The organism is Pseudoalteromonas sp. S3431, from assembly GCF_000690035.1.
Classification (GTDB): Bacteria; Pseudomonadota; Gammaproteobacteria; order Enterobacterales; family Alteromonadaceae; genus Pseudoalteromonas; species Pseudoalteromonas fuliginea.
Genome location: NZ_JJNY01000005.1, coordinates 1 through 57671 on the forward strand (window position 1 = coordinate 1; position 57671 = coordinate 57671).

Annotated in this window: 46 protein-coding genes (1 of these 46 running past the window's edge); 19 read left to right on the forward strand and 27 right to left on the reverse strand. The window is 39.6% G+C overall.

The genetic code is table 11. From position 1 onward, the window contains the following. Nucleotides 1-178: 178 nt before the first annotated feature. The 4 genes from DO88_RS16805 to mntA all read right to left on the reverse strand — a co-directional run bounded on the left by DO88_RS16805 (nucleotide 179) and on the right by mntA (nucleotide 5872). On the reverse strand, nucleotides 179-997 hold the full coding sequence (locus DO88_RS16805; RefSeq protein WP_033037878.1) for a hypothetical protein: 819 nt from the start codon (nucleotides 995-997) through the stop codon (nucleotides 179-181). An 80-nt stretch (nucleotides 998-1077) separates the two neighbouring features. Continuing rightward, nucleotides 1078-4230, reverse strand: a complete 3153-nt coding sequence (locus tag DO88_RS16800) for a DUF3427 domain-containing protein (RefSeq protein WP_033037936.1) — start codon at nucleotides 4228-4230, stop codon at nucleotides 1078-1080. A gap of 834 nt (nucleotides 4231-5064) precedes the next feature. Then, nucleotides 5065-5490: a type VII toxin-antitoxin system HepT family RNase toxin gene (hepT, locus tag DO88_RS16795; protein ID WP_033037879.1), complete on the reverse strand. Its 426-nt coding sequence runs from the start codon at nucleotides 5488-5490 to the stop codon at nucleotides 5065-5067. Further along, nucleotides 5483-5872, reverse strand: a complete 390-nt coding sequence (gene mntA / locus DO88_RS16790) for a type VII toxin-antitoxin system MntA family adenylyltransferase antitoxin (RefSeq protein WP_033037881.1) — start codon at nucleotides 5870-5872, stop codon at nucleotides 5483-5485. The genes hepT and mntA overlap by 8 nt, the downstream gene beginning before the upstream one ends. A 1152-nt stretch (nucleotides 5873-7024) precedes the next feature. Between mntA and DO88_RS16785 the strand changes: the two genes are divergently transcribed. The 3 genes from DO88_RS16785 (at nucleotide 7025) to DO88_RS16775 (ending at nucleotide 10064) form a co-directional block, all read left to right on the forward strand. Then, nucleotides 7025-8122: a Fic family protein gene (locus DO88_RS16785; protein WP_033037883.1), complete on the forward strand. Its 1098-nt coding sequence runs from the start codon at nucleotides 7025-7027 to the stop codon at nucleotides 8120-8122. Nucleotides 8123-8442: 320 nt separating this feature from the next. After that, nucleotides 8443-8928 (forward strand): hypothetical protein, encoded by a 486-nt coding sequence (locus DO88_RS16780; protein WP_033037885.1) that lies wholly within the window; start codon nucleotides 8443-8445, stop codon nucleotides 8926-8928. Between the two features lie 2 nt (nucleotides 8929-8930). Continuing rightward, nucleotides 8931-10064, forward strand: a complete 1134-nt coding sequence (locus DO88_RS16775) for a DUF1570 domain-containing protein (protein WP_033037887.1) — start codon at nucleotides 8931-8933, stop codon at nucleotides 10062-10064. Between the two features lie 949 nt (nucleotides 10065-11013). On the opposite strand, the gene DO88_RS16770 is transcribed toward DO88_RS16775, so the two are convergent. Together DO88_RS16770 and dgt are read right to left on the reverse strand one after the other, a co-directional pair. After that, complete coding sequence (locus tag DO88_RS16770; protein ID WP_033037891.1) at nucleotides 11014-12522, reverse strand: hypothetical protein; 1509 nt, start codon at nucleotides 12520-12522, stop codon at nucleotides 11014-11016. A 238-nt stretch (nucleotides 12523-12760) separates the two neighbouring features. Continuing rightward, nucleotides 12761-14227, reverse strand: a complete 1467-nt coding sequence (dgt, locus tag DO88_RS16765; protein WP_033037893.1) for a dGTPase — start codon at nucleotides 14225-14227, stop codon at nucleotides 12761-12763. Between the two features lie 191 nt (nucleotides 14228-14418). Between dgt and DO88_RS16760 the strand changes: the two genes are divergently transcribed. After that, nucleotides 14419-15642: an alkaline phosphatase family protein gene (locus DO88_RS16760; protein ID WP_033037894.1), complete on the forward strand. Its 1224-nt coding sequence runs from the start codon at nucleotides 14419-14421 to the stop codon at nucleotides 15640-15642. Nucleotides 15643-15736: 94 nt separating this feature from the next. On the opposite strand, the gene DO88_RS16755 is transcribed toward DO88_RS16760, so the two are convergent. Together DO88_RS16755 and DO88_RS16750 are read right to left on the reverse strand one after the other, a co-directional pair. Continuing rightward, entirely contained in the window at nucleotides 15737-16480 is a 744-nt protein-coding gene (locus tag DO88_RS16755) for a reprolysin-like metallopeptidase (protein ID WP_007378991.1), read from the reverse strand. Nucleotides 16481-16568: 88 nt separating this feature from the next. Beyond that, on the reverse strand, nucleotides 16569-17273 hold the full coding sequence (locus DO88_RS16750; protein WP_007378992.1) for a hypothetical protein: 705 nt from the start codon (nucleotides 17271-17273) through the stop codon (nucleotides 16569-16571). Between the two features lie 376 nt (nucleotides 17274-17649). Between DO88_RS16750 and DO88_RS16745 the strand changes: the two genes are divergently transcribed. Further along, on the forward strand, nucleotides 17650-18807 hold the full coding sequence (locus DO88_RS16745; protein ID WP_008139254.1) for a benzoate/H(+) symporter BenE family transporter: 1158 nt from the start codon (nucleotides 17650-17652) through the stop codon (nucleotides 18805-18807). A gap of 443 nt (nucleotides 18808-19250) precedes the next feature. Here the strand turns inward: DO88_RS16745 and hemH are convergent, their stop codons facing one another. Together hemH and DO88_RS16735 are read right to left on the reverse strand one after the other, a co-directional pair. Continuing rightward, complete coding sequence (gene hemH / locus DO88_RS16740; RefSeq protein ID WP_033037896.1) at nucleotides 19251-20270, reverse strand: ferrochelatase; 1020 nt, start codon at nucleotides 20268-20270, stop codon at nucleotides 19251-19253. A 74-nt stretch (nucleotides 20271-20344) separates the two neighbouring features. Beyond that, the gene (locus tag DO88_RS16735; RefSeq protein WP_007377405.1) at nucleotides 20345-21673 is read right to left on the reverse strand and encodes an HD domain-containing phosphohydrolase; all 1329 of its coding nucleotides are present in this window, start codon (nucleotides 21671-21673) and stop codon (nucleotides 20345-20347) included. Between the two features lie 671 nt (nucleotides 21674-22344). Here DO88_RS16735 and DO88_RS16730 point away from each other — a divergent pair. Continuing rightward, nucleotides 22345-24885, forward strand: a complete 2541-nt coding sequence (locus DO88_RS16730) for a TonB-dependent receptor plug domain-containing protein (RefSeq protein WP_033037897.1) — start codon at nucleotides 22345-22347, stop codon at nucleotides 24883-24885. Nucleotides 24886-25089: 204 nt separating this feature from the next. Continuing rightward, nucleotides 25090-25290, forward strand: coding sequence for a ribosome alternative rescue factor ArfA (arfA, locus tag DO88_RS16725; RefSeq protein WP_033028674.1), 201 nt, complete (start codon nucleotides 25090-25092; stop codon nucleotides 25288-25290). 412 nt (nucleotides 25291-25702) lie between these two features. Here arfA and DO88_RS16720 read toward each other — a convergent pair whose 3' ends face one another. Further along, nucleotides 25703-27202 (reverse strand): phospholipase effector Tle1 domain-containing protein, encoded by a 1500-nt coding sequence (locus DO88_RS16720; RefSeq protein WP_033028675.1) that lies wholly within the window; start codon nucleotides 27200-27202, stop codon nucleotides 25703-25705. A gap of 95 nt (nucleotides 27203-27297) precedes the next feature. Beyond that, nucleotides 27298-28602 carry an NAD(P)/FAD-dependent oxidoreductase gene (locus tag DO88_RS16715; RefSeq protein ID WP_007377410.1) on the reverse strand — a complete coding sequence of 435 codons (1305 nt, stop codon included), beginning with the start codon at nucleotides 28600-28602 and terminating at the stop codon, nucleotides 27298-27300. A 247-nt stretch (nucleotides 28603-28849) separates the two neighbouring features. On the opposite strand from DO88_RS16715, the gene DO88_RS16710 reads away from it, so the two are divergent. The 3 genes from DO88_RS16710 to DO88_RS16700 all read left to right on the forward strand — a co-directional run bounded on the left by DO88_RS16710 (nucleotide 28850) and on the right by DO88_RS16700 (nucleotide 32092). Continuing rightward, nucleotides 28850-30778 (forward strand): RecQ family ATP-dependent DNA helicase, encoded by a 1929-nt coding sequence (locus DO88_RS16710; protein ID WP_033028676.1) that lies wholly within the window; start codon nucleotides 28850-28852, stop codon nucleotides 30776-30778. 253 nt (nucleotides 30779-31031) lie between these two features. Further along, a complete protein-coding gene (locus DO88_RS16705) occupies nucleotides 31032-31439 on the forward strand; it encodes a phosphate ABC transporter substrate-binding protein (protein ID WP_007377412.1) in 408 nt (135 codons plus the stop codon). Nucleotides 31440-31783: 344 nt separating this feature from the next. After that, complete coding sequence (locus DO88_RS16700) at nucleotides 31784-32092, forward strand: YkgJ family cysteine cluster protein (RefSeq protein WP_007377413.1); 309 nt, start codon at nucleotides 31784-31786, stop codon at nucleotides 32090-32092. A gap of 108 nt (nucleotides 32093-32200) precedes the next feature. On the opposite strand, the gene DO88_RS16695 is transcribed toward DO88_RS16700, so the two are convergent. From DO88_RS16695 to DO88_RS16680, 4 genes are all read right to left on the reverse strand, one after another. Next, nucleotides 32201-33820: a methyl-accepting chemotaxis protein gene (locus DO88_RS16695; RefSeq protein WP_033037898.1), complete on the reverse strand. Its 1620-nt coding sequence runs from the start codon at nucleotides 33818-33820 to the stop codon at nucleotides 32201-32203. Nucleotides 33821-34032: 212 nt separating this feature from the next. After that, entirely contained in the window at nucleotides 34033-34650 is a 618-nt protein-coding gene (locus DO88_RS16690) for a glutathione S-transferase family protein (RefSeq protein ID WP_033037899.1), read from the reverse strand. 50 nt (nucleotides 34651-34700) lie between these two features. Then, nucleotides 34701-35729: an NADP-dependent oxidoreductase gene (locus DO88_RS16685; RefSeq protein WP_007377416.1), complete on the reverse strand. Its 1029-nt coding sequence runs from the start codon at nucleotides 35727-35729 to the stop codon at nucleotides 34701-34703. Between the two features lie 174 nt (nucleotides 35730-35903). Then, nucleotides 35904-36392 carry a GNAT family N-acetyltransferase gene (locus DO88_RS16680; RefSeq protein WP_033037900.1) on the reverse strand — a complete coding sequence of 163 codons (489 nt, stop codon included), beginning with the start codon at nucleotides 36390-36392 and terminating at the stop codon, nucleotides 35904-35906. A gap of 149 nt (nucleotides 36393-36541) precedes the next feature. Here DO88_RS16680 and DO88_RS16675 point away from each other — a divergent pair, with 149 nt between their 5' ends. Beyond that, the gene (locus DO88_RS16675; RefSeq protein ID WP_033037901.1) at nucleotides 36542-37747 is read left to right on the forward strand and encodes an anhydro-N-acetylmuramic acid kinase; all 1206 of its coding nucleotides are present in this window, start codon (nucleotides 36542-36544) and stop codon (nucleotides 37745-37747) included. Nucleotides 37748-37780: 33 nt separating this feature from the next. On the opposite strand, the gene DO88_RS16670 is transcribed toward DO88_RS16675, so the two are convergent. Beyond that, nucleotides 37781-38266, reverse strand: coding sequence for a hypothetical protein (locus DO88_RS16670; protein ID WP_033037902.1), 486 nt, complete (start codon nucleotides 38264-38266; stop codon nucleotides 37781-37783). Nucleotides 38267-38826: 560 nt separating this feature from the next. Here DO88_RS16670 and DO88_RS16665 point away from each other — a divergent pair. Next, nucleotides 38827-39747: a LysR family transcriptional regulator gene (locus DO88_RS16665; protein ID WP_024604337.1), complete on the forward strand. Its 921-nt coding sequence runs from the start codon at nucleotides 38827-38829 to the stop codon at nucleotides 39745-39747. Nucleotides 39748-39870: 123 nt separating this feature from the next. Beyond that, complete coding sequence (locus tag DO88_RS16660) at nucleotides 39871-40068, forward strand: tautomerase family protein (protein ID WP_007377422.1); 198 nt, start codon at nucleotides 39871-39873, stop codon at nucleotides 40066-40068. Nucleotides 40069-40527: 459 nt separating this feature from the next. On the opposite strand, the gene DO88_RS16655 is transcribed toward DO88_RS16660, so the two are convergent. Further along, nucleotides 40528-40884, reverse strand: a complete 357-nt coding sequence (locus tag DO88_RS16655; RefSeq protein WP_033028681.1) for a putative quinol monooxygenase — start codon at nucleotides 40882-40884, stop codon at nucleotides 40528-40530. Between the two features lie 277 nt (nucleotides 40885-41161). On the opposite strand from DO88_RS16655, the gene DO88_RS16650 reads away from it, so the two are divergent. The 3 genes from DO88_RS16650 (at nucleotide 41162) to DO88_RS16640 (ending at nucleotide 44437) form a co-directional block, all read left to right on the forward strand. Further along, complete coding sequence (locus DO88_RS16650; protein ID WP_033037903.1) at nucleotides 41162-43129, forward strand: hypothetical protein; 1968 nt, start codon at nucleotides 41162-41164, stop codon at nucleotides 43127-43129. A 95-nt stretch (nucleotides 43130-43224) separates the two neighbouring features. Further along, a complete protein-coding gene (locus DO88_RS16645) occupies nucleotides 43225-43683 on the forward strand; it encodes a thioredoxin family protein (RefSeq protein ID WP_033037904.1) in 459 nt (152 codons plus the stop codon). 394 nt (nucleotides 43684-44077) lie between these two features. Beyond that, entirely contained in the window at nucleotides 44078-44437 is a 360-nt protein-coding gene (locus tag DO88_RS16640) for a GFA family protein (RefSeq protein ID WP_050482413.1), read from the forward strand. Between the two features lie 81 nt (nucleotides 44438-44518). Here the strand turns inward: DO88_RS16640 and DO88_RS16635 are convergent, their stop codons facing one another. After that, on the reverse strand, nucleotides 44519-45397 hold the full coding sequence (locus tag DO88_RS16635) for a LysR family transcriptional regulator (RefSeq protein WP_033037906.1): 879 nt from the start codon (nucleotides 45395-45397) through the stop codon (nucleotides 44519-44521). 121 nt (nucleotides 45398-45518) lie between these two features. On the opposite strand from DO88_RS16635, the gene DO88_RS16630 reads away from it, so the two are divergent. Then, entirely contained in the window at nucleotides 45519-46601 is a 1083-nt protein-coding gene (locus DO88_RS16630) for a YeiH family protein (protein ID WP_033037908.1), read from the forward strand. 29 nt (nucleotides 46602-46630) lie between these two features. On the opposite strand, the gene DO88_RS16625 is transcribed toward DO88_RS16630, so the two are convergent. Both DO88_RS16625 and DO88_RS16620 read right to left on the reverse strand, forming a co-directional pair. Further along, a complete protein-coding gene (locus DO88_RS16625; protein ID WP_033037910.1) occupies nucleotides 46631-47938 on the reverse strand; it encodes a DASH family cryptochrome in 1308 nt (435 codons plus the stop codon). Nucleotides 47939-48057: 119 nt separating this feature from the next. Beyond that, on the reverse strand, nucleotides 48058-49785 hold the full coding sequence (locus tag DO88_RS16620; RefSeq protein ID WP_033037911.1) for a DUF885 domain-containing protein: 1728 nt from the start codon (nucleotides 49783-49785) through the stop codon (nucleotides 48058-48060). A gap of 226 nt (nucleotides 49786-50011) precedes the next feature. Here DO88_RS16620 and DO88_RS16615 point away from each other — a divergent pair, with 226 nt between their 5' ends. Both DO88_RS16615 and DO88_RS16610 read left to right on the forward strand, forming a co-directional pair. Further along, nucleotides 50012-50599, forward strand: coding sequence for a DUF4202 domain-containing protein (locus tag DO88_RS16615; RefSeq protein ID WP_084166005.1), 588 nt, complete (start codon nucleotides 50012-50014; stop codon nucleotides 50597-50599). A gap of 40 nt (nucleotides 50600-50639) precedes the next feature. Further along, the gene (locus DO88_RS16610; protein ID WP_033037916.1) at nucleotides 50640-51143 is read left to right on the forward strand and encodes a TFIIB-type zinc ribbon-containing protein; all 504 of its coding nucleotides are present in this window, start codon (nucleotides 50640-50642) and stop codon (nucleotides 51141-51143) included. An 80-nt stretch (nucleotides 51144-51223) separates the two neighbouring features. On the opposite strand, the gene der is transcribed toward DO88_RS16610, so the two are convergent. The 6 genes from der to DO88_RS16580 form a co-directional block, all read right to left on the reverse strand. Continuing rightward, on the reverse strand, nucleotides 51224-52690 hold the full coding sequence (der, locus tag DO88_RS16605) for a ribosome biogenesis GTPase Der (protein WP_033017497.1): 1467 nt from the start codon (nucleotides 52688-52690) through the stop codon (nucleotides 51224-51226). Nucleotides 52691-52783: 93 nt separating this feature from the next. Next, the gene (gene bamB, locus DO88_RS16600) at nucleotides 52784-53962 is read right to left on the reverse strand and encodes an outer membrane protein assembly factor BamB (protein WP_008139563.1); all 1179 of its coding nucleotides are present in this window, start codon (nucleotides 53960-53962) and stop codon (nucleotides 52784-52786) included. 10 nt (nucleotides 53963-53972) lie between these two features. Then, nucleotides 53973-54593 (reverse strand): YfgM family protein, encoded by a 621-nt coding sequence (locus tag DO88_RS16595; protein ID WP_033037917.1) that lies wholly within the window; start codon nucleotides 54591-54593, stop codon nucleotides 53973-53975. Between the two features lie 19 nt (nucleotides 54594-54612). Beyond that, a complete protein-coding gene (gene hisS / locus DO88_RS16590; protein WP_007377437.1) occupies nucleotides 54613-55893 on the reverse strand; it encodes a histidine--tRNA ligase in 1281 nt (426 codons plus the stop codon). Between the two features lie 396 nt (nucleotides 55894-56289). Further along, nucleotides 56290-57408, reverse strand: a complete 1119-nt coding sequence (ispG, locus tag DO88_RS16585; RefSeq protein ID WP_008139556.1) for a flavodoxin-dependent (E)-4-hydroxy-3-methylbut-2-enyl-diphosphate synthase — start codon at nucleotides 57406-57408, stop codon at nucleotides 56290-56292. Nucleotides 57409-57413: 5 nt separating this feature from the next. Beyond that, nucleotides 57414-57671: the 3' end of a RodZ domain-containing protein gene (locus tag DO88_RS16580; protein WP_033037919.1), read on the reverse strand. Its footprint extends 591 nt past the window's final position; the window shows 258 of its 849 coding nt (coding positions 592-849); its start codon lies beyond the right edge, outside the window; its stop codon occupies nucleotides 57414-57416.

The window sequence follows — 57671 nt, forward strand, 5'->3', positions numbered from 1 at the left end:
TATTTTTCGGGGGGATTACCCAAGTAGTTTCGTTATTAAACGTTTGCCACGAAAAATTATTACCAAATTATAAATTGGCTATATTTAAATCATTAGTGCTTACAATGTTTTCTATTTTTTTATTCTCATTATAAAAATAGGAAATATTGTAATTACTCGTTAATAAAATTTATTTTTCTCATTTTAATTTACATGAATCACCGGAAAGGTTGTCAGTCTTAAAGTTTTTTTTCATGTTTTTTTCATATTCCATATAAAAGTACTTTTCAATTTCTTTACTATTTATGATTCCATGAAAGTTAAGCAAATCTATAATTATTAATTTTAGTTCTTCCAAATATTCATAAATTTGAGAGTCTTTTCTAGTTGACCAAAGTAACTCAAGACCCTCGATAACTTCTTTTTCAACTGTGTAGTGGTTATTTATAAAGATATGACTTTTATACTTATCAAGTTCAATAAAAGCTGAATCAATAATAATATCAATACAATCTTTCTGTACTGTCGCGTCGAACTTTAAAAGGCTACAATTTTGAAATAGGATACGATACAGTCGTTGAGCTGATAGTTTAAGCCCTACTGATTTATATTTAACTTCAAGCGTATCAGTATAACTATTGAAGTTACTAAAATGTGAAAAGTAGTTATTAACAAGATTATTATGTTCAATCAAACGGTTGCTTTTGGCTTTCTGCTTTGATGAATGAAACCGGTTAAACATAACACCTAACGTTAAGGGTATTGTTAAAGCTGTTATTGGAAATGCGTAAAATTTAGCAAAATCACTTAGAGTTTCTGTAGTTATGAGTAGATCCTTATTTAAGCTGTATACTCCTTTCTGGTACAGGTCAAAGGTAATGAAAATAGCGAATATAAATATTATTAGTAGTGGGTAACCGACCCACTTATGGAATGAGCTGTTTTCGTGTAATGCGATATCTTCTTCTACAGGAAGGTGTTTTATCAGCCAATTTTTAACATTTTGAAATATTTTCACTTGAGAGCCTTTGGATTTTGTTATTGTATTTCATGGATTTAGGTGCAAAAATTGTTTTTTGTACCTAATGGTTTTTTCAATCACCCAACAGCTAACTTCCCAGCCTCATGCCACATTTCACTTGGCATGGGGTTGGTTAACTCCCACGTTATATTCATCGGCTGACTGCCGTTGTGGCTTTGGTATTTTACCTCGCCGTAGTTTACAAATCCCATGGTTCTGCCGTTTTCATCTTTGCCTTGCTCACGCACAAATAACAGGATAGTTTTGCCTGTTTGCTGGTGCTGAATATAACTTAGGCCACGGCCGTGTTCTGGGCGGGCGCTGTTTTGCGTTTGCCAATGGAACAGGGTAGGGCTGATTGCGTAGTCGTGATACAGCGTGGTTGGTGAATATGTTTTTTCGCATTTATTCAGTGTTACAAATAACAGCTCTAAGTTTTGGTTTTTAAATTCTAAAACGCCTTCGCGGGCGGTCGATTTTTTATCAAACGTGTGAGCCCCAAAAGCTGCGAGTATTTGCTGTCGCGTATAGCGGCTGTGTAATTTTATTGCGTGATTAGGTAAACACACTAAATCACTTTCTTGTTGGTGAATACGGTTTATTAATAGTGTAATTACTTGAGCAAGTTCGTGCTGTAGCTCTTTGTGTTTAAGTACTTGTAAGCTTTGTTCAAGCGATTTAAACCCTAAACTTGTGCCAGTGGTATCCCAAAAGTTGTAATGCGCCATAAGCGCGTACTGTTGGTTTTGTGCTGTTGGCATAAAGCTAAAGTTGTTATTACATAAATCACGTAAAAAGCATAAATAACTGATTGAATCGCAGCCGAGTAATTGAGTGTTTATAGCGCGGTAATACGCGGCATAAATATCGGCTTGATTTGCGGGTATTTCATCACCTTTTAACCAGTGCCAGCCGCCGAGTTTTTTATCTTTTGGTTTGTATATATCTTCAAGCGTGACTTGTGGGTTTATACGTAAAAAGTTACTTAGCGTTAGCGCGTCATTAGTATGTTGCGAATAGCTATTTATAAGCTGCTGTAAACGGCGTTTAGAGTTTATAGCTTGCTGAATATTTTTTAATATTGTTTGTTGAGTATGTTTTTGCAGCTCAATACGGCAACCCAGCGGTAAATGCGGGAAGTTGTTTTCAATCTCGGTTTTTATCGGTTGGGTGCTTTTACCAATGAGTGCTCGAAATTTACTGGCAAAGTCGTATTCTGGGCGAGCATTACCTACAAAATCGAGTACGGTACAGCATTGCTTTTGGCTGTTGTCGGGTAAACGCAAACCACGACCTAGTTGCTGTAAAAATAGCGTTAGGCTTTCAGTTGGGCGTAAAAACAGTAGAGTATCGACCTCTGGAATATCGACGCCTTCGTTAAAAATATCAACCACGCAAAGTATTTGTATTTCGCTTTGGCGCAGTGCTTGCTGTTTAGCCGCGCGCTCATTGGTGTTTTTGCTGGTGAGTACATCGGCGTTTATGCCTGCTAAGTTAAATTTAGAGGCTATGAATTCAGCGTGTTTTTGGCTTACGCAAAACGCGAGTGCTTTAATAGCGTGTACGTTGGTTACGATATCAGCAAGGCTCGATATAATTTTGTTAGCGCTGCTGTTCTCGCCTGTATAAAGGTTACTTAGCTCGCTTATATCGTAACGGCCGCCTCGCCATGTTATTTGGCTTAGGTCGGTGTCGTCATCTAGTCCAAAGTATTGAAACGGGCATAAATGGCGTTGATTTATTGCCTCTGGTAAGCGAATTTCAGCGGCTATTACTCCGCAAAAATCATCGAGTATATTTGCGCCATCTTGTCGTTCTGGTGTAGCGGTTAAGCCAAGCAATATTTTAGGCGTAAAGTGGTTTAATATAGCGCGATAACTGGCAGCGCTTACGTGATGTACTTCGTCGATTACTATGTAGTCGTAGTAATCATTGGTTAAATTGAGTGATTCAATTTGGCTGTTTAATGTTTGGATTGACGCAAATAATTGATTGTAGCGTTGTGGCTTGTAGTTACCGACCCACAGCTCACCAAAGTCGTTATTTTTAAGCACTCCACGGTAAGCGCTTTGCGCTTGTTTTAGTATTTCTTCTCGGTGGGCTACAAACAAAAAGTGAGCATTTGGGTTTTTATCGTAAACGGTTTTAAAGTCGAACGCCGATATTATTGTTTTACCTGTGCCGGTTGCGGCAACTACTAAGTTTTTAAAACGATTATGTACGCTGCGCTCAACACTTAGCTTTTCTAAAATAGCGAGCTGATGCGTTTTTGGTGTTATATCAAAATAAAACTGGCTGCTTGATTGCCCAACACCGCGTTGCTCGTTAAGTGAATTAATGAGCTTTTCTTTACACTCAACAGCGCCTGTAAATAGCTCGAAATCTTTTGATTCCCAGTAGGTTTCAAACGTACTTTTGGTTTTAGCTATTATGTGCGGGATTTCTTGTGCGGTAATTTTTAAGTTCCATTCAAGGCCGCTGGTAAGCGCCGAATGCGACAAGTTAGACGAGCCAATATAACCGGTATGAAAACCCGTATTGCGCATAAATAAGTAAGATTTAGCATGTAGGCGTTCTTGCTGATTGTTATAACTTAGCTTTACTTCGGTATTTGGCAGGTTTGCTAAAAATTCAACCGCTTTAGCATCCGTTGCGCCCATGTACGAAGTAGTAATAACTTTGAGTTTATTACCGCTTTTGGTAAATGCTTCAAGCTCATTTTTAAAAATGCGCAGCCCTGTCCATTTTATAAATGAGACAAGCCAATAAATAGTGTCGGACGATTTAATTTCGCGCTTTAGCTCGGTTTCGAGCGATATACCTGCATTAGCACCGCTAAATAATTCGCTTTGCGTAAGGCCTGTGAGTGGGAATATATCGCTTGAGTAATCTTTAAGGTTGGCGGCAATAGGGTTTTGGGTATTAAATAGCGCGGTAAGTATTCGGCCTTGGCTGTCGATAAGGTTTTCGTTAATTAGCTCGTCATCGCAAATATGATCTTTAAGCCAAAGTACAAGGCTGTTAGCTAGGCTAATTTGTTCTTGTAGGCGCTCGTTTGAGTTAGGAATGGCATCGATTGCATGCGTTACAAGTTTACTTAAAAAGCGTGAAAGCCAAGTTGCCGCTTCGGCCGTTTCAAGCTGGCGCTCGCCCACATAAAACTGATCACGATTTAGGTTTTGCTTAATTACTTGCGTAATTAACTGCTCGTAAATACCAATTTGCTGCATTAAAACCACTCCCTGTTTGCGAGTGGTTAGTTTACTTAAAAGTGCATTGTAAACAAGCATTAACTCATTATTGAATTGAAGGCTGTTGCCAAGCCATCCCCCCGTGATCACACCCGAAATTTAATTAATGATGAGTAATTAACAGCATGGATGCTGTTAAAAAGCGTTTACGTTCATATCATTAATTTAAATTGAGGAAATAGTGTGATCCTCGGGGCGCCGTGGCGTTCCAAGGGGCGGTCGGCGGTATCCGCCCCTTGTTTGCCATTGCCAACGCGATATAAGTAAATTATTTTAAAAGCTTCGCTTTTCGCGCGAGCAAGCTTTGCGCCTACAGGTGTTTGAGTGAGCTTTGTTTAAAAGCCAAAGCGCGATGTAAAATCGCACCTACGGTTTCGTTGAGAGTGGTGTTTAAATTAATGTAGGTGAGGTTTTATACCTCGCATTGTGTTTAGGCGTGTACAAGGTTGCAGCGAATAAACCCATCTACAAATTAAAAGCTGCGCTTTTCACGCAAGCAAGCTTCGCGTCTACAGGTGTTTGAGTGAGCTTTGTTTAAAAGCCAAAGCGCGATGTAAAATCGCACCTACGCTTTTGTTGAGCGCGGTGTTTGCATTGTTGTAGGTGAGGTTTTATACCTCGCATGGTGTTTAGGCGTGTACAAGGTTGCAGCGAATAAACCCATCTACAAATTAAAAGCTGCGCTTTTCACGCAAGCTTTGCGTCTACAGGTGTTAGGTGAGCGTTAAGGTTATATAAGCCAAAGCGCGATGTAAAATCGCACCTACGCTTTTGTTGAATGCGGTGTTTACATTATTGTAGGTGAGGTTTTATCTATGAATCTTTGTTTAGCTCTGTAATCGCTTTAATACTAAATGCGTGCATAGTTATGTAGTGTTGCTTTTTAATGATTGTTTTAACGATACTTTGATCAATATTTAAGTAATCATGAACAAGTGCATTTCGTAAGCCTATAATTTTACGCCATGACAGTAGTTCTGCCTCGCTCAAAAAGCCTAAATTAGTAAGTTCGCTAAATGTTTGATAGGCGTTGCTACTGGTACTACTTTTGTGCTGCTTAAGCCAATGCTTTGATAAACCAATACACACCTCGGTCATTAACTGTAGTAATCGCTCTGCAGCTCGGTAATCTCTGCTATTAAGTGAATCGATTTGACTGAGTTCGTCGAGTTCTTGCATATATTCGTCAATATGGCGTGTTACTTCACTTAAATAAAGTGTAATTCCGGTATCAGTCATGTTTACTCGCTATGGTTTCAAATTCGAACTGGCTATATATACGCTGCTGCTCTTTCATCGCTCTAACACTATTATTGCTTATAATTATTTTTCCATATTCAATAACGTTGAAAGCTAAATAACTTGGAATAATATTTATATCAACAATCGAAATAAGTTGTTCGTTAAGATTAAGTGCATTACTTATTTCAAGCTCAAGCTCTTTTGGTCTAAGGCGCTTATCAAAGAACTCCAGGTCAAAGTTTTTAAATGCTACGGCTAAGTCAATGTCACTATGGGGTTGTGCCGTCCCTTTTGCGTGGGAGCCATATAACCAAACCACGTCAATGTCGGTGTTTTGCTGCAAGTACTTAATTATTTTCTGTATAACTTCATTTGCCACGAAAAACTAACCATTGATAAAAACTGTAATAATAACCTATCAGTTTTCTAGTGAACATTAAAATTGATATTTGTTTTATTTAGGGCGTGTTGACCTTTGTGGGTTGAAATTTGTTCAATCTAGGGGCTATTTAATCGCGGCGCGAGGTTTGTAACCTAGTGGGCTCGGTGACTGCTTCTGCTTTACCCTACTGGCTTACATCCATGCAAGAATAAGTAAAAGCCGAGCAACAAAGAGTTAATTGTCCCTAAAAAAACCCAAAAGGCAGTGCATGTTTGGTATTTATGCTGCGTTATCGCCTATTTATGGGGAATAACCACACCACACCACACCACATAGACTCTGCCTTGCCTGAATACCAAACAGTCTGCTGCAAAATTAATCACGAAAGGTCACACGCCCTAATAGCAAGCTGGGCTTCTGCAGTTGCTTAAGTGAGCTATCAATCTCAAAGTGTCATTAACTTAGCTTAAGTAATTTATATTTTAGATTCGATTCTATTATTTATAAATAAGGTAAAGTTAACTTGTGGACGATAAATATACATTTAAACTCAAAAATAACTTATTTACTTCTGAATTATCCCACATTCATTTATGCATAAAAATAATTAATAAAGTTGCAAATAAGCTGAGTGAGCAAATAATACAATTACCAAATATGGATGCGTTTATTTAGGTTCGAAAAATAAATTAAAACCAAAAGCGCGATGTAAAATCGCACCTACGGTTTCGTTGAGAGTGGTGTTTAAATTAATGTAGGTGCGGTTTTATACCTCGCATGGTGTTTTTGTAAAAGCTAAGAACAAAGCGCGATGTAAAATCGCACCTACGGTTTCGTTTAATGTGGTGTTTAAATTAATGTAGGTGAGGTTTTATACCTCGCATGGTGTTTAGGCATGTACAAGGTTGTGGCGATAAAGCCCATTTATAAATTAAAAGCTGCGCTTTTCACGCAAGCAAGCTTTGCGTCTACAGGTGTTAGGTGAGCGTTAAGGTTATATAAGCCAAAGCGCGATGTAAAATCGCTTGTTTATTTCTTCTCTGTGTAGCGCTTAAAAGTAATGAGGCAATTAACTCAATTATTCGCCTCATTGTATGAGGCGAATAATTGACGTAGACTGAAGCTAATCAATTTTAGGACATAAAGACTATGTGGATATGGCAACAGCAAAACTGGCCAAACTTTACGTGGGATGATGCGGCTCTTGCTCCTTTACTAAGGGAGCTTTCATATAATCAAGGTTTATTAGTAGGGCGTATGGGCGTGCAAACTGCTCATCAAAAGCAGCAGGCCCTTGATACCTTACTTGCAAATATTATTCACTCCAGTGCGATTGAGGGCGAAAAACTTAATGCATTTTCGGTTCGCTCTTCACTTGCAAAAAAGCTCAATATTGATGAGCAGCCTTACCCAACAACTGTGCAAAGCGATAATCTTGCAGAGATTATGCTTGATGCGATAAATAACACAGACTCAGCGCTTAATTTAGAGCGAGTGCTTAATTGGCATCGCTTATTGTTTGCAGGTGAGCAAAGCTTGTTTACTAAAATTGAAGGCGGGCAATTGCGTGGTGACGAGCCTATGCAAGTAGTGTCGGGGCGCTTAGATAAACCGATATTACATTTTACAGCGCCTCCTAAAGAGCGAGTAAATAAAGAGCTTTCGCTATTTTTTAACTGGTTTAACAAAGCGCAAAATGAACCTCAAATAGACCCTTTTATTCGGGCAGCTATCGCACACTTATGGTTTGTAACAATACATCCACTTGAGGATGGTAATGGGCGTATTACACGGCTTATAACCGACCTGGCATTAGCGCAAGAACATGCTGAGTCAATTCGGTTTTACGCTATGTCGGTGGCTATTTTAGAAGACAGAAAAAGCTACTACGAAGTGCTTGAAGCAACTCAGCGTGGAGAGCTTTGTATTACAAAGTGGATTAAGTGGTTTTTACGTACGCTCAATAATGCGATACACCATACGCTTAATAATATTGAGCAAACACTTTTTAAAACCAATTACTGGGCAAGTAAAGATCAAACAAAGTTAGGTGAGCAGCAAGTAAAAGTGCTTAATAAGTTACTCGATGGCCAATTTGAACAGGGTATTAGTGCGAGTCAGTATCAAAAAGTGGCTAAGGTTAGCCGTGCAACCGCAACACGCCATTTATCGGACTTGCAAACGCTTGGATTCATTAAAAAAACCGCCGCAGGTGGGCGTAGTACACGTTACAAGGTTGTCCAATGAGGCAATTAAACACCTATTCGCCTCGCCATGTGAGGCGAATAGGTATTTAATTGTTGTAGGTGCGGTTTTATACCTCGCATGGTGTTTTTGTAAAAGCCAAGACCAAAGCGCGATGTAAAATCGCACCTACGGTTTTGTTGAATATGGTGGTTTAATTATTGTAGGTGAGGTTTTTTACCTCGTGAGCGCTTTATTAAAGCCAAGGCTAATGTGAACTCCCACCCATAGCTTTAATTTTTGCTTTTTGGATTAGTAATGTTGATGTGTTTTTTCACATTTATAGGTACACTCTTTTAAAGTTTTAATTCAGGGAATGAATAATGATCAAATGGATTTTACTGGTACTTATTAGCGTATCTACAACTTTGCCTCAAGCTGGTGAGGCTTACACACAAGCCCAATGCGATAGCATTAAAAAGCAGCGCGAAGCTATTCGGTCTCAATTTAGAAGTGGCTACAGTAATAAAGAAGGTGAGCGTTTAACTGCACGCGATAAAGCGCTATTTACATTACTTGCTAATCACTGCAGTAAGCCTAAAAAGAGTGGTAGCGCTTATCAGGCTACTTCTTCTACCTCAACTCGTACGCCTAATAGCAATTGGCTACTCAATCAAAAAGTATCAAACATGTCTTTGCACAGCGATAGCTATAAAGATGCTGCTAAGCTTGATGCTTGGTCAACATTTTATAAACTACCTAAACGTTGCCGTAAAAAAGGGATAGGGTCGGCCGACTTTGTGTGGTGCAGCGAATATAGGGGTAAGCAAAAAGATCTCTTTGAAGCACAGTGGAAAGAGCACCCATAAATATGTTTAAAACTAAATTACGCGTGGTGTTTGTATTTTTTGTGCTGCTAATTGCGTCGGCACTTATTGCTAATCATTTTACTGGACGGGTATTTAATTATAATGACCCAATTGGTGAGGTTAAACGCATATATAACTATCTAGCATCGCAAATAGTTACTGAGCCTTTAAGTACAAAACGGCCCGAAAAAGTAAGCACAACGACGTTGCAACATACGTTAGTGTCTGCCGATAATCACTTATCACAAGTTAACAATACGCGTTGCGTAGATGTATCGTTAGGTGAGGTTAAATATAAACGTAATGGCGATATATTTACGTGGACCGACAGTGAGGGCGTTCCTCATTTTAGTGATAAAAAGCCTGACTTTGCAGTAGCAACTTACAATCCTGGTTTTGTTGAATCGCTAGATTATTTTGATCTTACTTTAAATACACCTAATTTACCGTCGTCATTTAATCAAGAGTTGCGCATTAAGCTCAATACGGTATTTAAGGCGTATGGCCAAGTAATTGGTGTGCATGCGCTTAAAAAGGTGAAACTAAACCTAACGGTTTTGGCTACTCGCAGTGCTTACGAGTCGGTAATAAAGCATCGCGGTGGTAATCCTAAAAACACTGCGGGTATGTATTTTCACGGGAGTAATTCTGCTTTTATTCATTATGATAATGCACAAAGTGCAATGCGTACGTCGGTTCATGAAGCGGTGCATGCCATAAATAAGGCTGTATTGGGCTACACACCAAGATGGCTAAATGAAGGGTTTGCGGAGTACTTTGAGCTGACTAAAAATAATATGCAAACAGGTATTGTTGAACCAAATAGATCGTGGACAAAGAATAACAATATTACTAAAAGTGTATTTACAATTAATTGGTTAATCGGCTTAGAGGATACGTGGAAAAAAGGCGATAACAGCAAACTTTATGCAAGTAGTTGGGCTGCTATTTATTTTTTAATGGATACACAAGCAGGTAGAGCTTTACTAAAAAATATAATGCTTACTGAGCAACAATCACCGTGTAGTAAGTTGTCTGCAAAAAAGTTAAAAAAAATGCTGTATACGCAATTACCAAATCTTAAACGTGAGTATTCTCAGTGGTTAAAAATGCCTTTCAGGGCTCATAATTTTTAACCTGTCTGTATGTGTATTGATGAGGTTAATGAGCGGATTACGGTTATTTATGCGTTATTCATAGTAATTTGAAACTAAAACCAAAAGCGCGATGTAAAATCGCACCTACGGTTTTGTTGAGCGCGGTGTTTACATTGTTGTAGGTGAGGTTTTATACCTCGCATGGTGTTTTATTGAAACCAAGAACAAAAGCGCGATGTAAAATCGCACCTACGCTTTGTTGAGCGCGGTGTTTGTATTGTTGTAGGTGAGGTTTTATACCTCGCATGGTGTTTTATTGAAACCAAGAACAAAGCGCGATGTAAAATCGCACCTACGCTTTGCTGAGCGCGGTGTTTGTATTGTTGTAGGTGAGGTTTTATACCTCGCATTGTGTTTTATTAAAACCAAGAATAAAGCGCGATGTAAAATCGCACCTACGCTTTGTTGAGCGCGGTGTTTGTATTGTTGTAGGTGAGGTTTTATACCTCGCATGGTGTTTTATTGAAACCAAGAACAAAGCGCGATGTAAAATCGCACCTACGCTTTCGTTGAGAGTGGTGTTTAAATTAATGTAGGTGAGGTTTTATACCTCGCATGGTGTTTTATTTAAATCAAGAGCAAAAGCGCGATGTAAAATCGCACCTACGCTTTGTTGAGTGTGGTGTTTGTATTGTTGTAGGTGAGGTTTTATACCTCGCATGGTGTTTTATTTAAACCAAGAATAAAGCGCGATGTAAAATCGCACCTACGGTTTCGTTGAGTGTGGTGTTTGTATTGTTGTAGGTGAGGTTTTATACCTCGCATGGTGTTTAGGCATGTACAAGGTTGTGGCGATAAAGCCCATCTACAAATTAAAAGCTGCGCTTTTCACGCAAGCAAGCTTTGCGTCTACAGGAGTTAGGTGAGCGTTAAGGTTATAAGCCAAAGCGCGATGTAAAATCGCACTTACGTTTTTATCGCAGGCAGATCATTCTTTGGTTTGCATTTTTTTAGCGCGTTCTTCTGCGTCAATGAGTGCTTGTGATTTAGGTGCGCGTTTTTTTTCTTCTATAGTTGGCTTTTCTGCCGAATTTGGATCCCAGCTTTCATCAAGCGATAAGTTTGCAAATGGATTGCTGCTTGCTTTGTTTACTGTTTCTTTTTTTTCAGCTGCACTCTTTGTTGTTTCATGCTCTGCGTTTATAGGCCTTGGTGCTGCTTTTGGCATTACTTTTTCGCCTGGTAGCGGAGCATTTGGATCGAAGGTGCGTATTTCTGGTTCTTTAAAATTGTGCGCGGAACTAAAGTTGGTAAACTCTGGGGTCGCTACTTTTTTAGGTGTATGTAAATCGTCAGTAGTTTCGCTAGGTTTTAACGGTTCTGGGCTTGCGATAACCGGTTTTATCTCATTATTTATGAGTGTATTACTGTGCACGGTTGCAGAAGATTGTGTTGTTTGTTTAGGCTGTTTTTTTATCGGCTGAGCATGGGGGTCAAGTTCTTGTACTTGTGGCTCAGTGAAGCGATTGGCTTTGTTAACTTGCGCTTCAGTGGTTTTAGCGGCTGCTGCAAATTCGGTGTAGTTTGGTTCTGATTTTGGTTTTATTTCAGTAAACGTTGCTTCGTTTGTTTGCGCTAATGTTGTAGGCAAGACTTCGTCAATATTGTTGTGGTCGGCGTTTATTTTTTGTGTTTTATTGGCTTTTAATTGTGGCTGGTTGCTCTTTATTGTTTTATTTTCATCTATTATTTCAGGCGCATTGATTGGTGTTTGCTTGGTTGGCGCATCTTTCGTAGTTACGTTTAATGGTGGGGCTATTTTTTGTGATTTAAGTACCTGTGTTTCAGCTACCACAGGCGCAATAATTTCGGTTTTACTTTGTTTAGTGCGACGTAAACGTATTAATACCATCACAGCAATAAGTATTACTATTACAAATAATAAGCCAGGTAAAAGCAGCGAACTTTGATCTATTGGTGCAGGTACAATAACCGGTGCTGGTTTTACTACGGGAGCAGTTATATTTGCTGGTATTTTAACCTTTACAGGTACACTGCTTTTTAGTGGCTGTGTACTTTGTTGATCAATAACTGATTTGGCTTGAGGCTCTGCATTTATTATTACTTCATTATTAATATTTGGCTGTTCAATCGTGTTTGATTGTTGCTCATTTTCAATACTAACGGGCAGTGGCGTTTGTAGTGTTGCTGGATTTTGTGGCGTGTTAAGTGTTGGCTCCACAACTTGAGATTGCACTGGTGTTATAACCGGAGCTGTTTCTATTGGCGGCTTTGGGTATGTTTGGGCTTGTTTGGGTTTGTTACAGTTATTGTTGTAGTCGCGTATTGCGTTTCTGTATTTTCGACTTGTTTTATCACCACTATTTTGCTGTATTTCTTGTTTTATAAGTATGCACATGGCTTCGTTATATGCTGCGCTGTTAACGCTATAAAATAGGGCAAAACAAAAGGTAAGGCGTGTTAGTAAAGTGATCATAAAGGTAAATAGCGCTTAAACATTAATAGTTCGATTTTAAGCGCAAAACTAAAATTTATCTAGGGGCTGGTTATCTTTCGAGGTTGTATGTCTGGTATTTAGGCAAGGCAGAGTCTATGCAGTGTGGTTGCTCCCCATAAATAGGCAATAACACAGCATAAATGCCAAACATGCGCTGCCCCTAAATTGAACAAATTTTAATCCTGAAAGGCGACAGAGCCTAAAACTTACCGCGTTATTAGTCTATTACCATTAAGCTACGATACTCGTCGTAGGCAAATTGGTCGGTCATGCCGCTTATGTAATCTTGAATCAATCTACAACGGTAATAAAACTCGTATGCGGCAAAGTGATCAGGTTCCTCTTGCATGGCGTTAATGGCATGTGAGTAGCTGTTTAAGTGCTTTTTAGATAGCTTTTTAACTAATCTTGACTCGATTAATAATCGTGAATCGCCATTGAGCGCACGTTTAAAATCGTCGCTACTTAATAATAGTAATGGTTTATAGCAATCAAGTAGGCCGTTAATGATTCTATAGCCTTGCAGTTCGAGCTTTTCGACTTCTTTGTTTGAAAACACATATTTAAGCGCTACATTTTTTAATGCTTTGGTAACAGCATGCAGGTGGCTTCTGTCCTCTAAAAGGGCATGATTAAAGTCGCCATGATAAATCGGCTCTATGTTTTCGATAAAGCGTTTTGCCGCATGACTCACCAGCGGGTGCAGGAGTGAAACGCGCAAGTATATAAAAAATTCACTGTTAAAGTTATATGGTTGTGCTTTGGCGCGTTCGAGTGCGTAGTCTACGGCTTTATCTACAAAATCTAGGTGTTCAGAATCGTCAATGGTAAGATTTATAAGTGCTTTTTTATAGTGACTTTTAAGCTGAATGCATAATAGCTCAGTGCTTATAATATCTTTTTCTACAGCGTCTTCAATGTCGGCAAGACAATATGAAATATCATCAGCAGCTTCCATTATATAACTGGCTGGATGACGGCAATAAGGCTCTATGGTTAATTCTTTTTGTAGTGTTTCTACGAAGCTTTTTTCGCTGTAGTAATACCCAACTTTTTTCATTAAGTAGTTTTTATTTTGTGGTATGTCTTTTGTATCAAGGCCTGCTGGGCGGGTGTACTTTAAAATCCCCGCACTTTGACTGTAGGTTAGATTGAGTGTTTGCAAAGAGTGAATAATACGTATGCCTTGCGCATTACCTTCAAAGTTACAAATATCCAGTGCAAGGTGTTTAAAAACAACGCCAATGCCTGTATTTGGCTCTTTACAACGTTCGGGTGTAACGCTTAGCAAATTATTATTAAACCAATGATTTATAGCTGCTTCGCCAAAATGTCCAAATGGCGGATTGCCTATGTCGTGCATGAGGCAGGCCATTTCCACTAGGCTTTCTAGTGGGCGTTCTAGTCCTGTTAGGCCGTAGTCTTTTTGTTGTTGGTAGCTTAAATTAGCAAAAATACGCTGCACTATAAAACGACCAACTTGTTGTACTTCAAGCGAATGAGTAAGGCGCGAACGAACGGCTGCATTACGCTCAAGTGGAAATACTTGTGTTTTTTGTTGCAAACGACGAATAGCAGCACTGTTTATTATACGACCTCGGTCGCTTTCAAGCGCCATTTGCAAGTTAGATGTTGTGCGATACAAGCGCGCAGGGGTTATTTTTTTACTAAAATCAATAGTCATCGTTGTCCTTTTTTATTGTTGATGACTGGCAAAGTGAGTGCGCGGTGTCATTCTTTTTTAATATACTTACGTTAATATATACACCTAGATGAGTTAGGTACAGGCGCTTGTATCATTTGCGGGCAGTCAATTGTATTATCAAATCATTATTTTCAGTATTTAGCGCACTTTTAACTAGGCGGGTATTTATAATGAAGCAGTGGATCTTAAAGGTAATATCAATTTGCCTATTAACAGGAATGAGTAATTTTGCACTTGCAGCAAAAGAACAAACGGTGGTGCTTGTATCAATTGATGGTCTGCGTTGGGATTACATTGAAAAGCACGGTGCGCCAAATTTAAAGGCAATGGCCGATCGCGGCGTTCGCGCGCAAAAGTTAATACCTGTTTATCCTACTAAAACGTTTCCTAATCATATTTCTATTATTACGGGCTTACTTCCTGTCAATCACGGTATTGTTGATAATAACTTTTGCGATAAAGCCCGCAGAAATGAGTGTTACAGTATGGGTAAAGCACTTGGCGATAGCACTTGGGTAAAAGGTATTCCTCTTTGGAATTTAGCAAAAATGCAGGGGCTTAAATCAGCAACGTACTTTTGGCCTGAGTCGGATGCGTTATTTAACGGCATGACCCCCGATTACTTTTACCATTATTCTAAATATAGCGATTACCAAAGCCGTGTAGATCAAATTATTCAGTGGTTAAGTTTACCAAAAGCACAGCGCCCGCGTTTTATTGCAAGTTACTTTTCGTTGGTTGATAGCATGGGTCATGAATTTGGGCCAGACGCACCACAAACTCGAGATGCGGTTAAACAGCTTGATGAGTTGATGGGGCAATTACAAACTCGCTTACGCAAATTAGAGCAAGACGTAAACCTAGTAATTGTATCAGATCACGGTATGACGAGCGTAAACCCAGATAAAAGCATTGATGTAACAACATTGCCTCAAGATGAAAACTTTTTAGTTAAAAATACAGGCCCTCGTTTACTTATTTATACACAACCGAATGCTAAAAATGCTGATATAGCAGGCTATAAAGCGCGTTTAGAAAAAGCGGCTAAAGGACGTTATACCGTTTTAACTGATGAACAATTAGCAGGCTATCATTATAATAAAGGTACGCGTGTGGGCGATATCGTTGTACAAACCACAACACCTGCGGTGTTTACTAATACTAAAAAGCCGATGTATTTAGGTACGCATGGCTATGCCTATACCGATGACATGGCTGCTACGTTTATAGCTAGTGGCCCTGCTTTTAAAGAAGGAATTAGCTTAGATAAAGTAAGTAATCTTGATATTTATCCTGTGCTTGCAAAAGTAATGGGTCTTAAATTATTAAGCAAAGTTGATGGTGACGGTAAAACGTTAATGCCCGCTATAAAGCAAAAAATGGTTGTACATTAAGCTTTACCAAAAAAGAGCGCTAAGCGCTCTTGGGGGAAGGTTATAATGTTTATTTTTTAAAAGTGGGTAATGGATAACCCACTTTTATAAGCATTTATTTAAAATTGGCAATGCTTGTTTTAGTTGCTGTTACAGTGCGGATAGCATACGACTGGTTAGTTACACCAAATGGTATGTTATTTACACTCCAATTAGGATTAGAGAAGTAGTCGTATTGTGTTGCACTTCCATATACATGTGGATAGGCCATAATACTTGCAAACTCATTTTGTACACCGTGACCCATACCGTCAGTGTATACACCACCAGAAGTATCACCCTGTTTACGTGAATGTGCTAAGCCTTGGTTATGACCAAGTTCATGTACAAACGTAGTTGCACCACAATCAATAGCTGTAATTGAATACATGCGGTCGCTCATTGAGTTGTATAGGTTGCCGTTAGTACCTTGTCCAACCCATGCTAAACCACATGAAATAAGTCCATTTCCAGCACTTTCGCCAGTACCTAGTACGGCAATCATATCGGCTTTCCAATCGCTGCGTAAACCATCTACATAGCTGCTTTCGGTTACCGAATCAAGCCACTGCTCTGATGGTGTAATGGCATAGTCACCTAGGTTTTGTGTACCCGCTAAACGGAGCGTAATACCTACACCATTTTGGCTATAAACCTGATTTGTAAAGGCAATTAGCTGATTGATTTTAGTGTTGATATTACTAGTAGCCGCTGCTGACTGATCTGTATATAAAATACCGATATCAATAGTCTCTGCTTGTGCAACACTTGCTACACATAGTGCTGCTGCAACAGCGGTTGTAGTGATTACTTTTTTCATTATTGTATTTCCTTACTCTTAGTGTGGTTGATTTTTGGTGTTTAAAATATTGTCGCAACGGGTGCGCTCAAATTTTTAATTTGGTTAATTAGCCATCTATTTTTGGTGCAAATATGTCTACACCTTTTTCAATTTTAGGTTTAGGTGCCGTTACGTCATGCTCTATATGATTTTTATATAAATCACGTTTTGCAGCTATCCAGCCATACTTACCTTTACTTTCAAATACGTAATTACCCGAAGGTGCAGTAAATTGCCCGTATACGGCGTCTTTTCCTACGGTTAATACTGTGTTGTGCATTGCGCCATCTACGCCAACTACGCGGCCAAATATACTTTTATCACCGTTGCTTGATTCAATAACATTAGTGATCTCAGCTGTGAACGTTTCGGCTGTTTGAGGAATTGCTAAGTCGAAGTTTTCGCCCGCTTTTAATGCCTGCAATGAAGCTAAGTCAAATTCAATGTAAGCTTCATTATGTAAGTCAGTTGGTAACACTTTTGCATTTATAAGTACTTGTTTTGCTTTATTTGAGATGCGGTTTACAGCATCAAATTCATTAAATGTCATATTTTGTTTTGGGGCTGAAACCGCTTTGACATTAATAGGATCTTTACTCATATCAATAGGGGCTGGCGCATGTGTATTTTGTGTACGAAGAGTACTAACCGGCACTAAGTCAATTGCTACAGGTGCAATTGGTTCTGCAGTGTGGTCGGTATGAATAAATAGTTCATAAAGTGCAAATGCCGACAAGGGAATGGCAATAATTAAGACTGCAACTTTTTTCATCTGTTTCTCTTTTGGTGTTTTAAGTTAACTATTTGTTACGTTTTATAGCATAAATTAGATTAGATCAAGCGAATAAATGTAATCAAAAAGTGTTAAGCACTTTATTTTTAAATCCCTTATTAAACTTATGGTTATTTTTTATAGGTACAAATGTTGAGTGGTTATGTACTGATTTTTCCAGTGTTTTGGCGGGCTTTAGATTGTTTGTGATAACTTTTTTATTCTGTTTAATACAATAGTTTTATGTTGGTTTGGTCATTAATTTAGGTAAAAAATAAAAATGAATTTATTTCACTTTTTGTAGCGTAATAGTTAATTGCAAAGAAAATATTAGCCACGTATGTTGTGTACATAAAAATAAATATTAGAGGGATTTATGGCGGTTTCTGATCAGTTGCTTAATCGAATTACAGCAGGACTCGTAGCGGTTATTATTGGCTTTTCGAGTTCAATTGCGTTGATTTACCAAGTCGTAATTACCCTAGGAGGCACTCCTGATTTAGTTGCCAGCTGGATTTTAATGCTTGGTTTGGTTATGGGGCTTAGTTCCATTGGTTTATCGTATTATTATAAAGTGCCGGTATTAATTGCATGGTCTACTACTGGGGCTGCATTACTTATTTCAAGCGCTCAAGGGTATAACTTGAATGAAGCGATTGGTGCATTTATGTTATCGGCGTTGTTAGTTTTTTTGTCAGGCATAACGGGCTGGTTTGAAAAAATAATGAACCGTATTCCCAGTGAACTAGCATGTGCCATGCTTGCTGGTGTACTTGTTACGTTTGGCATTGACGTGTTTAATTTCATGAACGACATGCCTTTAGTGATTGGCTTAATGGTACTTATGTACTTTGTAGGTAAGCGATTTTTTGCCCGCTTTGCAATGCTTAGTGTACTTATTGTGGGTGTGTTACTGGCGTGGAGTATGGGAAATATTGATACGACTGCATTGCATTGGAAAATGAGCCAATTTACTTACACCGCTCCCATGTTTAACTTACAAGCATGTATTAGCATTGGTTTACCACTTTATATTGTCACCATGACGTCGCAAAATTTGCCCGGTATAGCCGTCCTCAAAGCACATAATTATAAGGTACCTATTTCTGCATCACTTAATGTGACAGGCTTCATTAATATTATAACTGCACCATTTGGGGCATATTCTATAAATTTAGCTGCAATAACCGCCGCTATTTGCATGAGCGAAGAAGCGGATAAAAACCCTGATAAGCGTTATTGGGCAAGTATTGCTGGTGGTGTTTTTTATATAATAATGGCGTTATGTGCAGCAACGTTAGTTGGGCTAGTTGCAACTTTACCACAAGCACTTATTTTGGCACTTGCAGGTATTGCACTGTTTGGCACTATTGCGAATAGTTTGCAGCAAGCATTGAATGGCTCGCAATATACTGAAGCTGCCATTGTAACATTTTTAGTTACAGCGTCAGATTTAACGCTGCTCTCGGTCGGATCTGCTTTTTGGGGAATTATCGCAGGTGTGTGCACGGTAATGATTACCCGAAAGGATTGAGTTAATACTTAATTGTTGTAGGTGAGGTTTTATACCTCGCTAATTTTTATGTTTTTACAAGCGCGAAGTAAATTCGCACCTACAAGTTGGGTGCTTAATTGTTGTAGGTGAGGTTTTATACCTCGCTAATTTTTAAGCTTTTACATGCGCGAAGTAAATTCGTACCTATAAGTTGAGTGTTTGATTGTTGTAGGTGAGGTTTTATACCTCGCTAATTTTTAAGCTTTTACATGCGCGAAGTAAATTCGCACCTATAAGTTGGGTGCTTAATTGTTGTAGGTGAGGTTTTATACCTCGCTAATTTTTAAATTTTTGCATGCGCGAAGTAAATTTGCATCTACAAGTTGGGTGCTTAATTGTTGTAGGTGAGGTTTTATAAAATAAAAAGCGGTGTTAATGCTAACACCGCTTAAAAGTCACTATTTACTCGCAGTTATGAACGTTTATAACATCGGTTTTAGTACATCATATATGGCTTCAATGTGATCGTCTCGGTCATTGAGTGCCGCAATGTAACGGTATTTTTCGCCACCAGCTTCTTCAAAAATTTCACGATTTTCGCCTTCAAGTTCTTCAAGTGTTTCGAGGCAGTCAGCACTAAAAGCAGGGCTTATAATCGCTATGTCTTTAATTCCCTCACTTGGTAGGCTTTGAAGTGTTGCATCGGTATAAGGTTTTAACCATTCAGCTTTGCCAAAGCGGCTCTGAAACGTACTAATTACTTTATCTTTATCCAAGCCTAACTTTTCTACTACTAAGCGGGTCGTTTGTAAACACAAACAATGATACGGGTCGCCTCGTTCTAAGAATAGTTTAGGCATGCCGTGGTACGAAAAAACCAATTTTTGTGGTATGCCGTTGGCTTCTAAATCTTCACTGATGCTGTTTGCAAGCGATTCAATATAGCGTGTATTTTTATGATAGCCGTTTATAAAATGTAGCTCTGGTACCCAGCGCCATTTACGCAGTACGTTTGATACAGCATCAAACGTAGAACCCGTAGTTGGGCTCGAATATTGTGGATACATTGGCATTATAACAATACGTGTTAACCCCTTTTCACGTAAGGCTTCAAGGCCAGCTTCAATAGATGGATTGCCGTAGCGCATTGCCATAACAACTTCGGTATTGGTGTAGCCTTTTTCTTTTAGTAGGGTATTTAACTTAATACTTTGCTGGCGTGTAATATGGGTTAGTGGTGATCCGTTTTCGGTCCATATACTTTCATATAATTTGGCTGAACGCTTAGGGCGGACTCGTAAAATAATACCATGCAAAATAATCATCCATACTAGGCGTGGTATTTCTACAATACGGGGGTCTGATAAAAACTCTCGTAAGTAAATACGCAGTGCTGCAGCCGTCGGCGCATCAGGACTACCTAAGTTGGTAAGCAATATTCCCGTTTTTTGGTTAAAACGCTGATCGTGGGGATTGTCGGTAACGGCAGAAAATCGCGACACGGTGTGCTCCTTCAAGCAAAGTCATTAATTTATTTTAGACACATTGTAACGAAAAAAACTGCGATTTAGATCAATCATTTAGCGGTTTTAACCATTATTCTAAATGGAGTCGGCTTTTTGGCTTCAAGCTGTTGCAGTTTTTCGATTGATTTGCGGCTAAATATATGGCCTTTTGGTAATAGCATTATGCCTGTGTGGCTATGCAGAGCGTGTCCTAAAATCATGTTCTCTTTAAGTTCGCTAGCATTACAAATAAGTATTGAGCCAGCTGAGCTTTTTTGCTCACGCATTTTTGTTTGACTAGCCTCAAGAGCACGTACAATTTTAGGGTGATAAAATGTACCGCTATAAAGCTTTACAGTATCGAGCGCATGTACATGGCGGTCTTGTTCATTTGCGGCATTACTTTGTTCAAAAGCATCCCAGTAATCACGCGCTAAACCCAACACCATTGCGCCAATCGGTATATCGTTACCGGCTAAACCTTTTGGCATGCCATTCCCGTTATAACGCTCAAACTGATGGTAAATAGCGTCAGAAACATCATGTAAATGTGTTGCTGGCATTAGCATTAATTGCGCTGTGCTTGGGTGCGTATAAAATGTTTTACGCTGCGACTCGCTTAATTTATTGACTGGTTTTTTATAAAGATCAGGATCCATGGCAAGTAACCCTATTTGCGCTAAGTAGCCAGCCATCGGCGCAAGATCGATACTTTTCTGCGATAAATTTAAATAGAGCGCTATTTGGGTGCAGGTATTGGCAATGTTTTGTGCCCTATTTCCATCGAGATAAGGGTTTGCATTTATAAAGTTATATAAAAGCTCGACGGTTGATTTATGCTCTATTTTTTCTCGTTCACTTGCTTCTTCTAATTGTTTTAAAACTTGTTTGATTTGTTTAGTTCGTTTTTCTACGCGTTGTTCAAGATCATTGTTTAATTCGATAAGTTCTAAGTTTTGAGTTTTTACTTGTTCTTCAAGTATTTGATTTTGTTTTTTTAGCTGAAATTTTTCAAGGCTATTATTAATGCTGCCAAGTAGCAGATCGTTTTGCCAAGGCTTTTGGATATAACCGCTTATTTGACCTTGGTTAACTGCGGCTAAGGTCGTTTCTATGTCGGCATACCCTGTTAATAAAATACGCTGTGTGTCAGGCGCTAGCTTACGGGCTTGCTCTAAAAACTGTGCGCCATTCATTTTTGGCATGCGCATATCGCTGATGATTAAGCCAAATTCGTGGCTTTTTAAATGTGTTAAAGCTGTTTCGGGGTTACTGCACGCGATCGCCGTTAGTTTGTTTGTTTTTAGTAAACGGGTGAGTGAACGCAATACTATTTCATCATCGTCAACGCATAGTACATCAATGTGAGTCATGGCAGCTTTTTTAGCTGTGTCTGTCATAGCTTTATCCTTACAAGTCAATAATGTATTTTTTATTTAAGATTACTTTATTAAAGCGTAGCTCAAAAAATCACTCCAGTTACATAATTGTCAAAGATGATTAGGGCGCGTTGATCTTTGTGGATTAAAATTAGTCCCTAGAAAGAACCTTTCGGGCAGCGCATGTTTGTTATTTATGCTGCGTTATCGACTACTTATGGATAATAACCACACTACATGGCCTTGCCTAAAAACCAAGCAGTCTACTGCAAGTTCAACCACCAAAGAGCAACACGCCCTAAATGTTTATGCTTAAAGTTAATTGCTGAGTAGTCGGCAAGTTAAAAATGCTTGTTTACGCTATATGCTATTTTCGACGAAGAAATAAAAGTAAATAGTGCCTTAGACTAAGTTACGAGTATTTTTTGTTCATTACCCGTCAAAACAGACAATAACCATTATAATTCACATTGTAAACAAAACGTTAAATCTGGTAATTTGAAAATTAATACCTGTTTTGTATGTATTTAACGCACTTTTAAGTGTTTTTTTCTTATGTTATAAAATATTTGCATAATTACACCATTTTTTATTTCTTTTTATTTGTATATGTTGCTAGGATGTTTGCACAGGCTGCTAATAAAGTGGTTTAAATAATTTATAAGAACACACAAAAAAACAGGGTCGTCACTATGTCAACATACCGTTTAAATACACTTGCTGTAGCCGTTGCTTTTGCGTTTAGCGCACCAAGCATTGTTAACGCAGAAGAAGCACCAGTGCAAGCTGCTAAAAACATAGAGCAAATATCTGTATTAGGATCGCGTGTATCTAACCGCACCTCTACAGAGTCTTCTTCTCCTATTGATTTAATTGACGCGGATGATTTAACTAAAGGTGGTTTTACCGAATTAGGCCAAAGCCTTCAAGCGACAGCGCCTTCATTTAACTTTTCGCGTACACAAGTATCAGACGGTTCTGATTTATTTAGACCCGCAACACTTCGCGGCTTACAACCAGATCAAACCCTTGTATTAGTAAATGGTAAACGTCGTCATAACCAATCAATTTTTGGCCTTAACGGTACAGTAGGTGCAGGCGCTGCGGGTACTGATATGAATGCCATTCCGCTAACGGCGCTTAAAGGCGTTGAAGTATTACGCGACGGCGCTGCAGCGCAGTATGGCTCTGACGCGATTGCAGGTGTTATTAACTTATCTCTTAATAACTCAACCGGTATTACAACGGGTTTTGTACAATACGGCGGCACAAGTGAAGGTGACGGCGACACTATTTCAGCAGGTTTAAATCGTGGTTTTGAATTAGGTAACGAAGGCGGCTTTATTAACCTATCGCTTGAGTACCGTGATGCCGACGGCACTAATCGTGCAGAGCGCGATACAGGTGGTTCGCTTAATGTTGAACCAGGTACGCTAAGTGAAGATGTACGCTGGGGCCAAGGTAACTCAGAAAGTGAATTTACGTCGTTATTTTACAACATGGCATTACCAATGGGCGACGGTGAGCTTTACTCGTTTGGTGGCTACTCAGAGCGCACGGCGCTGGGTAATGGTTTTTACCGTAACTTTAACGAAGCGTCTAAAAACGTAACACAAGTATATAGTGATGGTTTTTTACCGCGCATATATAACGAAGCACAAGATATTTCAGTCGCGCTTGGTTTTAAAGGCGATATAAACACAGATTGGACTTACGATGTATCGGCTGTTTATGGTGAAAACCAATACGATTTTACATCACGTAATACATTAAACGCTTCTTACGCGGCTGAGTATTTATTTAATAACCCAAGTGCAAGCGATACCGATATTGCAGCAAACTCTGGCCCTACTGGCGGTTACTCAGGTGGTTTTAGATTCGATCAAACAACGGTTAACCTTGATGTAAACGGTATTGTAGATATTGGCCGTAGTGAGCCTTTATATGTAACAGTAGGCGCCGAATACCGTAAAGAAAACTACGAAATAGTGCCAGGCGATGAAGCATCATACGCGTGTGGGTTAGCAAATATGGATACCTCGTACCCATCAGTAAACGATCCGGATCAATTTGCACAGTGTGGTTTTCAAGCTTATAACGGCCTACGCCCTGAAGCGGCTAACGACAGCGACCGTAACAGCTACGCAGTTTATGTAGACGTAGAAACCATGATCACCGACGCATGGAACGTAAGTGGTGCGCTACGCTATGAAGATTTCTCAGATGCTGGGGATGATTTAATTGGTAAATTAGCAACACGTTATGAATTTTCAGATGACTTTGCAGTACGTGGTGCACTATCTACTGGTTTTAGAGCGCCATCACTTCAACAAAGTGGTTATACAGCTTTTACAACTAACTTAGGCTCAGACGGCACATTAACGCAGTCGTTCACGGCAAACACTGGGACCGCTTTCCCAAGTGCGCTAGGCGTAGATAGCTTAGAGCTTGAAACATCAACAAACTACAGTGCAGGTTTTGTTTACGATGTAACAAGCGAGCTTTCGTTAACGGTTGATTTTTACCGTGTAGAAATTGAAGACCGTATTACACTTGGCAGCTTACTTTCGGCTGACGATGTATCGTTTAGCTCAGAAGCGGTTGCAGCGCTACAAGCAACTGGTGCAGTGCAAGCTAACTACTTCTCAAACTCGGTTGATTCTACTACGCAAGGTGTTGATATTATTGCATCGTACCGCACTGAAGTTGAAGGCGGCAATTTAGGAGTAACCTTTGCAGGTAACCTAAACGATACTAAAATAGACAGCGTAAATGCAAAAAACGGTATTCCTGAAGCAGTTGCTTTTGACGATTTACAACGTAGCTTTTTTACCGACGGACAACCGAGCGAACGTGCAACGCTTACGTTTGACTACGAACGCGATGCCTACACATCAACCATTCGCTTTAACTACTTTGGTGAAACAGACGTAAAATACTTTGGTAACGACCATATTTCATTACCAGGTGAGCTTTCGCCTACGGGTTCATTTAAACCAACAAGTACAGTTGAGTCTGCAGTGTTAGTTGATTTAAATGTTAGCTACCAAATTAACGACATGTTTGCGCTTTCGGTTGGTGCCGATAACGTATTTGACGAAACGCCAGATGAATTAGGTGATGACGAAGTACTTAATTTTATCACCAACGGCGCATTTAAATACCCTGTACGCGCATTGCCATACGGTTTTGACGGCAGAACGTATTATGCAAAAGTAAGCTTTAGTTTTTAATTTATAAAGTAAACTAAAGTAATATTAAGCGCAGTTATTAACTGCGCTTTTTTTGTGCTTTTTTATTATAAAAAAGCACCTGTTGGGCATTAAAAATACTTGCGCGGTTGAAAATTAAGCCTACAATCGCCATCTCTTAAATAGGCCAATATAAAAGCCTCTTTATTATTTAACTTAAAATAACCATTAGTTGATAGGAAATATATGACTAAAAAATCTAAAGCAAAAACCGCAAACACCAGCGCGGTAGACACAGGACGAGGCGTTATAAACCACAATGCACTAGCAGCGTTGGTAACCTCTAAATTATTTAAACCACAGGTGGTTAAAGCTAAAAAAGGCAAAGGTTCGTTTAAACGTAGCAACAAGCATTCAGGACAAGAGTCCTATTTAATCGCCGCTTAAATAGCAACGATCAAATAGGGCTTTCGCCAGCGCAGAACTAACTCACGCGAGAAGCATCGTTTTTAATTCTAAAGTCTGTTTTTCATTTTAAAATATGACGAGCTGCACTCGTTACGCCAGCAAGCTGCGCGTCTACAAGGGAATGATTATTGAGCTGCGGTTACGATTTCTTGTAGGCGTAGAGCTTGCTCACGCGAGAAGCGCAGCTTCTAACCTAAAGTCTGTTTTTCATTTTCAATATGACGAGCTTCACTCGTTATGCCAGCAAGCTGCGCGTCTACAAGGGTTTATACCCAAGTTTCAGAATATGATGTGTAGACGTCGAGCTTGCTCACGCGAGAAGCAAAGCTTCTCATTACTTAATATCCCAAAAACTGCGTTTTTACACGCCAGCAAGCTGCGCGTCTACAGGCTATTCCAGTCTTGTTACTTTTACTTTTATTTTTCCTGCGTTCGCACCATAAAAGCGGCTTAAGTCGTTTGCAAATGGGCAAAACTCACCAGATTTAGTAATTTTAATATCAGCGCCGTCAGCTATTTTAAATAGGTGCTCGTCGTTTTTATTAATCGCTCCTATTAACGAAAACCATTGTGCATGAGGCAATCGTCTAAACGGTTCAAGCACTGCCATTGGGATTTCTTTTACGCCAAGCTTCACATTATCGCGATGCCAACCTATTGGTGTGCACTTTATACCATCGTCAAACCAGTATTGATTTGGATATGGGGTAAAACGGTAAGTAGCGCCTTGCTCTAGCATAAGGCCAGTTGCATTGTATTGCTCACTAGCAAATACTATTACATCTTGGCTTTGGTTAACGCTCAGCACATTCATATTTTGATTAGCCAGTTCTATATGTTGGCTTAAACCAATAAAGCTAAGCGTGGTGTTGTCGTTATAGCTAATTTTGTAATGCAGTTTTTTAAGCGATTCTGGGCGGTAACTGGTTAGCTTGTTAATACGCTCTGCAACGCTGTGATGCACTAAAGGTTTAAGATTGCTAGCTTCGTTATCTATAAGTACATAGCATTCTCTGTCTACTAGTTTAAATAAGGGGTTAAACCAAAAGTAATTTTGCTGATGGCTTAATGCGAGCGGATCAGGAATAACCGTCACATCATCTTGCGCAACTAAGTTGTTATCGGGTAGTAGTGTTGTGTAATCTATATCGTTGCTAGTTAATAACGAAATATTAAGCGGTTGCTCTATTAACCACTCAAGTGCATAACGCAAGCTAATATCGGCTAGGCCATCGCGGTAGTAACCACCGCCAATGTCTGAATGCGCGCCAGCAAACCACAGCTCGGTAATATTATTTTGATGGTTCATTAGTGTGGGTTCAAAGGCGCGGCGTTTTTCATCAAGCGATACACAGTGCAGAGCTTGAGATACGTTTGTGGCTATGGTGTGGTTTTCAAAAATAACATGTTCAGCGCCGCGCGTTGCTTTACTTACTTTTGATAAGCCAATTGAGGCTACTGTATCAAATACACAAAGGTAGACTCGCTCACATATTAATAACTCCAGACATTTTGCAAAGCGCCTGGCAAGTGCTGCACCTCGACTAAAACCTGTTAAAAGTAGTGAATCGCCTAGTTGGTAATGAGTTTTAAAATCGGTTAAAGCCTGATTTAAAATACTGGCTACATCGTCACCACGAGGTGCAAATGTTTGGTTTAATACACGCTTTAAGCGACTACCTTTAGTGCCTATCCCTTGATAATAAAAACTGAGTTGGTTTGACTGTGGGGTAATGGGGGAGTCTTCTAATTTACCGCCAAGCAGTAAGTGTAATTTTAGAATATTAGAAATACTGGCGTCTTCTTTAAAGTGTTCTGAGCTAAATTGCTCTGCGTCACGGGGCTCATTCCCTGTGCCATCAAAGTTGAAAATTAGCGTTTTGCCCGTCATAACCCAATTTCCTTAGTTGTTTTAAATACTCTACACAGACAATGTTAAAAATTAAAGACAGTGATAACGCTCACTGCCTTTAATTTAAATCGCCTTTAATGTAACTTCATTTTTGGGCGCACTACACGCAGTACTTTTTCGCTTATCCATAATGCAAAGGTTTTTGCACTGCCGTGAATAGCGCGTTGATGCATTCTATAAAGCGATATATACATAAAGCGGGCAATTTTACCTTCAATAAAAAAGGTATTACTGGTGAGGTTACCCATTAAATTACCCACAGTACTGTAGCTTGATAAATTAACAAGTGAGCCATGGTCGCTATACTTAAAGCCGCGTAGTGGTTGCTGTTTTAGCGTGGCGATAAGGTTTTTTTCGACGCACTGCGCCATTTGGTGCGCCGATTGTGCGCGTGGTGGTACTTGCTTACCATCTGCCTGCGTAAATGCGCAGCAATCGCCTAACACAAAAATGCTTTCATCAACGGTGCTTTGTAAAAACTCGTTTACTTGAATTTGGTTGCTGCGGGTCAACTCAAAAACACCTAAATCTTTTATAAAATCAGGCGCTTTTACGCCTGCTGCCCACACCATAATATCGGCATCAATGTGTTCTTCATCTTTGGTGATAAAGCCTTGTGCGGTGCCTTCTTTTACTTGCGTTTGCTCACGTACGTTTACGCCGAGTTTTAATAGTTCGCGTTTGGCGCTGGTGGCTATGCGCTCTGGTAATGCAGGTAAAATACGCGGGCCTGCCTCTATTAAATGTATATGTAAACGTTTAGACGACATATTTGTTAAGCCATACAACTTTAATAGCTCAGACACATGGTAAAGCTCAGCTGAGAGTTCAACACCGGTAGCACCGCCGCCTACAATGGCGATATTGAGCGATTGTTGTTGATTGTCGTCCTGATGAAGGCGCGTAAAGCTGTCGAGTAATGAATGCTGAAAGCGTTCTGCTTGTTGGCTTGAGTCTAAAAAGTAACAATGCTCTTTTATACCTGGGGTATTAAAGTCGTTACTTACGCTGCCAATGGCAATAACAAGGTGATCGTAGCGTACCGTGCGCCCAGGTAAAATGGTGTGGCCTAACTCGTCGTTGAGCGCGGAGAGAGTAATTGTTTTATTGCTTTGGTCTATATTGCAAAAAGTACCAAGTTGAAAACGGTAATGATGTTTTGCGGCATGGGCTGAGTACACAACGCCATCTAAATCGGGGTCAATAGAGCCTGTCGCTACTTCGTGCAGTAACGGCTTCCATATGTGGGTACGGTTTTTGTCTATTAACAGTATATCTGCTTGGTTTTTTTTCCCTAGTTTATGCCCTAGTTGGGTTGCAAGCTCTAGCCCGCCAGCACCACCGCCAATAACGACGATTTTAGGTATTGTAATACTCATAACGTTGCCCTTAAAAATAATATACCCAAATAATCTGTATTATTTTTAGTGTTTTGAGGTTATTTGGGTATTATGAAAATTATTTTTGGCAAACGTAATAACATACTCTTTAGTGAGGTTATTTTGCGCTTAAATAAAGGATATGTCAGCAAAAAATGATGATTAAAGGCATATAAGTTATACTCACTTTTTTATCGCTTAGCTGTGCAGTTAAATCGCTGTTTGAAAAACAACGAAAAGGGTATTTATGACCACGCCATTAATTCAGTCACTTGAACAACATTTTGGTTTTAGCCAATTTAGAACAGGGCAGCAACAAACTATAGAGCAGCTTTTAAATGGTCAATCGTCGTTGGCTATATTTCCGACCGGCTCGGGTAAATCGTTGTGTTACCAACTCACTGCTTTGCACTTACCTAATTTAACCTTAGTGGTTTCGCCTTTACTTGCGTTGATGAAAGATCAAATTAGCTTTTTAAATAGCAAAGGCATTTATGCTGCCAGCCTTGATTCGAGCCAAGATCAAATGCAAAGCAGCACTGTAATGAACGACGTGCGAAACGGTAAAATTAAAGTATTAATGGTCTCGGTTGAGCGATTTAAAAACGAACGCTTTAGAGAATTTATAAGCCAAGTGGCGCTTTCTATGCTGGTGGTAGACGAAGCGCACTGTATATCAGAATGGGGCCATAACTTTAGACCCGACTACCTTAAACTGCCACGTTACCGCGAAGAGCTTAATATTCCTTTAGTGTTGTTGCTTACTGCAACGGCCACAAAAAAAGTAAAACGCGATATGGCAGAGCGATTTGCTATATCGCCTGAGTGCATTGTACAAACGGGCTTTTACCGCGCTAATTTAGATTTAAGCGTGTTGAGTGTTAAAACAGCCGATAAAAATACCGAGCTTACCAACATTGTGCGCGCGCAAAGTGGCCCTGGTATTGTGTATGTAACGCTACAGCAAAGCGCAGAGCAAGTCGCTAATGTGCTAAGCGCGCAAGGTATTCACGCTGTTGCTTACCATGCAGGGCTTGAAGATACGCTACGCTGGCAAATTCAAGATGACTTTATGGCGGGTAAAATTAACGTAGTGGTGGCTACCATTGCCTTTGGTATGGGCGTTGATAAGTCGGACATTCGCTTTGTTATACATTATGACTTACCTAAATCGATAGAAAACTACAGCCAAGAAATTGGCCGTGCAGGGCGCGATGGCAATCCATCAAATTGCTACACCCTTGCCAATTTAGATGGGCTAAATACGGTTGAAAACTTTGTATATGGCGACACCCCAGAGCTTAGCGGTATTGAATATGTAATTAACGATATTCGCCAAAGCCACCAGCAATGGGAAATGCAAGAGTACAGCCTTTCAAGCGAAAGCAATATTAGGCAACTGGCCCTTAAAACCTTGCTAGTACAACTAGAAATGCAAGGCGCAATAACGCCACAATATGCCTACTATGCCGATTTTAAATACAAATTTTTGGTTGATAAAAACGAGCTACTAAGCCAGTTTGACCAGCAGCGCCAAGCATTTTTAACACAAATATTTAGCCATACCGATTTTAAAAAAATATGGGGTACGCTAAATTTTGACTCCCTTACACAAGCCGCGCAGGTTGATCGAAAACGTGTAGTGGCTGCTCTTGACTACCTAGCCGAAAAAAACCTAATAACGCTTGAAACTAAACGTATTACCCAAGTATACAAAGTGCATGGAGAGGTTATAAACAACCCTGAACTTGCCCAGCAACTGCACGACTACTTTAGCGATAAAGAACAGGCCGAAATTAAACGTATTGCTGCACTGGTTCGCTTTTTTGAGCTACAAAGTTGCTTAAGCTATAACTTAGCGCGCTATTTTGACGATCAAAATGCACCTGAGCAATGCGGGCATTGTAGTGTGTGTAGAGGCCATGCGGTTAAGCTTGAATACTCTATAGAGCCTGCCTATATTGACGAGCAACTTATTTATCAAAAGGTAGATGAGTTTTTAGCGCATATGGCAGGTAAGGGTAATCATAATGTGGGTATTGAAACCCAATGCCGCTTTTTAGCGGGGATGAGTGTGCCGTTATTTGCGCGTAATAAAGTGCGCCAGCTGAGTGGTTTTGCACTGTGCGAGCAGATGCGTTATAGCGAAATTAAAGCAACACTTCTTGCTAGATAGGTATTTAAATAATTACCAAACCAGAATAACGATAAAAAATGTTAAATTTTTGTTTATTTTCTCGTGGTTTAACTATACTCAACGTGGATATTTCGTTCATACATAGATGATGTGAGCATCGAGACTTCAAAATTGATTGTTTTAGATGTGTTTAAAACTGCTGCAAGAAAGAGACAAAGTGGCTCGTTTTCATCAGCAGTAATGAGTAATCGTAAAGTAACCACGTTTGGTATTGTTTTTTAAGGGGATAGAGATGAAAAAATTAGTGTTATGTGTTCTGTTTTTGTTTAGTAATGTTGCCTTTGCAGATTTTGCTATTATTGTGCATCCCTCGAATGATAGCAGCTTTGACGAGTCTGTTATTACTCGAATTTACACCGGAAAAGAAAAGTCGTTTAGTAATGGCAATACAATTATTCCTGTATCTCAAGAAGAAAAAAATACCGCTACAGAGCAGTTTAACAGCAAGTTACTCAATAAAAGCGCTTCACAGTTGAGAGCATATTGGTCAAAACTTATTTTTACAGGCAAAGGCACGCCACCTAAAGCGCTCGAAAATGACGCTGAGGTCATTAAAATGGTTGCAACTAACCCAAATACCATTGGTTTTGTTTCTACCTCTGCGGTATCGGGCGATGTTAAAGTGGTTTTAAACTTTTAATATTAAAAAACACCAAACAAGCGTGCTAAGTAATAGCACGCTTAATCTTTTTAATTGGCATACCCGCTCGTTTAATTAAATGAGCTACTTTAAGATAAAAAAGTATTGTTTATAACAAGACAAAAATTTTGTTATTTAGTTGTTATCGATAATTGCTCCCTGCATTGCTCTACCTCCTGCACCCATACAGTCGTATATAAGAAATTTTAGTATCAGATTAACTAATCAAATTGATTAAGTATTTTTTCGGATTAGTATTATATTTATCAACTACAATAAAATTTACTAGCACGTTTTGTTTGCTCGTGTATCCTAATTGACGAGTTTCTCTTATTTAAGCCACTATGCCGCATATTGTTATCCCCGTTGAAAATATTTCTACTATCTCAGAGCCAGTTACATGTGCTAACTGCCAAGCCTGTTGTTGCCAATTAGAAGTGCGCATAGTAACCGATACCGGCGTGCCCTTTAACTATATTGAATACGATAAATGGGGGAGCGAGGTAATGAAGCGCGCAGACGATGGTTGGTGCGAAGCGCTCGATAGAAATACGCTTATGTGCTCTATTTACGAAAACCGCCCATTGGTATGCCGCGAGTTTGAAATGGCGTCGGGTGAGTGTATTACTGAGCGCGATTTAGCGGGTATATAGTGATAGCATCCAAGTTAGTTAACTAGATTATACCTACATACAACTTATTGCTACCTACAACAAAGGGGCTTAAAGCCCCTTTTTTAATTACTGTAAAACGCTAAACACTTAAACTTTAAAGTAACTAATATATTTCTTAAGCGTGTTTGAAAGGTCAGCTAATGCAACGGCTTCTTGTGCGTTACTATTAAGTGACATACTGGTTTCTTTCGACATACTGGCAATTTCTTCAACGCCGGTACTAATTTGCGCCACGGTGGCTACTTGGTTTGATGTTGCTTCAACAATTTCAAGTACGTTACTTAATGAGTCGTTAGCTTGTTGCTGTATTTGGTGTAGTAACTCGTTTGCCTCGTGAGTAAGCGTTAAGCCGTTTTCGACTTGCGGTACAGTGGTTTCCATTGCTGTTACCGATGCTTGCGTGTTTTCTTGTACTTGCAAAATCATCTTTTCAATATCGCCTGTTGCATCACCGGTACGCTGGGCAAGTTGTCTTACCTCATCAGCAACAACGGCAAACCCTCGGCCTGTTTCGCCTGCTCTTGCGGCTTCTATTGCAGCATTTAGTGCAAGCAAGTTTGTTTGATCAGAAATACCGCGTATCACACTTAAAATATCGCCAATGTGCTTTACATGTTCTTGAAGTACATTTACTTGAGTAACCGTCGCTTTTACCGTTACTGATATTTGTTCAATTTCGGCTGCTACTTTTTGCACTGCCGTACTGCCTTGCTGCGATAACTGGGCCGTAATTTTTGAATTGTCTTCAGTTTGCCTTACTGCATCGGCAACAGAATGAATACTGCGACTCATTTCTTCTAAACTACTGACAGCAGAATTGGTATATGTCACTTGTGTATCGGCTGCGCTTAGTGCTTGTTGTGAGCCTGATGCCACACTTGCTGAATGTGTTGAGAGCTCTTCAGATGAATTAATAATACTATCTACAATGTTTTTTAATTTGCTTTGCATTACTCCTACTGATGCCATCATGCTGTTGGGGCAACACGAGTGTACATCGCCTCTTAAATCGCCTTGTGCGATAAGTGCAATTACTTCAGCGGCTTCTTGCGGTTCTCCACCGACTGAGTTTCTGATCAGCTGGCTAATAATATAAGCGACGCTTGCACCAATGATAATAGCGAGTGCCGTTAATGAAATCATCCATATTTTGAATGAGCTGGCTACTTCGCGGGTATCGATAGTTGTTATTTGATTTGCTTGCTCTTGCAAGTTTATGAATTGGTTTATGGTATTGAGCCACTCGGTAAAAGCAGGGCGGGCATCGTTTAATAAAGTATTCGAAGCCTCGTTTAAATCACCCGCATTTTTAGCACTTATTACATTTTGTATAAAAGGGAGGGTACGTCGTTCTATTTGGTTAATTTTATTTATAAGTGAGCGTTCTGCACTCGACATATCTGTAGTTAACTCGGCCATAGCGCGGCTCGATTTTTGATAAAATGCGTCGAGTTCTCTTATATTATTAAAAACGGTATTTAAATCGCTCCGGTTTGTTATTAACACAACATCGCGAACTGCAATAGCCCTGTCGTGTACACTGCCTCTAAAATTAATAGCGTATCGCTGTTTTACCGAATTTACGTCTGTTATGTGAGTAATATTAGAGTTAATGAGGCTAACACGTGAAATTCCGATAATGGTTAAAATAAGCATCATTGATAAGATCACGCCGAAACCAGTAGCTAAGCGCATATTTATTGTCATGGTTTGTCCCAAATATGAAAAGTACTCGTTTTAAGCTTACCAGTACAATTAAGAAATTTTAGAATAATGAATGCATTATGCACCATGACTACTAGTTTTAGCACAATAATAAGTTTTTTTTGTAAAAAATATGTATATAAAATTTATGGTTAAGCTATAAAGCTAAAAAAGAGGCCTAAGGCCTCTTGAGTTTATCTATATTAAATCATTTATTAGTCGTACTTTGCTTCTAGCTCATTAGCTGTATGAAACTTCTCATGACTTTGTAACTGTTCGTCGTATTTAACGAGGTTTTTAAAGTGCGCTAATTGACCTGAATTTTTAACTATTTCAACAATAAACGACATCATAAAGTCAGCGCCCGTTAGGGAATCGCCCACTAAATAACGTTTACCTTCTAGGCGGTCGTTAAAGTAGCTAATTACTTTGGCTGTTTCAGCGTCGGCATAGCCTTCTAAAAACTGCATTTTAGCGCCGTCTTTTAGTACAAACATTTTAAGTAAAAGCGGTAAAATTGCTGAGCTTTCTGCAAAGTGGAGCCATTGCTGGTAGTCAACATATTCAGCGGTATTTACTTTTGGAGCAAATTTACCGTTACCGTATTTAGTAATAAGGTAGTCGGTAATAGCGCCTGATTCAGCAATAATTAAACCGCTGTCTTCAATCACGGGTGACTTACCAAGTTGATGAATATGTTTTAATTCGTCAGGGGCTAGGAAGGTGTCTTTGTTGCGCTGATAAGCCACAATTTCGTAATCAACATTTAGCTCTTCTAAAAGCCAAATTACGCGTTTAGAACGTGATTTATTTAAATGGTGTAGTTTAATCATGTCAGTCCTTTTTTGGCTTGTAAGGGCTTTGCCTTACAAGCCGTTTAAAATTAAAGTGGGTTATTAATTTTAACCACAGTTTTACCAAAGTTTTTACCGCATATCATATCGTTGAACGCGCCTACTGTATTTTCGATGCCTTCTACCATGTGCTCTCGGTATTGAATTTTTCCGTCTTGTAGCCATTTTTGCATGTCTTGTGCAAACTCGTCGTAACGGTCGCCGTAATCATCAAAAATGATAAAGCCTTGCATTTTAATACGCTTAGTAAGCAATTGACCCATTAGCATACCTAAACGGTCTGGGCCTTCTGGCAAGCTAGTTGCGTTATATTGCGATACTAAACCACACAATGGTACGCGTGCTGCGGTATTTAGTAATGGTAGTACGGCGTCGAATACTTTACCGCCCACATTTTCGTAGTAAACATCAATGCCTTTATCACAGGCTTTTTCTAGCTGCTCCGCAAAGTCATCAGCTTTGTGATCGATACAGGCATCAAACCCTAGTTTTTCAACTGCGTGTGCACATTTTTCGCTACCACCAGCAACACCCACTACTTTACAGCCTTTAATTTTAGCTATTTGACCAACGGTTGCGCCTACAGGGCCTGTTGCTGCTGCAACAACTACGGTTTCTCCTTCTTTAGGCTGGCCAATATCAAGTAAACCCATGTAAGCAGTAAAGCCAGGCATACCCATAATACCTAATGCGTATGAAGGGTTTGCAGGTTCTTTACCTAATTGCATTAAGCCTTCGCCGTCGGTAATGGCGTAGTCTTGCCAACCTGTGTAGGCAAGTACCCACTCGCCGATCCTAAACTTATCGTTTTTAGACTCCTCTACTTGGCACACGGTTGCGCCAACCATTACATCGCCAATATTAACTGGATCTGCGTACGACTTAGCATCGCTCATACGACCACGCATATACGGGTCTAGTGATAGGTATATAGTACGTAGTAAAACTTCGCCGTCTTTTAATGCAGGAAGCTCTACCGTTTTTAATTTAAAGTTTTCATCTGTTGGAGCGCCATTAGGGCGTGATTCAAGAGTAAGTTGGCGACTAGTCGTAGACATAAAAGATCTCCTATTAAAGTGAATTTACTTAGCGAATGTTTATGCGTTAAATTAATATCTAACCTAAACAATAATGCGTGCTAAGCAGTGTAAATATATATTTTTACCTCAATAGATGAGCTTTGGGCGAGGTACTGGTAATTCAAGTTTTGCAGAGTATTTATTCTAAATGGTTTATTTTAGCTTACTAAATATATGATTGTTGTAAAACACCCCGTTTTTATAAATGGCCTGTTTAAGCACAGCCTCTTGCTCAAAGCCGCTCTTAGTAAGTGCCTTCATAGAGCCAGTATTACCAGCAAACACAGCGCCAAAAATTCTATTTAGGTTAGATTGCGCAAACGCTTCTTCGCAGATAAGTTCAATAGCGCGAGTAATAATGCCTTGCCCCCAATAGGTTTTATTTAGCCAATAACCAATTTCGCCACTGTGGCTGTATTCAAATTCGCCGGAAGTTATGCCAATACAGCCCGCAAATTCCCCATTTACAACAATGGCCTTAATAATACCGTTTTTTGAGCCTTGGTTTATCCACCAATCAGCATCGGCTTGAGTATACGGAAACGGAATTTTTGACGATAAGTAACGAGTCACCTGTTCATCATTTAAGGTGTTAATAATAAAAGGCGCGTCTTGGGCTTTAAACTCTCTGAGGGTGATCATATTTTTCCATAAATTTTTAGTATGCACGCTAACTTAGCAATCATTTAAGAGTTAAACAATCAGAACCTAAATTAAACGGTTTACGGCTATTACTTTGTTTTAAAGTCCTCTAATATAAGCAAAATATTACACCTATTTTAGATGCCATTATGCACCCTCACATTAAAGCGCTTTATAACAGCGCCCAAAAACCAAGCCGTTTAATTATTGGTTTAATGAGCGGCACCTCGTTGGACGGGCTTGATGTTGCACTGTGTAAAGTAACGGGCGCAGGCTTAAATACACACATTGAGGTTTTAAATTTTACCACTGTTGATTATAACGACGATTATAAAACTAAAATAAAGCAGGTATTTGCTAAGCGAGAATGCGATTTAGAGCTTGTTACTTTATTGCACCCGTGGGTAGGTAAATTCCATGGCGACATGGTTAATAAGTGCTTACATACTTGGAAAATAAATCCGGCAAGTATTGATGTAATAGCAAGCCACGGGCAAACCATTTACCACTGCCCGCAGTCGCAGCATAACCATAAAAACTTTAATAACGGCACCTTACAAATTGGCGATAGCGACCAAATAGCCGTTACTACGGGTATTACTACCATTGGTGATTTTAGGCAAAAACACATAGCCGCAGGAGGCGAGGGCGCACCACTGGCTGTGTATGGCGATTATTTGTATTTTTCGAGCGCTGCTGAAAGTCGGATTTTGCTAAATATGGGCGGCATAGCTAACTTAACGTTTTTACCCAAAAATGGTGATGCAAACGGTGTGTTTAGCTCCGATATTGGCCCAGGTAATACCATTATGGATGCGTACGTACAGCAACATTTTAAAGATATGCATTATGACGATGGCGCAAAAATAGCAAAAGCAGGCAAGGTAAATACGCCATTATTGAATGCATTATGTAATAACGCGTTTTTTAAACTCCCAATGCCTAAAACCACAGGGCCTGAGGTATTTAACTTAGCGTATTTAAACGCCGCACAGCAACTTACAAATACTCACCATTTAAGCCATGAAGATATAATGGCCACCTTAAATACCTTTACTGCAACCGTTATAGCAAATGCATTAAACGAGTGTGCAGAGCGCGCACAAAATTGTGTGGTGTATGCAAGTGGTGGCGGTATTCATAATCCGTTACTAATGGCGCAACTTACAGCGCTTTGTCCACGTATTAAGGCTTTTAAAAATACTGACGATTTAGGTATAAATCCCGACGCAAAAGAGGCCGTGTTATTTGCTATTTTAGCAAACGAATGTCTAGCAGGAGAGCAGCAACACCTAAGTAATACTGCACAAGGTATCGCGGGAGTCACTATGGGTAAAGTAAGTTTTGCAGACTAATAACTTATAAATCTGCAAAGAGTGCAGCCAGCACTAAAACAGCGATAAAAACGTAGATCCCATACTCGCAAAATAGCTACGAATACCTTGTGGTTTAGTCCGTTCTACATTAACAAAGGGTGCGCAGTAACCTTGTTCAAATGCGTTAATATGCATATCGAATTGTAGGCTGTTTTTTAAAGTTGCGTGTTTACCGTGCAGCATCATTTGCATTACAAAGCATTGGCTTTGTGTAATTTGGCTCAAAGTAAGGTTTACGTAATCACGTTCAAGATCTGCATTAGTGAGTGTGTACTCACTAAAGTACTGTGCACCACGCGCACTTGGATGTGTTGCGCTAAGCGAAATTATATCGCCCTCATTGACTGCATCAGGCAATACACATTGCAGTGTAATATTATGCGCAGCATTGGCTGTAAGCGATAATTTTTCGTATTCCATGGTGTGGCTCATAGCCGCAGACATCGGATCTTCAAATGATTGCAGTGCAAATGTTAGTTGCACTAAAGGTGTACTCATCTTACTTAATCTTCTAGAGTGTATTCATTTATCGGATAAAGATTATCGCGGATCAAAGTTACAGAATTATGACTAATTGCATTGATTAGTACAATTATTGAGTGGTTTGATCAAAAAGGATCGGTCCTTTTTTACTCGATTTTGAAATCATTTCTCAATCAGAATTATAAGGTATGAAGTTAATATTTGACGTGTAGATTCGCCTTGTTTTCACTGGAAGTCTCTGGTGAGAGAGAAATAAATTTAAATATAATCATGTCTCAATGTGTTAGTAAACCTCTTAACTAGAGTTCAGTTAGATACACAGTCTGTTTTTTACAAAGTAGAATATTTGGATATAGTTTCGAAATTAGAATACTCTGATAGCTTACATCTAATTAGAGCTTTTGAGAAGTATTGGCTATGATTCCAAGTAACTACATCAAAACATTTTAGTAGCCTTGACGGTCGATTTTTGATGTTGAGTGACCATGCGAGGTCGTAATGTTCTAAGGCCAAATATAAGGGAATTATTTAGAAAGAAGTGTTTTATTTTTAACCATATAAATAGGTGTTATTGTATGTCGTCAACAGTGTTATCTGATTCCTTTCGAGGCATTGTCTATTTTACCGCAGCGGCCAAAAATGAAAGCTTTACCGCAGCAGCTGAAGAGTTAGGTATTTCCAAATCAGCATTAGGTAAAAGCATTGCTAAATTAGAAAATCATTTAAACACCAAGCTTTTTCATCGCACAACTAGGAAACTGAGTTTAACTACTGAAGGAGAGGCGTATTTAGCAAGCTGTCAATTGGCATTAGATACCCTTCAGTCAGCAGAGTTAGCGTTACAATCAAAATTATCCCAACCTTCAGGTCGAGTACGAATCGATGTGCCAGCTGCGTTTGGTCGCTCTTTTGTGTTACCTGTTTTATTGAAGCTTGCTGAGCAACATGCACAATTAAAACTAACAGTAACTTTTAATGATAAAATTATTGATCCTCTCGATGCTGGCTTTGATTTAGCTATTCGATTTGGTGCCATTAAAGATAGTGGTGATTTAGTTGCTAGAAAACTGACTTCTCAACATTTGATTTTAACCGCTTCTCCTGCTTATTTAGCTCGTTTAGGTACCCCAACGAGTCTTGCTGAGTTAACAAGCCATCAGTGCATAGTGGCTTGGCGAGGCGGTAGTTCACTACATTGGTTAATTAAAAATACCGATGGTGATGATATGCGCTTTCATCCTAAGCCCTTTCATCAAATTAGTGATGGTGATGCTATGGTCGATGCTTGTATTGCTGGCGCGGGAATCATTCAGTTTCCTAAGTCTTTGCTTCAGCCTTGGCTAGATGAAGGTAAGCTAGTACCAATTTTGCCAGAGTTAAATCCTGCTTCAACTGAGTTACATATTATTTGGCCAAAAACAAAACATCTCCTGCCCAGTGTCAGGTTTATTATTGACGAATTTGTACGCTTATCAGATGAGGGTAATTTTAATTAATTGTAGAAATTAATGCTACTTAGAGTCTCCTTTTTGCGTGTTTATCTACTTATGCGTCTTTGTTATGCTGTTTTCGTCATATCGTTGACGAGTTAACACCTATCTAATTAAAGGAGATACCTAATGCCAGTAGTTAATATTCAAATGTTTGAAGGTCGTGATCATGCTAAACAAGCGATAGCAAAAGAAGTGACAGCATCAATAGCTAAACACGCTGATGTTGATCCGCAATATGTTTACGTTATTTTTAATGATGTAAAAACAGAAGATTGGGCTATTTCAGGAGAAATTTTTGCTGAAACGCTAAAAAAATCATCATAGATATACAGATATAAATAAGCCATTGATGGAGTTAGAACTATAATCAATGGCTCTCTCCTCTATACTTTTTTTACAAATACCTTTCATTATTGCTTATGCTGAAGATACACAGAAATTGTTTTAATAGAGTCGCAAATTAAAAGCAGCTAGTTTAAACGCTAACGGCGTTGAATTTACTTGCAATAGGCCAGCTATTGACGCGTAAATTCGCCTTGTTTCACTGAAAACCTTTGGCTAGAGAAAATAAATTTAAATATCACCATGATTCAATACGTTAGTAAATCTCTTAACCAGGGGGCAGGTTAAATATTTTTATTTAGAACAATTATGTATACGTGTTTTTGCTAGTTTTAGCGCAATTCTCTTGTCGATAAATAGCCCTCATATATAAGCTGGTTATTTATAAAAAGAGTAATATTCACAAGTGTATAATTTTATATTAGTGCTTTTCTTGTATTATTATCGAGAAAACCCATCCACTAATACATAGTATTTGGCGCCAAATACGTCCAGTCTCTCACGTAAATTGTTATCTGCAACACCGTAAACATTTAATGCATAAATATCAACCAAGGATAAAAAAGCTTTCGCGAATGGCGCAAAACTTTCATCAATATGACTGATGATTGACGCTATATTTTTATATCTCTCAACGATGTGAATTTTTTTCCCATCTTCACTGATATTATATGTGTACGTTAAAGTGCCAGGCTCCTTTTTTACAACATCCACAATTTTATAAATGAGTTCTTTGAACTCTATTAATTTACCTTCTTTCACATCAAGAAAAAAATTGCACGTTATTTCATTTTTCATAAATACTCTCCATCGAGTTAAATTTTATACAGCCTGAAGGAAGAAAATAGTTATTTTCAAGTACAACTGTTTAAAAATCATTATAAATGCAGTCCTAAAGTGGATAAATAGGCTCATTTTCGACTCAGAGTGGAATTTTAATCAACAATTATAAAAACATGATCTTGTGATTTAATCTGCTCATTGTTGAGCTCAAATTTAAGCGTTCAAATAACCTAAAGCTTTTAACCAAACGACCGATAAATTACTTAATAGAGTTTAGCGATTAGGGATAATCATGGTTAATAATGCATTTGGCAGTTTGGCTAATTTAAACACTTTGCTTGCCCAATCAGTTAATAACACTAACCAAACCTCTGTGACTCCTACGCTACACACCAGCAGCGACCTTCAAGCTATTAATGATTTACAAACTAACGAGTCAAAAATAACCGATGGGTTATTAAGCCAGTTAAATAATGAAACTCTTGATGAAGCACTAGCCAGTAATCAAAATGTAGAGGACGTTTTAAAGCAGCAACTTACCTCGTTATTTACTATTTTAAGCACGCCCAGCATGCTTAACTATAAACTCTCCGATGAAGAACTCGCCCTGCGCACCGTAATAAGCTCTCAGCATGAGGGGTTATTAAAAAACGAAAATAGCACCCAATTAATTGAGCGATTAAGTACGTCGGTTAAAAATATTCAGGGTGCTTATGCTAATACAAGCGAGATTTTATCGAGTTTAGGTCAGCTTGGGCATGAACAAAAAACGTTTTTAGCCTCAAGCCAGCAACGTGTAGAGCGCTCGCTTAATCCATACATGGAAAGCCTTAATCGCGCAAAATACGAGGATGACGATAACTACCTGTTTGAGCTCTCGGTAAAAACTAAAGAAGGTGATGTTATAAACATTACCTTTAACTCATCGCAAGGTTATGACGAAAAAACAGGTGAAGCGATAGATGGCTTTGGCATAAGTTACGAAGTTAATGGTAATTTATCTGAGGCTGAACATGGTGCTTTAACGCAGGTTATGGCGGGTGTTGGCGAAATGGCCGATGAGTTTTTTAAAGTGAGTGAAAATTCATTCAACCCTCTTATAGTGCCAAACCAAACAGACATGAGTTTAGATTTTTTAGCGGACTTTAATAGTGAACAGTTAGCCGGTTTTAATGTGTCGTTTTCAACAACACAAAATGATGCGCTTGATACTGCCCAGAACACGCTTGATTTAAGTTACTCCATTGATGAAGCATCAAACCAGCAAGCACTTGTGTTTAAAGCCGTAGGTGGGCAAAACGACATTGATTTTGCACTCGATATGTCAACCATTGGCGCTAAAGACACGCAGCAAATGCAGCAGTATTTAGCGTCGCTCGATCAAAGCCTAGAAGATAGCCGAGTAAACAGTACTGAAGATGATAAAACATCGGCGTTTGGTAAAAGTGGCGATGAGGCAATGCAACAAGGTTTTGCATTGTTTAAAGGCGCTTTTGCGAGTATGTCATTAGCGGCTGAGCGTTATAGCAATTTGGAGTCACTTGCAGAACAGCACTTTAATGACGGGCGCGCCATGGTTGCCGATTTGGTTGATAACATAATTACAAACGATGCCCGTTACCAAGGGCTTGGTAATAAAGCGCCCAATACATTGGGTGCGGGTATTTCTAAGCTCGCTGATTTTGATGCTACATTTTCTTATTCGCTGGATAACGGCGACTATCAACCTAAAAGTACAATTGAGCTAAGCCAAGCGACTGAACAAGCCCAATTAGGGGAGCTTAGCGGTGTAACGCAAAGTAAAAATGTAAGTAGCCACTTTGATTATCAATACAGTCGCCCTGATTATTACGACAAAGAAGAGAGTTATAACGTAAACACCGCCGTTAAAAATAAAGAGCTTGTGGGGCTTGATCAGTCTCACGAGGTTGATGTTGATACAAAAATGTTTGAGTTTAATCCGCAAACTAATCAATACGAGCTGCAAATGGCGATGCAAGAGCAAACTGTTAGTAAAAGCGACATTCGCTTAATTGACGATATTTGGCTTGAAGAAAACGAAAACAGCTACAACATGAATAAAAAAGAGCGTGTTGAGAGCGACGAAAAGCAAGACGAGTTTAAAAAAACAAGCAGCCATTCTCATAATAAACTAGTTACCTTAATTGGTGACTTAGATAAGCTAGCTGAGAATAAAAACGTAAGGCGAGAATATTTAACTAACTTATCGCAAGTTAAGTTTTTTATGGATAAAAAGTAACGGTTTTGAGTTGTTCACTCCACACTCAATATTGGGTATAGTCGTTTAATACCTAAATTAATACCTAAATTAATACCTAAATTAAGAGTAACCTTATGTTTAAACAATTAATTTTACTGTGCGCTTTAAGCATGCCGCTTGTAAGCTGCGCTGCTACGGCGCCATTTTCGGGCGAGATAAGTACGCAAGCACTGCTAAGCGACTACGACAAGTTTAACGAGCACTACAAGACGTATACACCAACAGCACAAGACATTGCCCTAATGCAAAAGCTAGAAGGCAAAGAGCTAATTGTATTATTTGGCACGTGGTGCCACGACAGTGAGCGCGAAGTGCCAAAACTCATTAAGTTACTTGATGCATCGAAAGTACAACTTGCAAGCATTGACTACGTGGCCGTGGGTTACAACAAACGCGATGATGCAGGCATTGCACAGGCTCACGACTTACAATACACACCTACGTTTATTGTAAAAGACGATGGTAAAGAGTTAGTACGCGTAATTGAAAAGCCAACGGGAACATTAGCGCAAGATTTAACGCAGGACTTATAAATAGAGCTATGTATATTAGAGCTTGTCGGTTTAGCTAATCTGTTTATAAGTTAGATGGTGAGCTGCAATAAATAGTTTATTAATACATTAATGTGTGGGTGGTGCACTTCCAATTAGAATCTAGGAGATTTTTTGTCTGTTCAATTAGAGTGGCTGTCCTGTTTAAATAATTTGAGCCCGTATATAAGCTAGCATCTAAATTTATTTTAACTTTTTCTTTTTGACATTTACGGGGAGTCCATATAAGACCCTAGATAGAGGCTGAACAATATTAGGATGATCTCCAGTTAAACCTGCTTAGTGGCGGTCTAGTTTTGTTAGTTCAATAAGCGATTATGCAACATAAACTGCGTGTTGTGTAAATACTAAAGTGTTAACTGTCCAAGGAGGCTACATGATCGAAGCAACTTGCCATTGTGGAAATATAGCGATAACCACAAAAAAATTACCGAAATCAGTAACCAGTTGTAATTGTTCCATATGTTATCGTATTGCAGCTTTGTGGGTATATTACACAGCGAATCAAGTAGTAATAAAACAAGAATCAAATAATGCTGTATATCTATGGGGTAATAAACTACGTTCGTATCACTCGTGCTCGTTTTGTGGTTGCACCACTCATTACACTCAAAAACGAGATAATGGTATAAATAGAGTTGCAATAAATGCCAGAATGGTAAACTCAGATATTATTAAAGCAGTAAATATCAGATATTTTGATGGTGCGAATACATTTAAATATGTCGAGCAATAAAGCACTCAACAAGAGGCTAAGCTTACCAATAATCGCATATACGCGACTTACAAATCGCGTATACACTTATTGATATAAACATTATTCACTAAACAGGCTTTTTTCGAATGCTTGTGCGGCATGTGAAGACGGTCTGTCTTTATAATGCAGTTGATAAAGTGGCCGAGAGAGTTGTTCGTTATTTTTTTGGCTCAAGCGAGTTAATTTTCCTAACTGCACTAAATCTTCAGTAACTACATTTGGCAATAATGCGACCCCCATACCTTGAGCGACGGCCCTTGCTATGGCTTCGTTGCTGCCTAATTGCATACTTTGCTCTGCTTGTACGCCATGTTGGGCTAATAACTTAACCGACATTTCTAAAGTGCCCGAGCCCGGCTCGCGCAGTAGCCAAAACTGTTTGTTTAACCATGCTTTTAGGTCTTTCGTGGGCTTAAAGTTACTCGGTATAACGATACTCATTAAATCGTTTTGCCAGTGCTTACTTATTATATGCGGCTCGGTAGGTGTGCCCTCAACCAGTGCTAAATCGATAGTGCATTCCAGTAAGGCAAGCTCAATTTGTGCGGTATTAGCCACTTGTACTTCTACTTTTATATGTGGGTACTGCGCGCAAAACTTAGCTAAATAGGGCGGTAGCCAATAGCTGGCAATGGTTGTACTAGTGCCTATAACGAGCGTGCCACGCTTAAGCCCTGTGCGCGATTTAATATCTTCAATGGCGGCTTTTTCAATGGCAAAAATGCTACGTGCATGATCATACAAGGCTTGACCGCCCTCGCTTAAGGTAAGTTTTTTGCCTTTAGATGCACGCTCTATAAGTTGAATATTTAATTGGTGCTCAAGCTCTTTTAGCGCTTTAGATACAGCGGGTTGGCTTATAAAAAGCGCCTCGGCTGCGCCTGAAAAACTACCAAGCTTTGCTACCGTATAAAACACCCGAAGTGCATGCAAGTTCATTGTGCCTCTCAAATTACATAACTTTAAGTTATCGAATCATGATTTTAATTTATTGGAGTTATATTTTGCGCTTTCTTAAAATGAAGTCAATTAATTACGATAACTTTATTAAGGGATGACTATGCTTAGTGCAATTAAAGATATGCCACAGCTTTTTAGTATTAATACTAAGCAATATGGCGATACGCGCTGGTGGTTAGGTATGCTGCTGGTGGTTGTTTTGGCGGGGGCATCTGTTGCATTGAGCAAATTGCCTGTAATGCAAAGTGCGCAATTTAGCTCTTTAACGATTGGTATTGTGCTTGGCATTATTGTGGGTAACAGTGTGTTTTCGCGCATTGCTACGCAAACCGATATAGGTGTTGATTACGCTAAAAGTATATTGCTTAAAGCGGGGGTTGTGTTGTTTGGGTTTAGAATTACCTTTGCGCAAGTAGCGGGCGTGGGCTGGGAAGGCTTATTAACCGATGTTGTAATGCTGTTAGGCACATTTATTTTGGCAGTGCAGCTAGGTAAGCGCGTATTTAAGCTTGATGAACAAACAACCATATTAATTGGCGCGGGTAGTTCTATTTGTGGTGCCGCTGCGGTTATGGCAACTGAGCCGGTTATAAAAGCGCAAGCGCATAAAGTATCGGTAGCGGTGGCAACGGTGGTGGTGTTTGGCACGTTAAGCATGTTTGCCTACCCAATCATGTTTGATTACATGGGATTGAGCGAGCACGCTTACGGTATTTTTGTAGGCTCAACTATTCATGAAGTAGCGCAAGTGGTTGCAGCGGGCACAGCTGTAAGCGCCAATGCTTCAGATACCGCCGTTATAGAAAAAATGCTAAGGGTGATGATGCTTGCGCCATTTTTAGTGGGCTTATCGTTTTGGCAAAGTAAAAAGCATGCTAAAACAAACAATAACGTGCATGGCGGCGAGCAAAAAGCGGGTATTACAATCCCTTGGTTTGCGGTGCTATTTATTGTGGCAAGTGGTGTACATTCGCTATCAGTTATTCCTCAAGTCGCTACAAGCGCAGTTGTTTGGTTTGATAATATATTACTCACCATTGCAATGGTGGCTTTAGGCTTACGCACACATGTAGGGGCAATTCGTCAAGCGGGTATTAAACCGCTGTTGCTGGCGCTGTGCTTGTTTTTATTTTTAACATTGGGTGGTTACGCTATTAATATAGGCATTGCTGAATTGTTTTAAACGTTACTTGGTAAAAGTTGATTGGCGGCTTAAATTGGCCAATCAACTTCGTTTAAGGTATCCAGCTGCCTGCTGGTATTTTTATTGCCTTGCCATTTATTAGTGTAAACAGTGTGCGGGTCAAACTGTAACGTTTGTTTTTGTATATTAAAGTGCCTACCACCACGCGGATCTACGCCTACACCTGCTATATATTGCCAATTACCCCAATTAGCTTCTACATCGTAATCAATCAGTTGCTGTTCAAAATAAGCTGCGCCGTATCGCCAATCAAGGCCAAGCTCGTTTACTAAGCAGCTTGCTGCAATTTGCCTTGCTCTATTTGATATATAACCCGTAGCGTTTAGCTCGTTCATAATGGCATTGACTAATGGGTAGGGTGTAGCGCCATTACACCATGCAGCAAATCGGCTTGGCATAAATGTAGTGAGGGGTTTGGTTTGCTTTTGGCCTTTAAAGCTAAACAGGCTTTTACCTGCCTTAAGTGCATGCCATTTAAAATATTCTCGCCATAGCAATTCAAATTTAATCCAGTAGGTAGACTCGTTTGTTATTTGGTTATGTTCGTACGCCTCAACTGCTTTATAAACTTGCCGCGCACTTACACAACCAAAAGCAAGCCAGGTGCTAAATTTTGTGGTGTTATTAAAGCCATCAAGCTCGTTTCGAGTTATTTTATAAGTACTTGGTAGTAAACCTGAAAAGTATTGCTTTAAATGTGTTTGCGCACTTTTAAACCCGCCATGCATTACGCCATTATTTGCTATACGCTCTAAAGGTTTTTTAGCGCACAAGGTTATTGGCTGAGGGAGCAAACCGTTTGGTAATGTTGAAAGTGAAATGGGGCTAGTGGCGGCCTCTACCTTTTTACGAAACGGGGTAAAGTGTTTAGGTAATTCGTTTAAATCAAAGGGTAGGTCACTTTGCTTATAGAGCGTGTCTTGCTGCGACCCTGTAAATTTAGTATTAGGGCAATGTGCTTTGAGTAAGTTTATTTGGCGTTGCTCGTACACACCAAATTGCTCGCTGTATACAACTTCATCTATATTTTGCTCATTTATACGCGCTTTCAAAAGCGATACGGGTTCACCCTCAAGTACGTGCAGTGTTTGCCCGCGTTCAATGAGCGCTTGTTGTAGTTCGTACAAGCTTTGCATTAAAAACTGTTGTTTGTGCACGCCATATGGCTTTTGTTGGTAGTTATTATTTTTAAACCAGTGCGGGTTTATAACAAATACAATATCAAGCGCGCATTGCTCAGTAGCAAGTTCGCTTAAAATAGGGTTGTCGTCTATTCGTAAATCGTTTTGTAGCCAATATAAAATACGTTTGCTCATAGGTTTGCTCAGGTTTTTAAACTCTAAAGCTCTACGAAGCAAAAGCGGGTAGGGATTAGTTTTGAGCTGTTTAAGAGGGTTTTAAAAAGAGGCGGCAAATAATACCGCCTCCTTTAATGTTAAATAACTGATTTTTGCTCTGCTATCCAATCGTTTATTACGTCTTCAAGTACAGCCATAGGGAGTGAACCTTGACCTATAACGGTGTCGTGAAAGCTGCGTATATCAAATTTAGCGCCTAGTTCTTTTTCAGCTTTTGCGCGCAGTTCGCGTATTTTTATTTCGCCCATTTTGTACGAAAGCGCTTGGCCTGGCCATGAAATATAACGATCTATTTGATCCTCCACCGCACTTTGTGGCAAAGCAGTGTGATCTGCCAAGTAGTCAATAGCCTTTTGGCGGCTCCAACCAAACGCATGAATACCGGTATCAACAACAAGCCTCACAGCACGCCACATTTCATAACCTAAACGACCAAAGTCGCTGTAGGGGCTTTGATAAAAGCCGGCTTCTTTACCTAAGCGTTCTGTGTAAAGTGCCCAGCCTTCGCCAAATGCTGAGTGGCTAAGTGTGCGTCTAAACTGGGGTACATTTAACTCCATTGCAATGGCGTTTTGTAAATGGTGCCCTGGTATTGCCTCGTGAAGGCTTAGTGCTTCTAAATTATACAAAGGCTGTAGCTTAGGTGTTGAGGCCAAAAAGTAAGTGCCAGGGGAGCGGTTATCAGCAGGTGGCATATAAAACGCGCCGCGACTCGCTGAGCCTTTTATAGTAAAGGTGTTACGCGGTAAATGATTAAAGTAGGTTGGTAATTTTCCATACATTTTTTGCGTAATAAAGGCTGTTTTTTCAAGCAGGTCTTGCGCGTCTGTTGCGTAAAATTGCTCATCGGTCGCTAAAAATTCTAAAAAATCGCTGTACGTGCCATCAAAACCTACTTTATCAATAATGTTTTGCATTTGCGTTTTTATACGCGCGACTTCTTTTAAGCCAAGCTCATGAATTTGCTTTGGTGTGGCATTGGTTGTGGTGTAGTAATTAACTGCATATTTGTAATACTCAAGCCCGCCTTTAACGCTTGCAATACCCGGCTGGGCTCTACAGTTAGGCATGTAATCGTTTTCAAAAAAGTCGTAAAAATGCTGATAAGCAGGGACTACTTTTGAGCTGATTAAGGCCTTTGCTTTATTTTGGTATGTGGCTTTTTGCTCTGCTGTAAACGTGTTTGGTATACGTGTAAAGGGCTCGTAAAGGGCACTGTTTTCAGGTTGCTTAACAATATGCGCGCTAATGCTTTGGCTGTAATTTTCAAAGGTTTTGCAGTAATGAGTAAAGCCTGTTTTTATACCTTCTTTCATTAAATCAATATTTTGCTGATTAAATCGAGGGTAGTCGGCAAGGCTGATTAAAAATGCGTTGTAATCGTCGGGTGTTAAAAATGCCATGTTAGCCGGTGCTTCGGCAAAATAAGTATGCCAGCCACTTAAAAAATTAACCGGAAAATACTTATCTTGATAAAGGTAGCTTTGCTGCTCTGTTTCTCGCTCATATTTAAATAAGCGGTAGTTCATTAGCTGCTTGTTGTTGAGCGTTTTTGGGTCAATGCTGGCTAAGCTTTTTAGTACGCTGTTGTTATAAGCTTGGCGCTTTGCAATGGCTTGCTCGCTCCAATTTGGCAATGTACCGTTTGGCTTCCAGCCATCTGGATCGGTACGAAAAAATATTTTTTCAGCTTTAGCGTTTTGCCAGTGGTTATCAATAATGGTTTTTAAATCAGTGTTACTGTCGGCTAAGCTTGGTAGCGATGCAACCGCTAAGCATATAGCTAAAAGAGTTTTTTTAAACATAGTCATCCGTTATTGGCGAATTAGTTATTATTTATCGCGCTTTTTTATTTTAATTTTTGCTCAATATAGTACCAAGTTAACTTAATCAATGCGCTTACTTTTATAACCAGTACCTCTAGGTTTTACTGTTGATTGAACAAATTTCACTGCGTAACTGATTGGCGTACTAGTTTATTGTTTTATCAGCGTTTAGAATGATTAAAACTTATTATAAAAAATGACCGTCATGTTTAATAAAGTAATTACCTTAATTGATGAAGCTAATAACCAAGACCCAAATAGTGAACAGCACAATGGACAAAGCTTTCCTAAAGAAAGTTTATACGCCTTGCGCATGAGCGAAATGTTAACTCGTTTTAAACCAGATGCCGATGAACTCATGCAAATTGCAGTGCGCGGGCAGCATATACAACGCTGGAAGTCGCCACGTAGTGACTTTGAAATGAATAAGCAGGGCTATCATCAATGGCGCAGTGCACTTTATATATTTCATGCTAGCAGTGTTGTTGCGCTCATGAAGCAAGCTGGTTACGATGAAGCTGAGCAAAACCGAGTGTACGATGCGGTCGCTAAAAAGAATATTAAACGTAATCCAGACAGCCAGCTTGTTGAAAATGTGGCTAGTTTGGTGTTTATTGAACATTATATGCTTGGATTTGCCAATGCAAAACCAGATTACAATGAGGAAAAGTGGATTGGTATAATTCGTCGTACTTGGCAAAAAATGTCAGATGAAGCGCATGAGTTTGTACTTGCAGGTAATATTACATTACCCGCACCACTTGTTGGGCTTATTCACAAAGCACTTGAGTAAAGTAGTATAAGTTAAGTATTAAAATAAAAAGGAGTTTTAAATGCATTGCCCACGTACAAATGCCTCTCTTGAGCCGTTATTAATTGGCGGTATTACTGTTTACACTTCAGCGCAAGGCGGCGTATTTTTTGATAACAGCCAAATTTTTAAATTTAGCTCGCCAGAGCTAAAGCATGGTCAGGTGTTGCTAAAGCATTTGAGTGAACATAGCGAGAGTGAATACGATGTATCACTACGAATTAATTGCCCAAAGTGCAAAAAAATTGTAATGATGCGCAGGTATTTTTCGCCAGTAAAGGCCGTTGAAATAGATGAATGCCCAGGCTGTGCAGGAATATGGCTTGATAGTGGCGAGCTGGAAAAAATACACGAAAACCACTTAACACCCAAAGAGCGTAAGCTATTAGCTCATGAAATGGCAACCAATCATGGGTTTATAACTATTAAATCACCTACTTCTAGGTTTACGCCAACTAATAAAAATAAAAGTGCGCATGAAACCACCGTTGAGAACTTGGTTCGCTTAGCTTTACTTAGTTTGTGACTGTTAAAAACATATTAAAACAAAAACGGCGTACTAAAAAGTACGCCGTTTTTATTACAATAAACTAATTTTTAACGAATTTATTTATTACGATTTTCTTTAGCAAATGCACGTATTTTACGCTTTTGCGACAGTGTTACTTTATTAACACGACCAGCAAATGGGTTTTCACCTTCTCTAAATTCAATTTTGATTGGGGTGCCCATAATTTTAAGCGCTTTACGGTAGTAGTTCATCAGGTAGCGTTTATAACTATCTGGTAAATCTTTAACTTGGTTACCGTGAATAACAATACGTGGTGGGTTATAACCACCGGCATGCGCATATTTGAGCTTAACACGACGACCACGAACAAGTGGCGGCTGGTGATCGGCTTGAGCCATGTCCATAATACGACGCAACATTGCAGTACTTATACGTTTAGTTGCAGACTCATACGCTTCGTCAACAGATTCGAATAAATGACCAACACCTGTACCGTGTAGTGCAGATATAAAGTGTAGGCGTGCAAAGTCAATAAAGCCTAAACGGCGATCGAGCTCTGATTTAATACGATCTTTAACATAATCGTCTAAGCCATCCCATTTGTTCACTGCAATTACCAATGAACGACCTGAGTTAAGAGCAAAGCCTAATAAGCTTAAATCTTGATCTGAAATACCATCGCGAGCATCAACAATCAATAACACAACGTTACAGTCTTCGATTGCTTGAAGCGTTTTAATTACAGAGAACTTCTCAACTACGTCGCTTACTTTTTTACGTTTGCGAACACCGGCTGTGTCAATTAACACATATTCTTTTTCATTTCGCGTCATCGGAATGTAGATAGAGTCACGTGTTGTACCAGGCATATCGTATACAATTACGCGTTCTTCACCGAGTATTCGGTTAGTAAGTGTAGACTTACCAACATTAGGGCGACCAATAATGGCAAGCTTTACAGGTTTGTCTGCAAATGCCTGGTGATCGGTGTCGCTGTCTTCATCTTCTTCGTAAAGATTAATAAGCTCTTCGTCATCGCCTGTTACGTCTTCGTCTTGTGCAGCTAATTCAGCAATAAGCGGCTGAAGTGTTTGCTCAAGTAATAACGTAATACCACGACCATGGGATGCCGCAATATGATGAATTTCACCTAATGATAATTGGTAAAATTCAGCACAGTTTGAATCTGCATCAATACCATCGGTTTTGTTGGCAACAACAAAACACTTTTTATCTTGCTTGCGTAAGTGATTAGCAATTGCTTGGTCAGCTACGGTCATACCTACACGAGCATCTACTAAAAACAGAACAATGTCGGCTTCTTCAATGGCTAGCAGAGATTGATCTGCCATTTCGATTTCGATGCCTTCTTCTGAGCCATCAATACCACCCGTATCTACCACGATAAATTCATAGCCATCATAACTAGCTTGGCCATATTTTCTATCTCGTGTTAAACCAGGGAAATCGGCTACGAGCGCATCACGAGTACGTGTTAAACGGTTAAATAATGTGGACTTGCCCACATTGGGTCGCCCAACTAGAGCGATCACGGGAAGCATAAACTACCTCTTTAAAAAACAACAAAAGGCTTCGCAGTGCGAAGCCTTACAAAAAATAATTAACTATTAGCAGGTTATACTAATAGTAGTAAGTTAGTTCGGTATTTTAACCGCACTAACTTCACCATCACGGGTGTATAAAATCAGTTTATCGTCGGCAACAACAGGCTCAATAAAAAATCCTGAACTGTCAAAGTCTTCACGAGATACTAGCTCGCCAGTTTCTTTATTTAACCAATGCAGGTTACCTTCTTGGTCGCCTATAGCTAAATGGCTACCCGCAACTGTAGGGCCTGTTAAGTACCAACCACGTAGAGCGGGTTGGCTCCAACGTTCAATACCTGAATCTTTATCCAATGCGTAAATAACACCATCGCTATCTACTACATAAATACTTTGTGCGTCCATTGCAATATCGCGGTAGCTACTGTATTCACGTTTCCAGACAATATTACCTGAGCGAATATCAATAGCGGCTAAGTTACCATTATAAGCAATAGCATATGCGTATGGGCCGCTAATAAGTGGTTGAGTATCTACGTCAACTAGGCGTTCAAACTCTGATGCACCTTTAGCTACCGCTATTTCTGCGCTCCATGCTGAGTAACCACTTTCTGAAATCAAAACGTTTAACTTGCCTGTTTCAAGGCCAACTAATACACCACCGTTAGCAACGGTTGGCGAGCTTTGTCCGCGCAATGTTAGCGGCGGTACTTCTTGTTCAAAGCTCCAACGCTGCTCACCTGTATCTGGGTGTAGCGCTAATAATTTACCAGACGCTAAATTAACAAAAACTAAGCCATCGCCAGCAGTTGGTTTTGATAGCGATTCACCAGGTACATTTTTACGCCAAACTTCTTCGCCTGTTTCACGGTCAAGGGCTATAATGAAGCCATGTTCAGAGCCAATATAAATCTTACCATAAGCTTGTAAAATACCGCCTGATAATTTTGCTGTACCGTTGTCACTCCATGGCCAAAATGATAAATCCTGACGCACGTCAGTTTCCCATTTTGTGTCGCCATTCGTAAGCGAAAGTGCTTCAACTTGGCCTTCACGGCTAGCAACGTATACAGTATCTTTATAAATAGCAGGCGTTAGACGAGAGAAATAATGCTCTACACCGTCACCAACTGATTCTTGCCAAACAACGTCAGTTTCAAACTGGTTTACAATTTCAGGAAGTACTAGTTCGTCTTCATCATCACTTGATGAACAACCCATCAGTGTTGCCATACATAGGGCAAGGGTTGCAGTCGTTAATTTTCTCATGCCTAAAACCTTAAGCCGCTGGGCTAGTTACTGCTAGGTCATCTAACTTAACTTGTAATAGTGGGTTACTGGTTAATCCACCTGCATCTACAGCTGCTTGATAAGCAGTGCGAGCCTGATCTTTATTACCTTGCTGAGCGTAAATATCGCCTTTAAGTTCGGCAACGTTTGCGTTAAATGCTTCTGGTAATGGTGCATTTAATGTATTTAATGCATCGTCATATTTAGTTTGTGCAATTTGAATGCGGGCTAAGCGTGTAATAGCAATTGCTTTTAGTTCTGTATTTTGCACATTAGATACGATCCAACTCAGTTTTTCGCTTGCTACATCTAACTTTTGCGCATCTACAGCATCTTTAGCAGCAACAAATGCGGCTAATGTTGCATAGTTTGTGTCTTTATTTTCGCTGATAAACGTATCTGCTGAAGATAATACATCATCACCTTCAACAAGCTTAGTGAAAGAGTTTGATGCTTTCTCAGCTGTTGTGATTTGGTTTTGGTTATACGCTTTCCAGCCATACAAACCACCCAAGCCAACAACTATACCTAGTGCAAGTGAAACGCCGTTTTCACGGAAAAAACGTTTAATGGCTTCTGCTTGTTCTTCTTCTGTTGAATGTATATCCATGTTTACCTCTAATGTCAGCTTAGCCGTTAATAAGCTCAGCTAATAGCGTTTTAGCTTGTTCTAATTCTAGTGTGACTTGTTCTTTACGTTCACGTAAATACTTTATAGTCACAACGCCTTTTTCTAATTCATCTTCACCGATAATAACAGCAACAAGTGCATCGCTTTTATCAGCACGTTTTAATTGTTTTTTAAAGTTACCGCCGCCAGCATGTACCATAACACGTAAACCGGCTACGTCACGACGTAGTTCAGAGGCAATAATAGGTGCTTGAATACTTGCTTTGTCGCCCATCGCTGCTAAATATACATCAGCATTGCGACGAATGTCACCCACACACTCAATAGCCTGTAGCAATAATACTAAACGTTCTAGGCCCATTGCAAAACCAACCGCTGGGGTTGCTTTACCACCTAGTTGCTCAACTAAACCATCGTAACGACCGCCAGCACAAACAGTGCCTTGTGCGCCTAAACTGTCGGTTACCCATTCGAATACGGTACGGTTGTAGTAGTCTAAACCACGTACTAATTTTTCATTAACCGTGTATGAGACGCCTGCGGCGTCTAAACGTTCACATAAATTTTCAAAATGTTCTTTTGATTCAACATCTAGGTGCTCAGATAATTTAGGTGCGTCGGTTAATATGGCTTGTACATCTGGGTTTTTGCTATCAAGTACGCGTAATGGGTTTGAATACATACGACGTTTTGAATCTTCATCAAGCACATCTATGTGTTGTTCAAGGTAAGCTACTAATGCATCACGGTAATCGGCGCGCGCTTCGTTAGATCCTAATGAGTTAAGCTCTAAGCGTACGTGCTCAGTAATACCAAATGCTTCCCATAGCTGCGCTGTTAATAAAATAACTTCGGCATCTATATCGGCTGTGGCAATACCAAACGTTTCTAAACCAAATTGGTGAAACTGGCGGTAACGACCTTTTTGCGGGCGTTCATGGCGAAACATTGGTCCCATATACCAAAGACGCTGCTCTTGGTTATATAATAATCCATTTTCGTTACCTGCGCGCACACATACAGCGGTGCCTTCAGGGCGCAGTGTTAATAAGTCGCCATTGCGATCTGCAAAGGTGTACATTTCTTTTTCTACTATATCGGTTACTTCACCAATAGAGCGTTTAAATAAGTCGGTTGATTCTACAATAGGAAAACGAATTTCTTGATAACCGAACGATGCTACTGTCTCGCGTAAAATGCTTTCTACTTTCTGCCAAACTTGTGTGTCGCCTGGCAGACAATCGTTCATACCGCGAACTGCCTGAATTTGTTTTGCCACTGATAAATCCTAAATGCTGTTTATGTGTAATAAAAAATGCTTACACAACAAGAATGCTAAAAATTGACCCGCTATTATATACCCAAACTACCCCAAGATGCGACTTTCAGTTGGAATTAAAAGCGATTTAGGCAAGGCATTGATTGCAAATAATAGAGGTTCTATTGTTAAAATCAATAACGTAGTATAAATCGCTTTAAAACCAACCCATTGGGCGGTTCACAGGCACTTACTCTCATCGTTGTTACTTTTTAAAAGGGATTGCCATACTTGCAAAGTAACGCCTTGATATTAAATCCCTGTGAAACGCTGAGTTCTGTATTTTGAGGTGGTTTGGGTATCCACTTGCTATAAAGGTCAACGGCAAACAGCGTTGTTTGCCACTAAATACGGTATTTATTCGACTATTTTTATGTCGATAGGTGTTTGGTTTTGCTTTTGGGCTATAAAGTCACGTACATAACCTTCGAGTTGTTCAACAATATTATTGTTATCGATACGTGCTTTTTGACGCTCGCCATTAATATATAAGCCAGAACGACGGTTTGCACCAGCAAGACCTATATCACTAACGAGTGCTTCACCTGGGCCATTTACAACACAACCAATTACCGAAACCGATACAGGCTCAATAATATCTTCAAGGCGTTCTTCAAGCTGGTTCATGGTGCTAACTACATCAAACTCTTGGCGTGAGCAGCTAGGGCAGGCAATAAAGTTAATACCGCGTGAGCGTATACGCAGCGATTTTAAAATATCAAAGCCTACTTTGATTTCTTGTACTGGGTCGGCTGCAAGTGATACTCGTAGTGTGTCGCCAATGCCTTCAGCAAGTAACATACCTAAACCAACGGCTGATTTTACCGAACCTGAGCGCATGCCGCCTGCTTCGGTAATACCTAAATGCAGTGGTTGGTCTATTTCTTTAGCAAGTAAGCGATACGCACCAACGGCTAAAAATACATCTGACGCTTTTACTGATATTTTAAATTGGTCAAAATCAAGGCGGCGTAATATATCTACATGGCGCATTGCTGATTCTAATAAGGCTTCAGGTGTAGGCTCGCCGTATTTTTCTTGTAAGTCGCGCTCAAGTGAGCCGCCATTTACACCAATACGAATAGGAATGTTATGCTCGCGAGCTGAGTCGACCACGGCTCTAATACGTTCTTCGCTGCCTATATTACCTGGGTTTATTCGTAGGCAATCCACGCCGTATTTTGCCACTTTTAAGGCTATACGGTAATCAAAGTGAATATCGGCTACTAAAGGGATAGTGACTTGTTCTTTAATACTTTTAAATGCATCTGCTGCATCCATTGTTGGCACTGATACACGCACAATGTCGGCACCGGCATCTTGTATCGCCTGAATTTGTGCCACGGTTGCATCTACGTCCATGGTATCGGTATTGGTCATTGATTGCACTGCAATCGGTGCACCATCACCAATAGGTACATTACCTACATTGATACGAGTTGATTTTCTGCGTTTAATTGGAGATTCTGAAAACATAGCGACTACTCTGCTAGTGGTAATTTAAATTTAGCTAAACGATTTTTAGGAAAAGCCGAAATGTCGATAGGCTCACCATCCAAGGTAATACTTACAACGTCATGCTTACCTAGTACAACAGAAAAAGGAGGAGTACCGCTAACCGTCATCTGGTAGCCTGCTTTTTTAACACCAAAAGCTACTTTTTCACCCTCACCGTCATAAACTTCAACCCAGCTTTCATCGTTAAAGTTCATCACGATTGTACTTATACCTGGTGTTTT

Bases quoted from the DNA above. Each gene is read 5' to 3' on its own strand.
- DO88_RS16800 (WP_033037936.1), bottom strand. From the start codon at position 4,230: ATGCAGCAAATTGGTATTTACGAGCAGTTAATTACGCAAGTAATTAAG.
- hepT (WP_033037879.1), bottom strand. From the start codon at position 5,490: ATGACTGATACCGGAATTACACTTTATTTAAGTGAAGTAACACGCCAT.
- DO88_RS16785 (WP_033037883.1), top strand. From the start codon at position 7,025: ATGTGGATATGGCAACAGCAAAACTGGCCAAACTTTACGTGGGATGAT.
- DO88_RS16780 (WP_033037885.1), top strand. From the start codon at position 8,443: ATGATCAAATGGATTTTACTGGTACTTATTAGCGTATCTACAACTTTG.
- DO88_RS16775 (WP_033037887.1), top strand. From the start codon at position 8,931: ATGTTTAAAACTAAATTACGCGTGGTGTTTGTATTTTTTGTGCTGCTA.
- DO88_RS16770 (WP_033037891.1), bottom strand. From the start codon at position 12,522: ATGATCACTTTACTAACACGCCTTACCTTTTGTTTTGCCCTATTTTAT.
- dgt (WP_033037893.1), bottom strand. From the start codon at position 14,227: ATGACTATTGATTTTAGTAAAAAAATAACCCCTGCGCGCTTGTATCGC.
- DO88_RS16760 (WP_033037894.1), top strand. From the start codon at position 14,419: ATGAAGCAGTGGATCTTAAAGGTAATATCAATTTGCCTATTAACAGGA.
- DO88_RS16755 (WP_007378991.1), bottom strand. From the start codon at position 16,480: ATGAAAAAAGTAATCACTACAACCGCTGTTGCAGCAGCACTATGTGTA.
- DO88_RS16750 (WP_007378992.1), bottom strand. From the start codon at position 17,273: ATGAAAAAAGTTGCAGTCTTAATTATTGCCATTCCCTTGTCGGCATTT.
- DO88_RS16745 (WP_008139254.1), top strand. From the start codon at position 17,650: ATGGCGGTTTCTGATCAGTTGCTTAATCGAATTACAGCAGGACTCGTA.
- DO88_RS16735 (WP_007377405.1), bottom strand. From the start codon at position 21,673: ATGACAGACACAGCTAAAAAAGCTGCCATGACTCACATTGATGTACTA.
- DO88_RS16730 (WP_033037897.1), top strand. From the start codon at position 22,345: ATGTCAACATACCGTTTAAATACACTTGCTGTAGCCGTTGCTTTTGCG.
- arfA (WP_033028674.1), top strand. From the start codon at position 25,090: ATGACTAAAAAATCTAAAGCAAAAACCGCAAACACCAGCGCGGTAGAC.
- DO88_RS16720 (WP_033028675.1), bottom strand. From the start codon at position 27,202: ATGACGGGCAAAACGCTAATTTTCAACTTTGATGGCACAGGGAATGAG.
- DO88_RS16715 (WP_007377410.1), bottom strand. From the start codon at position 28,602: ATGAGTATTACAATACCTAAAATCGTCGTTATTGGCGGTGGTGCTGGC.
- DO88_RS16710 (WP_033028676.1), top strand. From the start codon at position 28,850: ATGACCACGCCATTAATTCAGTCACTTGAACAACATTTTGGTTTTAGC.
- DO88_RS16705 (WP_007377412.1), top strand. From the start codon at position 31,032: ATGAAAAAATTAGTGTTATGTGTTCTGTTTTTGTTTAGTAATGTTGCC.
- DO88_RS16700 (WP_007377413.1), top strand. From the start codon at position 31,784: ATGCCGCATATTGTTATCCCCGTTGAAAATATTTCTACTATCTCAGAG.
- DO88_RS16695 (WP_033037898.1), bottom strand. From the start codon at position 33,820: ATGACAATAAATATGCGCTTAGCTACTGGTTTCGGCGTGATCTTATCA.
- DO88_RS16690 (WP_033037899.1), bottom strand. From the start codon at position 34,650: ATGATTAAACTACACCATTTAAATAAATCACGTTCTAAACGCGTAATT.
- DO88_RS16685 (WP_007377416.1), bottom strand. From the start codon at position 35,729: ATGTCTACGACTAGTCGCCAACTTACTCTTGAATCACGCCCTAATGGC.
- DO88_RS16680 (WP_033037900.1), bottom strand. From the start codon at position 36,392: ATGATCACCCTCAGAGAGTTTAAAGCCCAAGACGCGCCTTTTATTATT.
- DO88_RS16675 (WP_033037901.1), top strand. From the start codon at position 36,542: ATGCACCCTCACATTAAAGCGCTTTATAACAGCGCCCAAAAACCAAGC.
- DO88_RS16670 (WP_033037902.1), bottom strand. From the start codon at position 38,266: ATGAGTACACCTTTAGTGCAACTAACATTTGCACTGCAATCATTTGAA.
- DO88_RS16665 (WP_024604337.1), top strand. From the start codon at position 38,827: ATGTCGTCAACAGTGTTATCTGATTCCTTTCGAGGCATTGTCTATTTT.
- DO88_RS16660 (WP_007377422.1), top strand. From the start codon at position 39,871: ATGCCAGTAGTTAATATTCAAATGTTTGAAGGTCGTGATCATGCTAAA.
- DO88_RS16655 (WP_033028681.1), bottom strand. From the start codon at position 40,884: ATGAAAAATGAAATAACGTGCAATTTTTTTCTTGATGTGAAAGAAGGT.
- DO88_RS16650 (WP_033037903.1), top strand. From the start codon at position 41,162: ATGGTTAATAATGCATTTGGCAGTTTGGCTAATTTAAACACTTTGCTT.
- DO88_RS16645 (WP_033037904.1), top strand. From the start codon at position 43,225: ATGTTTAAACAATTAATTTTACTGTGCGCTTTAAGCATGCCGCTTGTA.
- DO88_RS16640 (WP_050482413.1), top strand. From the start codon at position 44,078: ATGATCGAAGCAACTTGCCATTGTGGAAATATAGCGATAACCACAAAA.
- DO88_RS16635 (WP_033037906.1), bottom strand. From the start codon at position 45,397: ATGAACTTGCATGCACTTCGGGTGTTTTATACGGTAGCAAAGCTTGGT.
- DO88_RS16630 (WP_033037908.1), top strand. From the start codon at position 45,519: ATGCTTAGTGCAATTAAAGATATGCCACAGCTTTTTAGTATTAATACT.
- DO88_RS16625 (WP_033037910.1), bottom strand. From the start codon at position 47,938: ATGAGCAAACGTATTTTATATTGGCTACAAAACGATTTACGAATAGAC.
- DO88_RS16620 (WP_033037911.1), bottom strand. From the start codon at position 49,785: ATGTTTAAAAAAACTCTTTTAGCTATATGCTTAGCGGTTGCATCGCTA.
- DO88_RS16615 (WP_084166005.1), top strand. From the start codon at position 50,012: ATGTTTAATAAAGTAATTACCTTAATTGATGAAGCTAATAACCAAGAC.
- DO88_RS16610 (WP_033037916.1), top strand. From the start codon at position 50,640: ATGCATTGCCCACGTACAAATGCCTCTCTTGAGCCGTTATTAATTGGC.
- der (WP_033017497.1), bottom strand. From the start codon at position 52,690: ATGCTTCCCGTGATCGCTCTAGTTGGGCGACCCAATGTGGGCAAGTCC.
- bamB (WP_008139563.1), bottom strand. From the start codon at position 53,962: ATGAGAAAATTAACGACTGCAACCCTTGCCCTATGTATGGCAACACTG.
- DO88_RS16595 (WP_033037917.1), bottom strand. From the start codon at position 54,593: ATGGATATACATTCAACAGAAGAAGAACAAGCAGAAGCCATTAAACGT.
- ispG (WP_008139556.1), bottom strand. From the start codon at position 57,408: ATGTTTTCAGAATCTCCAATTAAACGCAGAAAATCAACTCGTATCAAT.